This is a genomic window from Arthrobacter sp. Dra40 (assembly GCF_059091905.1).
The window spans coordinates 1-57,671 of sequence record NZ_JBNHHB010000019.1 but is presented as its reverse complement, the minus strand read 5'-3'; the positions used below and the strand labels follow the sequence as shown (position 1 = coordinate 57,671).

Genomic DNA, 57,671 nt, shown 5'->3' with positions numbered 1-57,671 from the left:
GCTCATGGCGCTGACCGCTCTGGCTGTCCGAGCAAGGCGACCCGAAGGCGAGGTGCGTCGTCTATTGAAAGCTGCTATGCGCCACGCCCACGAACATACACTCGATCGATCCTTCAATCCGCGGACAAACCATGGCTACTACGCCGCGATGGGGCAGACAGTGCTGGGGCAGGGGCTAGCGCCACTGCCCGGCATGACCCAGTTGAAGAACCAGGGCGAAGATCGTCTGGGGTATATGGTGTCGACTCAGTTTATGGATGACGGGGCACATAGTGAACATTCGCCCGACTACCACCGAATGGTTCTGGATTCCTTCAACCTCGGAATTGAGCAAGGTCTCATCGACGATCCCGCTGTGAAAGCACGTATCGAGAAGGCGGCGACCGCGCTCGGTTGGATGATCAAGCCTGATGGTTGTTTAGTTCAGTTTGGGGACAGCCCCGAACGCTCCATGACTAGTGGCAAAATGCCGTTGACTTCCGATCCGTTCACGAACTTCCTGTTGACAAGAGGTAAGGAAGGGAAGCCGAACCCGCGCACCATGGCAGTTTATCCAGACGGTGGTTATGCATTTGTTCGTGATCCACAGCCAAGAGCTACTGATGATCATGAGTCAAGCAGCTATTTGGCGTTCTCTGCTGCCTTCCATTCTCGGGCGCATAAGCATGCAGACGACCTCAACTTCATTTGGAGCGACAGGGGTCGGGAGATACTGGTTGATGCTGGCAGGTTTGGGTACGGCGACCTGTTGCCCCAGAACTCACCCCTACGGCTCGAAGGCTATTACTATGCCGCGCCTGAACGACAGTTTGTTGAATCAACCTTGGCGCACAATACCGTCGCCATGGACGGAGAGAACCATGACCGCCGTAGCAGACCCCCTTACGGGTCTGGCCTCAAGGAATGCTTCCAGTCGGGGCCGCTCTATGAACTGAATGCATCTGCTCCCCATATTGGGTGGGATCACTCACGTCGCATAACTATGGCACCCGCTGAGTGGCTGCTGGTGGAAGACTACGTTGCTGCCTCCGCAGGGGAACACGACTTCCGTGCCTGGTTCAATTTTGCAGGCGAACTTGAGATGACCGAGCACGAGGATGGTCTTGTTCAATTCAAATGTGACGACTGGCCTGAACCTTTGTGGGTGCAATCGCTCTCCGGTGCTCAGATTATCGCACCCGTCAGTAGCGCTAAGGATCCTATTCGGGGGTGGCGGTCCCGGCGGGACCGATCTCTCGAGCCGGCCTGGTCTCTAGGATTTGGGATCTACGGGCAAAGCTCCGGTGTGATTTCGACTTTGTTCAATTTCGGTCATGTCCCGCTGGACGTCGATCCCCGAGGTGTCGAGCTGGATCCTGGCCAGTAAGGGTCTTGGCGGTTCGGGGGGTGTCCCTATGTCCTTCTCAAAGGTCAGGCTGCCTTGAGCTGGGGTATTTCGTAGAGGGTCATGTCGCGGAGCATGGCGAAGCGGACGTTGCAACGTCTTCTGGCTAGGGCGATTAGGCTTGGTTGTGGCGTTTGCCTTCGGCGCGTTTCCGGTCGTGGTAGGCACGGGAAGTAGGGTCTTTCAATGCTGCAAAGGCCGAGAGGAACGGGGCGCGTTTGCGGATTTCGTTGCCCTTCTTCAACGGGGGGCCTCCGCGGATCGAGGTGGCCGATTGCCAGGTCACCGGAGCGAGTCCGGAGTCGGAGGCCAGATGTCCTGCGGAGGCGGAATCCTTGCCGACGATTTCGGTGATGATCCGTGCTTCCGTCCTGACTCCGACCGCCGGCGTGCACGTCAGGACGTGGTGAAGAGGATGGGCCTCTACGAGTTCTTCGACTCTGGCCAAAACCTGGGCGCGGAAGCGCGCAGCTGCACCAGTTGCGCGGCCAGTTGGGGCAGCACTACGCCGGCGGCGCCGGAGCGGGAGACCACGACGGGCTGCTCGCCGAGTGCGGTGGACACTTCTGCCGCCCAGCGTTTGCCGGCGCGCGGCGCGAAGTTGTGCAGTAGCCGCGGCCATGCGGGTCTGGGGACCTTTCGCGGGTCTTCACGGTTCGTGGGGAATTGACCGCGTGTCATAGATAGCAGAGGGGCCCGTGGCCCTGCTGGGATGAGTGTGTCTAACCATTCACCCTGAACAGGAACCACGAGCCTTTGAACGAGCCTACCCGGGTGGCAGTCGACGCTGCCACCGTGATCTTCAACCTGCCCGATTTCCGAGTCATCAACACAGAAATCCTGCCCCTCGGCCAGCGCCGGATCACGGTAGAAACCGACCAGCCGCCCGGCTGCCCGGACTGCGGGACCATCTCGGCCAGACGGAAGGCCAAGCGCCTGCAGCGGCTACGGGATATTCCCATCGCTGGCCCGGTGCAGCTGCTCTGCAACAAGTACCGGTGGTTTTGCGATGAGCCGGCCTGCGAACGCAAGTCGTTCAGCGAGACCACGGACCAGGTTCCGAAGTTCGCACGCTCCACCCGCCGGCTGAAGGAGTCACTGGTCTCCGCGGTCATTGATTCCTCCCGCGCGGTGTTCGCGGCAGCCCGCGCCTTCGAGGTCTCATGGTGGCTGGTTCAGGAAGCGATCAACGCAGCAGCGACGACCTTGCCGGATGTGAACAAGCTCAGGCCAAGGTACCTGGGCATCGACGAACACCGCTTCCGGTCCGTCCGCTACTTCCAAGACCCGAAATCAAAAACCTGGACCAGATACGAGCAGTGGATGACCACGATCGTGGACCTGGACACCGGACAGGTCCTGGGAGTGGTCGACGGCCGGGATCACCAGGGCGTCGGCGAGTGGCTGATGGCCCGCCCCCCTGGAGTGGAGACTCGGCGTGCAAGTGGTGGCCATCGACCCGTCGGCCGCGTTCCGCGAAGCGCTGCGGATGTGGCTGCCCCGCACGGCGGTCAGCGTCGACCACTTCCTTTTGGTGATGCTCGGGAACCACATGCTCACCGAGGTGCGGCAGCGACTGACCCAGGAAACGAAGGGCCGGCGTCGCCGGGCCAAGGATCCGGCCTGGGCCACCGCATGCTGTTGCTGAAGGCGGACGAGAAGCTCTCCGGCCGGGCCCGGAACCGGTTGCAGACCGTGTTCGACGTCGACGATCCCACCGGCAAGCTGCAGGCCGCGTGGGAAGTCAAAGAGCAACTGCGCCTCCTGCTACGGACCGGTTCCCTCGCCGATGCGACAGCGGCCAAGGACAAACTGCAGCAGTTGGTCGAGCGGGCCGGGCAGCCGGAAACCAGCCGACTCTGGCGCACCGTCTGTCGATGGTTGAAAGAGATCGAGGTCCTCATTGTCACCGGCGCCACAACAGCGAAGGGACGAATCGAACAATGTCAGCATAAAGCCAGGAAACGCGTCGGCCGCGGCTATCGCAACGCAGGAGATTACCGATCCCATATCCTATTGACCAGTGCGGCCCGGACGGCAGCATGAACACTCAGCTACAGCAGGCCGTTCCCCACGAACCGCGAAGACCCCCTTTCGCAGGGCGGCCGGGGTCGGGATTCTGACCAGCAGCTCGGCTATTGTGGGGAGGTCCGGATGCGGTCCGATGGCGCTTCCAACGCGGGGCGGATCTGGGTCAGCAGTTCGTGGATCCGGTTGGATGCCGCCGTTGCCTGCTGCGCCAAGTCGTCTCGGATCCGCAGAGCATCGAGAGTTCTGGGGCTTGTTCGTCCGCCAGGGCGATGGTGCGGATGGTGTATGCCATGTGGATGCAAACGCCCGGACGAACTGCGGTCCTTCGAAGAGCAGCACCGCCGAATCCGCGAGGATCCGGTCTTCGACAGGCATGGGGCAAACATGCCCGAGTGGTCCCAAGGCATTGCTTCGCCTTGTCCGTTCGCGACTTCGTCTTTTCGTCCGACTCTGGCAGACGGCGCCGCTTCTGGCGCTATGCCCGTCAGCTTGGCCTGGCCTGAAGCGGATCAGATCTGGCCCTATGCTTGGCTGCTAGCTGCGTCCGTAGGAGAATTGGGAGGGTGCAGTCCCGGCCCAATGCAGGTCGCCAAGAAGTTCGACAGTGAGGTTGTTCTTGCAGAACGGCTCGGCCCAATCACCGGAGTTATCCAATCGACAGACCGCATAACGGCTTCTAGTCGTTGGTCTTTCGCAGGGCCTCGGTGAGTTGTGCCGCAGCGTTGCACACTACCTCGGCATGCAGCCGGCCAGGTTGCCGGGTGAGCCGCTCGATCGGGCCGGAAATGGAAACGGCGGCGATGACGCGCCCCGATGGTCCGCGGACCGGAGCCGAGACCGACGCCACTCCCGGCTCGCGTTCGCCAAGGCTTTGGCCCCAGCCGCGGCGGCGCACCCCGGCGAGGACCGTCGGGGTGAAACGCGCGCCGTGCAGGCCTTCCAGCAGCCGTTCGTGGTCTTCCCACGCCAACAGGACCTGGGCGGCGGATCCGGCCTTCATGGAAAGCTGCGTCCCCACCGGGATGGTGTCTCGCAGGCCAATCGGCCGCTCCGCCGAAGCCACGCAGACACGTGCATCGCCCTGCCGGCGGAAGACCTGTGCGCTTTCGCCGGTGGCGTCGCGAAGGTTCATCAGGACCGGGCCCGCCGCCGCAATGAGACGGTCTTCCCCGGCAGCGGCGGCCAGCTCCACCAGCCGGCTGCCCAACACGAACCTGCCCTGCATGTCCCGGCTGACGATCCGGTGGTGCACCAAGGCCAAGGCAAGCCGATGAGCGGTCGGCCGGGCCAGGCCGGTGGCGGCCACTAACTGGGCCAGGGAGGTAGGGCCGGCCTCGAGGGTGTCGAGCACCATGGCCGCTTTGTCGATGACTCCGACACCACTAGGATTGTCCATAGAATGATACTTGCATCTCACTATTTGAGATGCAAGTCGTTTCACTGGCGGGATTCGAGCCCGTACTGGAAGAGTTGAATCACACACTTTATGCAGGTCTCCCGCTGGGAGGCACTACCTGCGCTGGTAATTGATGGAGGGATCTGGCCATGGCCGGTAACACTGCGGGCAGGACGCTCGCTGAAAAGGTCTGGGAGGCGCACGTGGTGCGCCGCGGCGACGGGGAAGGCGCAGCCCGCCAGCCCGACCTCCTCTTCATCGACCTACACCTGGTGCACGAAGTCACGTCCCCGCAGGCCTTCGAGGGCCTGCGGCTGGCCGGTCGCAAGCTGCGTCGACCCGATCTGACCATCGCCACCGAGGACCACAACACTCCCACGCTGGACATCGACAAGCCGATTGCCGACCTGACCAGCCGGACCCAGATCGAGACGCTGCGCGCCAATTGCCGGGAATTCGGCGTCCGCCTGCACTCGCTCGGGGATGCTGAGCAGGGGATCGTGCACGTAGTGGGTCCCCAGCTCGGGCTCACCCAGCCGGGCATGACAGTGGTGTGCGGGGACTCCCATACCTCCACCCACGGCGCATTCGGCGCCCTGGCCTTCGGCATCGGAACCTCCGAGGTCGAACACGTCATGGCGACCCAGACGCTTTCGCTGAAGCCGTTCAAGACGATGGCCATCAACGTCGAGGGAACGCTGCGTCCCGGGGTCACGGCCAAGGACATCATCCTGGCCGTCATCGCCAAGATCGGCACCGGCGGCGGGCAGGGCTATGTGCTGGAATATCGCGGCTCCGCCATCGGCGCGCTGAGCATGGAAGCCCGGATGACCATCTGCAACATGTCCATCGAAGCGGGCGCCCGGGCCGGCATGGTGGCGCCGGACCAGACTACCTTCGAATACCTCAAGGGCCGCCCGCACGCCCCGGAAGGCGCCGACTGGGATGCCGCCGTCGAGTATTGGCAGACGCTGCGCACCGAGGACGACGCCGAATTCGACGCCGAAGTCTTCCTGGACGCCAACACCCTGGAGCCTTTCGTCACCTGGGGCACCAACCCCGGGCAGGGTGTTTCCCTGTCCGAGGCGGTGCCGTCGCCTGACGACTTCACCGACGAGAACGCCAAGGCCGCGGCGGAACGTGCGCTGGCCTACATGGGACTCGAAGCCGGCACCCCGATGAAGGAGATCCCGGTGGACACCGTCTTCCTGGGCTCCTGCACCAACAGCCGGATCGAAGACCTGCGCATTGCCGCGGACATCATCCGCGGGCGGCAAAAGGCACCGAACGTTCGCATGATGGTGGTTCCCGGCTCGGCCCGCGTCAGGCTCGAGGCCGAAGCCGAAGGGCTGGACCAGGTCTTCAAGGCGTTCGGTGCCGAGTGGCGGTTCGCCGGTTGCTCCATGTGCCTGGGCATGAACCCGGACCAGCTGGCTCCGGGGGAGCGCTGCGCCTCCACCTCCAACCGCAACTTCGAAGGCCGGCAAGGCAAGGGGGGACGGACGCATCTGGTGTCGCCGGTCGTTGCTGCCGCCACTGCGGTGCGCGGCACGCTGAGTTCGCCCTCAGACCTGGACCCAGTCACCAACGACGCCGCCACGCGGTCTGCTGCCTAAGGAGCCTGAAGCACCATGGAGAAGTTCACCACCCATACCGGCATCGGCGTTCCCCTGCGGCAGTCCAACGTGGACACCGACCAGATCATCCCGGCGGTATACCTCAAGCGAATCACCCGGACCGGCTTCGAAGATGCCCTGTTCGCCGGCTGGCGCAAGAACGAGGATTTCATCCTCAACCAAGAGCCGTTCAACCGCGGTTCCGTCTTGGTGGCCGGCCCCGACTTCGGCACCGGTTCCTCGCGCGAACACGCTGTCTGGGCCCTGAAGGACTACGGGTTCCGCGTAGTGCTCTCGTCCCGGTTTGCCGATATCTTCCGCGGGAACTCCGGCAAGCAGGGCCTGCTGGCGGCCGAGGTGGCCCAGGATGACATCGAGCTGATCTGGAAGGAACTCGAGAACCACCCGGGCACCGAAATAACCGTTGACCTGGCTGCGAAGACGGTCATCTGCGGAACCATCACCGCTCCGTTCGAGATCGACGACTACACCCGGTGGCGGTTGCTCGAAGGCCTGGACGACATCGGTCTGACTCTCCACCATGAGGCGGAAATCACCTCCTACGAGGCCACCCGGCCATCGTGGAAGCCGAAAACGCTTCCCGCCAAAGTCTGACCTCGGGCGTCCTGCCCCGAATCGGCGCCCCTGAGGGAACTTGAACAGTTCCCTCAGGGGCGCCGATTTGCGTGAACGCCCCGCCGTATGTAAGTCCGCAGCCGGCGCGCAGCAAAGCGGGGGACGCGCGGTCCGTTTATTTCGGAATGGTCACGGATTGCCAATATGCTTAGCTGAGCCCTAGGCCCAATTCGGCGTTAAACTAGTTTGAGGAATCAGGTATTCATGGCAAGTGTTTTGACCATTCGTGGTGGCGTACCCCTGGCGGGAAAGGTCCCCGTCCGTGGCGCCAAGAACCTGGTTCCCAAAGCGATGGTCGCCTCCTTGCTCGCCAGCGATGCCTCGGTCCTCCGGAATGTGCCCGAGATCAGGGACGTGGAGATCGTCACCAGCCTGCTGCGCCTGCACGGCGTGGAGGTTTCCAAGGACCGGGTGACCGGTGACCTGACGCTGGACCCCACGCACGTCAAGACGGCCCAGATGAAGGACATCGACGCACACGCCGGCGATTCCCGCATACCGATCCTCTTCTGCGGGCCCCTGATCCACGCCATCGGCGAAGCTTTTATCCCCGACCTGGGCGGCTGCCGCATCGGCGACCGTCCCATCGACTACCACCTCGACGTGCTGCGCCAGTTCGGTGCCATTGTTGACAAGCGTCCCGGTGGCATCTCCATCTCGGCACCCAGAGGATTGAGGGGCGCCAAGCTGACGCTGCCGTATCCCAGCGTCGGCGCCACCGAACAGGTTCTCCTGACGGCAACCCGAGCCGAGGGGATCACCGAGCTCAGCGGGGCTGCCATCGAACCGGAGATCATGGATCTGATCGCCGTGCTGCAGAAGATGGGCGCCATCATCTCCGTCCAGACGGACCGCGTCATCCGCATTGAGGGTGTGCCGGAACTGGTTGGTTTCAACCACCGAGCCCTGCCCGACCGCAACGAGGCGGCCTCCTGGGCATCGGCGGCGCTGGTCACGCAGGGGGACATCTACGTTGAGGGCGCCAACCAGGGCGATCTCACCGCATTCCTGAACACCTACCGCAAGATCGGTGGGGCCTTCGATATCGACGACGACGGCATCCGGTTCTACCACCCTGGCGGCAGCCTCTCGCCGCTGGTGCTGGAGACCGACGTCCACCCCGGCTTCATGACGGACTGGCAGCAGCCCTTGGTCGTTGCCCTGACCCAGGCAGAAGGCGTCTCGATTGTGCACGAGACGGTCTACGAGAACCGGTTCGGCTTTACCGAAGCACTGATCCGGATGGGCGCGAACATCCAGGTGCACCGTGAATGCCTCGGCAGCATTCCGTGCCGTTTCGGCCAGCGGAATTTCCTGCATTCTGCCGTCATCTCTGGACCCACTCAGCTCTCCGGCGCGGAGATCGACATTCCCGACCTCCGCGGCGGGTTCAGCCACTTGATCGCCGCACTGGCGGCCACCGGAACCTCCCGGGTCACCGGCATCGACATCATCAATCGCGGCTACGAGCACTTCCAGTCAAAACTGGAGGGCCTCGGCGCGGACTTCGACGTCGAGTAGGCAGCCATGGGAGCAGCGACCAAAGAGCGGGTGGTCATCGGTGTCCTGGCCGGCGTGGTCCGGCCGGTCTTGAATCTGGTCTTGCGGCGCAACTGGGCAGGAACCGAAAATTTCCCCAGCAACCAGGGAATTATCGTCTGCCCGAACCACAACACGGAGATTGATCCGCTGGTAGTGGGCCACTTTGTCTACAACCAGGGCATCCTCCCGCATTTTCTGGCCAAGGCCTCGCTGTTCAAGATCCCGGTCGTGGGGCAGTTGTTGTCGGGGGCCCGGCAGATTCCGGTCGAACGGAGCAGCTCGGGTGCCAACCGCTCCCTGGCAATCTCCCGTGACGTGCTGGATGAAGGCGGCGCGGTCATCATCTATCCGGAAGGCACGCTGACGCGTGATCCGAATCTGTGGCCCATGCGCGGTCACACGGGGGCCGCCCGGCTCGCCTTGCAGACCGGAGCGCCGGTCATCCCGGTGGCCCATTGGGGAGCCAACGACTTGCTGCCCCGTTATGCCAAGAAACCGAGCCTTTTCCCGCGCAAGACGGCTCATGTCGTGGCCGGCGCCCCGGTCGACCTGTCGGAGTTCGGCGGCATGCCGATCACCAAGACCGTGCTCGACGCCGCAACGAATAGGATTATGGACAGCATTACTGCGCTGCTGGCCGAGGTGCGCGGCGAAGAACCCCCCGCTGTGCGGTGGGATCCTTCTGCCCACGGGCAGAAAACGACCGGCCGGGACTTCGGCGCCGGACCAGCGGTGCACACGGAAGAATTACCGCCAGAGGAGAAGTTGTGACCGAACGCCCCGATCTGCCTGCAACCATTGCAGTGCTCGGAGCAGGAAGCTGGGGCACTACCTTCGCCAAGGTAGTAGCTGACGCACACCCCGAGGTCGAAGTTCGGCTGTGGGCGCGGCGCCCCGAGGTGGCGGAGGAAATCAATACCCAACACCGGAACGCAAAGTACCTCAAGGACATCGTCCTGCCCGGCAACGTTGTTGCTTCCGCAGAGGTGGCCGACGTCGTCGTGGACGCACCGCTGGTAGTGCTGGCCGTGCCGGCCCAGACCCTCCGGCCGCAGCTGGCTTCCTGGAAACCGTTGCTGGATCCGGAGGCAGTGGTGGTTTCGCTCATGAAGGGGTTGGAGCGCGGCAGTGATGCACGCATGAGCGAAGTGATCAAGGAAGAGCTGGGGCTGTCCGACGACCGCGTGGCAGTCATTTCCGGCCCCAACCTGGCCATGGAGATCGCGCGCAAGGAACCAACCGCCTCCGTGGTGGCCTGCACCGATGAAGACGTGGCGCAGTGGATCGCCCGGCTCTGCACCGCGGGTTATTTCCGCCCGTATACCAATCCGGACGTCACGGGCGTGGAGATCGGCGGAATCGTCAAAAACGTTATTGCCTTGTGCGTGGGGATCTGCGACGGCAAGGGCATGGGTGACAACACCAAAGCCACGGTCATCACACGCGGACTGGCGGAGACCACCCGGCTCACCCTCGCCTTGGGCGGGGACGTGCAGACCATGGCCGGGCTGGCCGGGCTGGGCGACCTCGTCGCCACCTGCTCGTCGCCGCTGTCCCGCAACCATACCGCCGGCCGCTTGCTGGGCGAGGGGCTGACGCTTGATGAAGTGTCCGTACAGATGACGCAGACTGCCGAAGGCATCAAGTCCGGCCGTGCGGTGTTGGATCTGGCCACTAAGCTCGGTGTCGACATGCCGATTACCGAGGCCGTGGTGGCCGTCCTCGAGGGGGAGATCGCCGTCGAGGAACTGGCCCCACGGTTATTGGCCCGTGAACTTAAGGCCGAAGGTGAGCTGCAGTGAACCACGAATCCAGCCCGGCCGCGCCGGTGCCAACATCCGGCCGCAAGCCCCGCGTCGCGGTACTTTTCGGCGGACGCTCCAGCGAGCATTCGGTCAGCTGCGTCACCGCCGCCGGCGTCCTAGGTGCCATCGACAAGGACAAGTACGACGTCGTTCCCATCGGTATCGCGCGCAACGGCCAGTGGGTGCAGGTCGCCGATGATCCGGCCCAATGGTCGCTGGCCTCGGGATCCATGCCGGAGATTACCGCGTCCGCGGACCCGGTCATGTTGGCCAGCCGCGACACCGCTCCGGAGTTGGTGGTAGCACCGGCTGCACAGGTTCCGCAAAGCCTCGGCAACGTGGACGTGGTGCTGCCGCTGCTGCACGGGCCGTTCGGTGAAGATGGCACTCTGCAGGGGCTGCTGGAGATGGCCGACGTGCGCTACGTCGGCGCCGGCGTGCTGGCTTCGGCGGTAGGCATGGACAAGCACTTCATGAAGGTGGTCTTCGAATCGGCCGGCCTCACCGTGGGTCCCTACGTGGTCATCACCGACCGCCAGTGGCAGCAGGACGCCGACGCTGCGCTCCAGCGGGCGGCCTCGCTTCAGTTCCCGGTCTTCGTCAAGCCCGCCCGCGCGGGATCCTCGATGGGGATTACCCGCGTGACCGAGCCATCCGGGTTGCGGTCCGCGATCGAAGCAGCGCGCGAACACGATCCCAAGGTGGTAGTGGAGGCCGGCATCAACGGTCGGGAGATCGAAGTCGCCGTTCTCCAGGGCCGTGGCACCGAACCGACCCGCGCCAGCCTGCCGGGCGAGATTGCGGTACAGCCCGGGGAGCACCAGTTCTACGACTTCGAGGCGAAATACATCGATGGTGCGGCAGCAGCGCTGAGCTGTCCGGCAGATCTGCCGGCGGACGCCACTGAAAAGGTCCGCGAGCTTGCAGCCCTGGCCTTTGACGCACTCGGGGGAGAAGGGCTCTCGCGCGTGGACTTCTTTTACACGCCCGACGGCGAACTGATCATTAACGAGATCAACACCATGCCCGGCTTCACGCCCATCAGTATGTACCCGCAGATGTGGGCCAAGTCCGGACTGCCTTACACCGAACTGATCGACGAACTGTTGTACCTGGCGCTCAACCGCAAGACTGGACTCCGTTAAGCCATAAGCCGGTGGTCGACCAAAAGTGCTTCATTCACTGGTGGTCGACCAAAGGCGCTTCATTCACCGGCGGTCGACCAAAGGCGCTTGCGCCTGCGTGGAGACCCGCCTGCGTGGAGACCCGAGCAGACCTACAACGTGTCCGAGATGCTCAGGCACTTGCGTTTCTGCGGAATCTCCGAGGCTGCCGCGGACAGATCCATCAGTACGGAACTCTCCGCCACGTCGTCGGGCTTGAAAATCAGTTCGGTGGCCGGCGTGCGCCCGTACGTCGTCGCCGTCCAGTAGCCGTTCTCACCCTCGCGCAGCACCCAATCCACGTCATTGACGGAGACACACTGATCGGTTGTCGGACCGGGCACCTGAACTCCGCAGCGCAGGATCACTTGGGACGGGTCCCCCCAAGCGGCGGTGGCTTGGCTGCTGGTCTCGCGGCGGGGGAAGTCGGCCACGTATTGGGGCAGGATCACCATCATCGGGGCGCAGCCTGGGTTGGCGGCATCCGGTGCCGCGTCAACGGTGACGACCGGTGAACATGCTGAGATCAGCGGAATGGCTGCTAGTCCTAACAGACCAACAAAAGCACGGCGTGGCGAAATCAGGCGAAGCATATGTTCCAGTTTACGGTTGACGCAGGCAATGAGGCTAAAATAAACAGGTTGCCTAAGCTGGAAGGTCGATACGTTGACTGATAATTCACACTTCCCGGAGTACGACTCCGGTCGCCGAGTGCGCCAACGCAGGAAGAAGAACCGTCCGGTATTGGTGACGATGCTTTCTCTGTTGGGGCTGGTACTTGTCGCGGCGATCGTCGCCGGCGCGTACGTCATGAACCTGGCGAACACCTTCAACTCAAAGTCGCAGACAATCGAAAATGCCTTTCCCGCGCCTGAAAAGCGTCCGGAGAAAAACGACGACGGGTCGATGAACATCCTGCTGATGGGATCCGACAGCCGGAATGACAGCGGCGAGAATCTTGTGGAAAGCTCGGACGGCAGTCGGTCGGACACCATGATGCTGATGCATATGCCCGCCAACAGGGAATCGGTTTATGTCATGTCGATCATGCGAGACACATGGACTGAGATCCCTGGTTACGGCGAGCACAAGATTAATGCAGCGGCCGCGTTTGGGGGAGTGCCTTTGACCGTGGAAACGGTTGAAGGACTCTTCGACACCCGGGTGGACCACGTGGCAATCATCGACTTCGCCGGATTTAAAGCTTTGACCGACGCCTTGGACGGCGTCGAGATTAACAACCCGATCGCCTTCCAGTCCAGTGGCTCGATGGGTGAAGCCTTCCCGCAAGGCGCGCAGACACTCAATGGCGAATCTGCGCTCAAGTTTGTGCGCGAACGCAAAGCCTTCAGTGACGGCGATTACCAGCGAGTGAAGAACCAGCAGCTTTTCGTCAAGGCCATCATGTCCCGCTTCCTGACGGCCGAAACCTTGACCAATCCGGGGCGTATTGCCGATGTGGTGAGCGACTTCTCGCCGTACATCAGCGTCGACTCAGAGTTTGATGCGGGAGCCGCCGGGTCGCTCGGCGTCAGCCTCCGAAACATCCGAACCCCGGACGTGCACATGTTCACGCTGCCGACGAACGGTACCGGAACCTCTGCGGATGGACAATCGATCGTGGTCAAGGACGAAGCCGCTATTGCCGAGATTGCGGAAGCACTGAAGTCAGACAGAATGGACGATTACTGGGCGACATCCGAAGCAGCCGGTTAGGATCCGCGTGAAACTGGCGAGGACATCCGCTGCAGCGTCGCTTGCTGCGCTCGTACTGTCGGGGGGCGCCATGTCGGCTGCTGCCGCGTCGGATCTCGCCGCGAAGCCGCCAACCGTTCAAAACGAACCGGTGACGAATGAGCCATTGATGCCGGAGACTCCGGTGCCAGTGATGACCGGAGTCCCGTCGGCTCCGCCCAGTCCAGAGCCCACCGTGGACCCAGAGCCAGCACCAGAACCGGCTCCCCAAGACCCGAAGCCCGTTGACCCGGTGCCGGCCGAACAAGATCCTGCCCCAGTCCAGGAGACAGATCCCGGACCCGCGATCGATCCGGTCACGGGATACTACCTCGATCCGGTCTACGGTCTGCCCATCCACCCCTCCACCGGATACTTGATGCACCCGGCCACCGGGCTGTTGTACGTGCCAAACACGGATTACCTCATGGATCCTGTCACGGGGGAATACTTTGACCGGTACACTCTTCTGCCGGTGGAAGGGACGAAGAACCCCGAACCGAAACCAGAGAAATCTGAGCATCGCAAAAAAGACAAGGTCTCTGAATCCACGGCAAGCCCGGAGCCGACGTCGGAACCCACTCCAACTGCAACGGCGGACGCAGCGGCGCGTGAGGGCGGCCCGCCGGTGGCCGGGCAGGAGGAAAGAGCCTCTAGCGGAGGTTCATCCCCCTTAATGCGCGCCGGTGTGGCGGCGGGTTTGATCGCCATCGGCCTTATCTACTACATCCGGTTGCGTAGCGGCCGTAAACCAACATCGCAACACGGCGCGCGTCCGGGCGCGTAGTCCTGTCACTGCACACCCAGTCTCAATTTTAGGGGGAGCTCTTCGTGCGGATCATGCTCTTGACCCATTCATACACACCGGAAGTGAGCCCGCCGCAACGTCGTTGGTCCCAGTTCATTACCCATTTCCGCCAGCGCGGCTGGGACGTCGATGTTATTGCGCCGATCGCCCACCTGCCCGAAGGCCGCAGGACTTTCCCGAAGGATCAAGCGGGCCGGGCCTTCCGCCGCCATACCGGTGCCCACGGCGAACGGATCCGCAGGGTGCCCTTCCTACCGCACCGGGCCACCCGGCTAGGCAGGCTCGCTAATCACGCGTTTTCGGCGGCCTGCTCCATACCCGCTGCCATGATGGGGCGCCGGCCCGATCTGCTCATTGTGACGGTGCCGAGCCTGCCCATCCTCGGCGCCGGGTTCGTGATTGCGAAACTGCTCAAGGTCCCGCTGGTCGTGGACATGCGCGACGCCTGGCCGGACCTTGCGCGTGACGCCCGGCTGGTCCAAGGCGGGGCCAAGAGCCTCGTCGAAAAGGCAATCATTGCCGTCCAAGACCGTGCGGATCTCGTTGTCACCGTGACCTACGGCTTCGCCGAAACCCTGCGCGAGCGCGGTCTCAAGAACGTGGCCACGGTCACCAACGGCGTGGATCTGGAGTTCATTGAGGAACTGCCACCACGGCCCACAGACCCGTCCCGCCTGGAAGTGGTTTATCTTGGCAATCACGGGGAGAGCCAGAGACTGGAAGTCGTGGTTAGAGCTGCGGCCTTGGTGGGAGACAAGGTGCAACTCACCATGGTGGGCCACGGCGTCGAGCGTAAGCACCTGATCCAGTTGGCAACCGAACTGGACGCCCCGGTCGAGTTCCATCCACCCGCCAACCGGACCGCAGTGATGGAGTACTACCGCCGGGCGGATACCTGCGTAATATCTCTCCGCGATGACTGGAAGTCTTTTGACACCACCATCCCCTCCAAAACCTTTGAAGTGTTGGCTCTTGGCCGTCACGTGACCGGTATTGTGCGCGGCGAGGCCAAGAAGATCCTCGAGGACTCGGGCACCGGCGACGTTGTCCCGGCGCAGCCGGAGGCCGTGGCGCAGCTGTGGCGGGACCTGTTCGATGACCGGTCTCGCCTGGTGACCGGCGGCACCGGACGGGAATGGTTGCGCAATAACGCCAACGTTCCCACGCTGGCGGCCGCCTATATGGAACTGCTCGAAAGCGTAGCCGCGCCAACTGCGGCTACAACAACCGCGACGCTGGCCGCCCAATGACCGTTCGGCAGCTGCTGGGCAATGTCCGCTTGGCTGCGGCCACCGTCCGCCAGCACCTGGGCGACGATCCGATCGTCCTCGCGCTTCAGGTTTCCCGGCGGCTGCCGGCCCGGCTGGTGCAGCCGCTGGCCCGACGGGTCGCCCGGACGCATGGCAGGGGCGTGCTTCCACCGCTGGGCGCGTATATCACCGGTGACCTTGACTCCGCCCGCAAACGGCTTCAGTCGGCTGCCGAGGCCGGGGCTGCCGGCAGTCGGGCACGGCGACTGGCGGACGTGGCCACTGCGGCCGGCATGACCGAGGAAGCGGACATGCTTCTGCTGAATGTGCCTTCCGGTATCGCCGGTCGCAGCGGTACCGTGGCCAGGCGCCGCTGGTACGACGGCGATATGACCGGGGCCGTGGCGGCGCTGGGCGGTGGCGCGCGCAGGGAACAGCGCCAGCAGCACCAATTGGCCAGCGAGCTGAAAGTCTTCACCGGTTGGACACCCCAGCTGGCACCGGTGGACGGTTACGTACCGGAAGCCCGGACGGTGCTGCATCTGCTGACCAATTCCCTGCCGCATACGGGGAGCGGTTATGCCCAACGCTCGCATTCTCTCCTGAAAGCCCAGCGCGACCTCGGCTGGAGGGTCCATGCCGTTACCCGGACGGGCTATCCAGTGCAGGTGGGGCGTCTGTTCGCGCAGGAGAAGGACGTGCTCGATGGCGTGGTGTACCACCGGGATCTGCCCGCCACTTTGGCGCTTGGTTTCGACGAACGCCTCCAACAGCAGGCGGAGCGACTACTGGAACTCGCCCTGGACATCCGGCCGGCCGTTCTGCACACAACCACCCACTTTGTGAACGGCCTGGTGGCTGCAGCAGTCGCGGGCGCGTTGGGAATCCCCTGGGTATATGAGGTCCGTGGCCAGCTGGCAGATACGTGGGCATCTACTCGGGGGCCAGGAGCACGGGCCAGCCAGCGTTACACCCTGTTCCGGGAGCGCGAAACAGCCGTCATGCACCAGGCAGACGCAGTGGCCACACTCGGGTCAACGATGAAAAGGGATATCCTAAGCCGGGGGCTAAGCTCCGAAAGGGTGATGCTTCTGCCCAACGCCGTCGGAGATAGCTTCCTCACGGAGCCGAACGTGCCGAGGGAAGCCCGACGTCGACTGGGTCTGCCTCAGGACGGGACGTTCATCGGGACCGTCAGCAGTCTGGTTGATTATGAAGGCCTCGATGATCTGCTCAAGGCCTTCGCCCTGCTGGCCGGTGAATATCCAGACCTCAAGTGCCTGATTGTGGGGGATGGCGTAGCGGCACCTAGGCTGAAAGGCCTCGCTGCGGAACTGGGCGTCGCGGCGCGAGTGCTCTTCCCGGGACGGGTGCCACGGAGCGAAGCACACCTGTACCACCAAGCATTGGATGTTTTTGTTGTGCCACGAAAGGACCTTGAGGTGACACGTAGCGTCACTCCGCTCAAGCCGGTAGAGGCGATGGCCTCTGCTCGGCCCGTCGCTGCCAGCGATCTGCCCGCCCTGCGCGAGATTATCTTGGCCGACCGCACGGGATCACTGTTCAAGGCCGGCGACCCAGCGGACCAAGCTGCTGTTGTCGGGACATTAGTGGCGGATGCCGGACTGCGCACGGAGATGGGAAAAAAAGCTCGGGCATCCGTGTTGGAAGAACGTACTTGGGCAGCCGATGCGGCGGCTCTCGATCAGCTGTATACCGACCTAGGTGATCGATGACCGTGACTGAAACTAGACCACAGACAATCCATCCCGCACCAAACCAGGCGACGGTCACAGTTCCGGTCAGTCTGAAAAAACTGCACCGGATCGGCGCGCGCCCTGACTTCACCGACTACCTAGTCCAGCTCTGGGACCGGCGGCAGTTCATCCTCTTCGACGCACAAGCCCGCGTGCAGTCCGCCAACGACAAGGACAAGCTGGGCAGCCTGTGGCTGATCCTCACTCCGCTGTTCAACGGACTGACGTATTATTTCATCTTCGGCATGCTGCTGGGCACAGGTCGGGGTATCGACAATTTCGTCGGTTACCTTGTGATCGGCATTTTCACCTTCCAAGTCTCCGCCGGCGCAGTTCTGCAAGGTGCCCGCAGCCTGGTATCCAATGAATCGGTAATCAAGGCCTTCACATTCCCCCGCGCTGCTTTGCCAATCGCGGTGAACCTGCGGGAGTTGCTTTCGTCAATTCCGTCCACCATCGTCATGCTGCTTATCGTGCTGATGGCTGCTCCAGTAGAGGAGATCACTTGGCGATGGCTCTTGGTCATTCCCGCCGTTCTCCTGCAGCATCTATTCAACCTCGGCATCGGCATGCTTCTAGCCCCGTTCCTCTACAAAGTCCATGACATCGGAAACCTACTCTCCTTCGTAATGCGCTTGTGGATGTACGGCTCAGCGATTTTCTACAGTCTGGACCGATTCAAGGACTACCCTGCTTTGGTTACGGTCCTTGAAGCTAACCCCTTGTACATCGTCATCGACATCATCCGAGATTCCGTCCTTTATGCCAGCACACCAAGCTGGCAAAGCTGGGCAGCGTTGACCGCTTGGGCCTTGGGCCTACTGTCGATCGGATTCTTCGTTTTCTGGCGTCAGGAGGAATCATATGGCCGTGTCCGCTAGCGGTGTCCGTTGGGACGCCGAGCCATCCGTCGTGGTCGACCAAGTGGACGTTCACTACCGCACGAAACGGGACGCATCACCGAACGGTCCCTCGGGCCTTGGACTCTTAGGTGGTATCCGACGCCGAATGAATCCGTCCGGAAGCGCGGTGAAACATGCCTTGCACCAGGTCAGTTTCGTTGGCTACAAGGGCGATTCCATCGGGATCGTGGGTCGCAACGGATCTGGAAAGAGCACTCTAATGCGCGTTCTGGCGGGCCTGACACTGCCGACCGGCGGCGCGGTATATGCCCAGAGTCAGCCAGTACTGCTCGGTGTGAACGCAGCCCTGATCGCTTCTCTCTCCGGCGCGCAGAATATTCGCCTTGGTTGCCTAGCGATGGGCATGCGTGACGACGAAGTGGATAGCAAGTTTGCGAGCATCGTCGAAATGTCCGGACTCGAGGACGAGATTAACCATCCGATGAACACGTATTCCTCGGGCATGGGGGCGAGGCTTCGTTTTGCCATCGCCTGCGCAGTGGACCCGGAGATCCTGCTTATAGACGAAGCGCTGAATACCGGCGACGCTCAGTTCAAGCAGCGTTCCAAGCAGCGCATGGACGTTATCCGCGAGCAGGCTGGGACCGTTTTCCTCGTCAGTCACAGCCTCGGGACCATCAAAGACAACTGCAATCGATGCATTTGGCTGGACAAAGGAGACTTTGTGATGGACGGTACACCTGAGGACGTGACCAAGGAATATCACAACTTTGTCTGGCGCATGACCGAGGGCAACAAGGACTACGGCATGCGGATTCGAAATGAAATCATGTCCAGCCGCCCCCATCTGCAGATGGAGCTGCTTGAGAGCGGTTGGCGGAGCGCCAAGGCCGGCAGCAAGTGACGGCCTTCTCTAGCGCAGCATCCGTGAGGCGTGCGCTCTGGCATGTGCGCCACGGCGGAGTGGCGGCACTGCGGGAGCACCTACTGCGCCAAGACCCTGTTGCGGCTGGTCCTCGGATATTGCCCGTTTTATCACGGGTTGTGCTCGACCCAATCCGCCGGGGCCGTCCCAAGATAGAACCCGCGGAATTGGGTACAGCAATTCCAACCAACACCGCAGTGCACGCCGGCGTTGTTCTGGACGAGTTCTCCCTGGCTGGATTCGAATGGGAATGGCGCTGCACGCCCTTGCGGCCCGGCCTGAGTCATACTCAAGTAGCTGAACTCGGACTGGACCTGGTGCTCATCGAGTCGGCGTGGGCCGCGAACGGCGGTGCGTGGCGTCACAAACTCTTGGGAAGCAATGGGCCGTCACCGCAAATCCGTGAGTTGATCGCGGTCGCAAAAGACTTGGATCTCCCGGTCGTCCTGTGGAACAAGGAAGATCCACCGCACTACAAGGACTTCCTGCCATTGGCCCAACTTTGCGATTACGTCTTCACCACCGACGAGAATATGGTGGCGCAATACTGCGAAGACCTGGGGCACTCCAATGTGGCATGCTTGCCGTTCGCGGCCCAGCCGAAGATTCATAATCCAGTACGGCCACGACACGGTTGGCAAGCTCGGGACGTGGCCTTCGCGGGCATGTATTTCGCCCATAAGTACCCGGAACGGCGCGAGCAGATGGATATCGTCCTTCCCGGTGCCGCTGAAGCCTGCAACGGGCGGGAATTCAGGTTCGACATCTTCTCCCGCGAGCTGGGCAAAAAGTCCGAGTACCAGTTCCCGAAGCCCTTGGACAAATTTGTCGTTGGCTCCCTGAGCTATCCGCAGATGCTCACCGCCTCCAAGGCATACAAGATCTTCCTTAATGTCAATTCAGTAGTGGGATCTGCCACCATGTGTTCGCGGCGGATCTTTGAGATGACGGCTGCAGGCGCGACCGTTGTGACCACACCAAGTCCCGCAGTAGATCACTTTTTTCCTGAAGGAGAATTGCCCGTAGTCCGCGGCAGGGAGGACGCAGCTAACGCCATCCGCGCTTTGTTGAAGAACCGCGAATACGCCGAGCGGCTCGTCCATCGTGCTCAGCGCCGAATTTGGTCGGGACATACGTACCGCCACCGGGCTGAGCAGGTCCTGCGGGCTGTTCGTCCGGAATTGGCAGCCGGAACCGACAATCCGATGGTATCCATCCTGGCCTCAAGTATCCGGCCTGGCCAGATGGACCATGTCATTGAGGGCGTTGCCTCACAGCGAGGTGTCACGGTGCAGCTGATCTATGGTGCCCATGGGTTCGCCGTAGACAATGATCTGTTCCAGCGGAAGTGCCGTAAAGCAGGAATCAAAGACGCCGTAGCCGTTCAAATTCCCGCTAATGTGACTTTGGGGGAGTGCCTGAACCTCCTAGCCGGGCGAGCTGCCGGCGACTTCGCCGCGAAGTGGGATGATGACGACCTCTATGGCCCGTGGTACCTGTTCGATCAGCTGCAGGCGCTGAACTATGCCGATGCTGACGTTGTCGGAAAAAGAGCTCATTACATGCATCTGCAAGGTCCGAATGTCACCGTGTTGCGAAATTCACAATTCGAACATCGTTACTCGCACTTTGTTGCGGGTCCATCGCTGGTTGCGCGCCTGTCCACCTTTCTTGAGCATCCATTTCCGGCAGTTAGCCGAGGCGAGGACACGTCATTCCTGCGAAGTGTTCTAGAATCGGGAGGAAGGATCTACGCCTCAGACCGATTCAACTACTGCCAAGTGCGTGCCGCAGACCACACAAAGCACACCTGGCAGGTAACGGCCAACGAGTTGCTCGCATCGTCTGCCATCAAGTTTTCCGGAAATCCCGTCGAACAGATTTTTTTGTAAGGGGTTCATTTTGGTGAACGAAACCTTTGACCTGGCCGTCATGGGGTACATCGGCCTGGAGACAGCGGCGACCGTTGCCAGCCAAGGCAAATGCGTAGTGGGCGACGAGCATGAATCTCCGGCGGTTGACGTAGTCCCAATGCTCTCTATAACCACTCCGGGCGCTGAGCTGGCCGCCATATCAGCAGCTGTTCTAGGCAAGTAGGCATGTCGATGACAGACATAGGTGTAGGGTCCAGCGTCAACGAAAAGGTACTGCAGTGGCAGCTCGAAGCTGACTTGCCAACTGCCACCATCCAACAACCCCGTCAATCCTCCAAAGGGACTTTGACGGTCGTGGTGGATGCTCGTGCCACAGACGCACGGGCTGCCGCACTAACCATCACTTCTATCTTCTCGGGCAGCGTGCAGCGCTCCTTCCTCCAGGTGCTGATGCCGGAATCCGCGGACTCGGTCTTGCTGGAGCAATGGCTAGCGTCGGAAGCTGACGTCCAATTCATCCGCGGCGTGGAAGAGATCCTTGCTGGGGATCAGTACTTGCTGGTCTGCCCCGCGGGCGTGGTGCTAGGAACCTACTCAATTGAGGCCGCCGTGGAAGCGGCAGAACAAACAGGCGCCAGCCTGCTGCGCGCACTTGTCGACGGTATGCCGGGCACCTTGGAACTCTGGAAAGCTGCGGCGCTTGGCTCTCCAGTGTCTCTGCCCGGAGCGGAGCTAGCCATCAGGAAGCAGGGCGGCGAGCGGTGGGTTTCAGGTGCCAGCCTAGGCGCCCACGCCTATGACCGCCCCGCGCCCAAACAGTTCCTCCGCAAAGGTAAGGCTGGAACCTTTGATTTGCATGTGGTGGTGAAGGACCTGAAAGATCCTACGACGCGGCTCGATTACGAGCTCCAAATGCGCAGGCTTGAAACGGAATTGGCCCGGGTCAAGCGCCACCGTTGGCAGGCCGCTACACGCGACGCCTCTCCGGGCACGGCTGCAAGGTCGCTCCACGCACTCCGGAAGGGGCCCCGGTACCTTGCATCGCGGGCTGCGGCCCGTCTCCGACATCTCCACGTGAGGATGAAATAGAGGTGGTGCTTGCTAATACCTTGGTTGGCAGCCTTGACTTCCCGCTTCCCCAGCTGGCCCGGGGTCTGAGGCTCGGTCCGAAGGCCTTTGCATGGACCTTCGAAGACATCACGGATCCGCAGAGCATTGCGTCCGCTTCGGTAACGCAACAACGATGGCACGACAATTTTGTACTCGCGGCACCTTCGGTAGCCCAGGCACGCCAGTGGCTGCCCCTGCTAACCGTGTCCGGCAAAGCTCACCGTGTCCACCTGGTGCTGCGGAATGACGGCGAAGCGCATCAGGCGCCGTCACGGCACACGGTCGCCCAATTGCGTGCCGGACTGATGGTCTCGTCGTTGGCAATGCCGGACGGATACGCCGCCATTACCGTGGCCGCGGACAAGTGGGTCGACGTCCACCGCGCGGTGGCGGCGGCGTTGATGCACGTGGAGGAAGGGCGCCCCGGTTCGGTGCTCCAGGGCCTGCGGGTAGGTATAACGGATCCGGCCCACGTGGCCTGGGCAGCCGGCGACCCCTTGGCTCAGTCGCTCTGCGCCGAACTGCTTGAACCCGCCGACGAGGACATCTTTCCGGTGGACTTTGTTGTGGCGGACAACAAGCCCGAAATCGCCTCGGTTCGAAAACCGGCCGGCTTCATCCTCCCTGCGGAGGGGCTGGCGGATTACAGCGGATGGTCCATGGCACTGCCGCCGGTGGACGTGCGCTGCGTGTCGCCGCGCGGTTTCAACCCGCATCCGGCTCGTGGCAAAGTGCATGCGGGCTTTGATCCGCGTGGTGGCGTGAGCTTCACCGACACCGATTCCTCCGCTAGCGCTGGGCATGTTGCATCACTCGGCCCGGGAGAGCCGCTCAGTGAACGCACCATTGGGGCCTTGCGCCCCTACAGTTACGTGGATGTCGCCGCGATCCTCCGCGCCGCGGACCAACGTGCCGCCGCCGTCGTAATTTCAAGCTTGGCCACGGCTGGCGTCCCGCTTCTGACAGCGGGCGACACTGCTGCCATGCGCCTGCTCGGCCCGGACCTCACTGCTGCCATTGTGGCGTTTGACGCCCAGGACACAATGCTGCTGCGCGAATCCAAGTCAATTGACATGCGCCGGCTGGCGTTGGGACTGTTCGAACCGGCCGCCCGCTGGAATCACTGGGCTGCCACGGCGGGAATGCCTTCGCATGAGCCCGAGACGATCAGCGTAGTGCTGGCCACCCGTCGGGCCGATCGCGTCCGTGAAGCGGTGCAGCAGATCGAGCGGCAGGACTGGCCCGCCGTGGAAATCGTGCTGGTGCTGCACGGCATCGATCTTCCGGATGCCGAGCTGGAGCAGCTGCGCATGGACTGCTCGCTTGATCTGGTGGTCCGCAAAGCCGGACCCGAGATGGTCTTGGGAGAGGTGCTGAACCTTGGCGTCGGAGCCGCCAGTGGGGATCTCATCGCCAAGATGGACGACGACGACTGGTACGGGCGGCACCATCTGCGGGACTTGATCCACGCACGCCGCTACTCCGGCGCGGTGCTCACCGGCAGCCAAGTCGAGTTCGTTTACCTGGAGGATCTGGACATTCTGACCAGGCGTCCCTCCGAGGGAGAGCGATACTCCGACCATGTGGCCGGCGGCACCATGTTGCTTTCCAAGCGCGACCTAGCCGACGTAGGCGGCTGGCGGCCGGTGCACCGGGCGGTGGACCGCTGCCTGCTTCAGGCCGTGGATGCCGCCGGCGGCAGCATCTACCGCAGCCACGGCCAGAACTACGTGATGCACCGGTACAGCGATGCCCCGGGCCATGGAGGGCACACATGGGCTCCGGAGACGGAGACCTTCCTCCAGAATTCCAGCGAGCAGTGGGACGGGTTTGTCCTGCCGCCGCAGATCGACGCCGAGGACATCCGCTACCGTCCCCCTGGCCGACAGACCGGGCTGTCCAGCATTTTCAGCACGCCAGCACCAGGCCTGCCAACCAGCATCCCAGCAACGGGAGGGCACATATGACGGCTCCGGCAACCAGACGTCAAGGCCGCCGCCAGCGGATGGCGCGGGTGGCCGTCCCCATGGCCGGCCTGCTGGCGCTGGCGGCCGCTGTTCTCGTGCTATTCGGGCTGATTCTTGACTCCGTGAACATGCTTCTGCTGGCAGTAATTCTGCTGGTGCTGCTGGTTGGAGCCGGCATCGCCGTCTCCTACCGCCGTCTTGCACAGATCTCGGTTTCCACCAGGGAAATTTCCCGGCAGTCCTCCCGTTATCTGCGCTCAGCCGGACTGGAACCGGATTCTCTCGCTACGTTCCCCCAGTTCGGTGCCTTGGGATGGTTTCAAGAGCACAGCCCGCTGACGACGACACAAATTCTGCAACGCCTAACCCGGATGCGGTCGATCCAGGGCCGTGACCTCCTGAGTCTGAAGGCGACCAGGGGGCGCTGGAGTTGGTCCTCGCTGGAACGCGCGCTGGAAAGTTATAGGCTCGGCGGTAACGCCCGCTTGGATGTGGAGCGGCACTTGCTGGCTGCAGCAGGACTTCCACTGGCCCAACTGGCAGACCTATGTTTTCGTCAAAGCGTTAGCCCGTTGGACCAACTCAACGCTGGCACCATGTACCAGTTGGTACTTAGGGCTCGCGGCACGGAGCTATTCGCGGGCAGCAGCCGTGCTGGTTTTCTCTTAGAGTCTCTGGCCGAGACTGGCCAGTTTTCGGAAGCCGAACGTCTGTTACCGCTCTTCGAACCCGAGGACGACCGTCAGCATGACGTGGCACTCTTTCGTGCAAACTTCCGTAACCCGTTCCGGCGCACCGACTTAAACTTCGACAAGTGGCTGGAACTTATCAACGTCGTCTACCGTGCAGAGGGTCTGGCTGAGCTGCGACTAGTTCCGGGAGAGGGGGAGCCGTTCCTTCGCTTGACCACCGTTGAGGCTCCCACCATCGACGACGGCCCGCTGGTGAGCATTCTGATGCCCGTTTACAAGCCGGACGAATACACCGACCTCGCCGTCCGCTCGGCACTGGAACAGACCTATCGGAACATCGAGGTCATTATCGTCGACGACGGCTCCGGCGAGGAATACCAGCCCCAGCTGAGCCGCTGGGCGAGTCTGGACCCCCGAGTGACCGTAGTGTCCAATCCGGTGAACTCGGGGGCGTATACCTCCCGCAACATGGCCTTTCAACGGGCCCAAGGTGAGTTCGTCACAATTTTCGATGGCGACGATTGGCAGCACCCGCAGAAGATCGAGCGCTTGGTCGCAGCCGCCGCACAGCAGACAAACCACCGGCTCGTCTCCGCACCGTGGACCCGCGTCAGTCCTGACCTGTACTTCCACTACCGTGGCTGGCGAGGCGCGTTCATTACGCCCGCCCACGTCTCCACCCTGTTCCCTACGGCCACAATTCGCGAAAAGCTTGGTTATTGGGACACGGTTCGCAAGGCCGCAGACGGCGAATTCATCCGGCGCTACCAGCTCATGGTCAATCCCGAGGACGCCTTCGAAGTAAGCCAGGCACCGCTCACGCTGTCCCTGGTCACCGACTCCAACCTTTCGGTGGAGGACTTCCGCCTCGGCTTCAGAGTCCCGGACCGGAGCGCCTACCGCGAATACTACGGTCGCTGGCACCGGCAGATCGAGGCCGGCAAGCACAATGGCTACCTGCCCTTCCCGCTACCGGAAAGGGCCTTCGCCGCCCCCGGCAAGTACCTTCCCGTCCCGGAACACAGCAGGGAAATTGACGTTCTGCTCGTCGGGGATTTCAGTTCCGGTGGGGAGGAGTCGTCGCTGCTGCTTGGTCATGTAGAGGCGTCGCGGCGTCTAGGCCTTACGGTGGGTGTGCAGCACAAATACAGTCTGGGACGCGATGCGTCCTTCGGTCCCGCGTTCACCGACCACTACCTGGAAGCCTTTCGCAGTGGAGACTTGCAGCGGGTTGAGATCACGGATGTTGTGGCAGTCAAACTGGTCCTGATCTATGATCCGACTGGATTCCAGTTCCACAGCGCACTGCTTTCTAACGTCGAGGCAGAGCAGGTGGCAATCCTTATTCAACACGCCCCCGAATCCGATACCGGGCACCATTACGAGGTGACACCGGTGGCCGAAAACGTGCGTAAGGCATTCGGCCGTCATCCGGTGTGGCTTCCACTGACGAGTGCAGTTTTTACTCGCGTTCAACCGCTGGTTCCAGAGGCAATGCTGGCTTCAAAAGGATGGAAGGAGCTCCAGTCAACGCTTGTCAACGGCGGGGACGAGTGGCCTTCCATTGATAGGATTGTCCAGTTTGCGGGTTTGCGAGAAGCACATCTTGAGGGGATCAATGCGGGCGAATAAGACGGAGTGGGACGAGCGGAATGCCGTTGCCATCCGCTACATCGACCATGCCAAGGCGATTGACCATGCCGTCGACGAGGACCTTGAATACGTCGTTTCTTCGTCGCAAGACGACGGACTCCCCATGTGTGCGCTTTATACGCCGAGCGAGTCCGAAACCTTAGTCGTTTCCTTCCACGGGTCGCTGCAGCGTTCTAAATACCAGCTTCCCCGCTTTGAGTGGCGCAAGACGCTGGGCGAGTTGGACGCAGGCAAACTGTTGATCGCCGATACGACGTTGGAGCTCAACGAGACGATGCCGCTGGGTTGGTACATCGGCACAGCCGAACAGAACTTGAGTGACGATATCGCGGCTATGATCCGCCAGATCGCGGCCGACGGAGGCTACAACCGCGTCATACTCACTGGCTCCAGCGGCGGTGGCTACGCCTCGCTGGCAGTCTCCCGCCGGCTCCCGGGAACAGCTGCAGTGTGCTTTTCCCCGCAAACCCGCGTCGGGGACTATTACAAATGGGTGTACAAAGCCCTAATCCGGGCCGCGTTCCCGGACTTCGCGTCGATTGACGCAGTCGAGGCGCAGTTCCCCGAATCAGTCAACCTCCGCCGCCTTTACGCCGAGCCGGATATCGATAACTTTGTGCGCTACGTTCAGAACTCCAACGACGCCAGGCATCTGAAAGCACATTACACGCCGTTTGCCGAGGCGAGGGGAGTCGACCCGACCACCGGCGGCGTCGATGCGTCCGGGCGCGTGCGTTTGGTGCTGGAGTCAATGCAGCAGGGCCACCAGCCGCCCTCCAGGGGACGTTTTCTTCGGCATATCAGCGACGCGCACGAAGAATTCTTCGGCTGTGCGATCGGACGTGTGGATTAGTGAAGATGTTCGTTGGGGTGAGGACACAATCCGGAGCAATCATTCTGAATACTTGCCTGGGCTCTGTATTCTTCGTTTGGTTGAGCTTGACGTGACAGATTCTACGAATTTGGTTGAGAACGATGTCGATGAGGCCTTGGGTGACTGCGCGTGAGCAGATTCCGAGTCGCACTCTCGGCCACCTCCGGCTTTGATAGCCTTTTGTGTTTCCGTCGCCACCTACGGCGCATCACTAGATTGCAGGGTTTATGAAATTCAAGATTGTCAATTACCGGGCCGATCGGATCAGCGGCTGGGTTTACGAGCCGGACGCCGATCAGGGCAATGCGGTCTTGGACGTCGTGGTCAACGGGGAAACAGTATCAGCCCTCACCTGCAACATCTTCCGAGACGAACTCCCGGACGAGGAGTTCCGCACCCGAAATGTGGGTTTTCTGGGCAACTTGCCCCCGCAGTTCTGGACAGGTGAAGAGCACGACGTCGCCCTGATCCACCGCGGGACAGGCAATGTCCTCGCACGGAAGATGATCAGTACAGAGGATTCCCGGATCGCCGGCACAGAAGGTCTTAGTGCCGATTTCATGGTCACCCCGCGGGGCCAAGTGGCCGGGTGGACAAGCGTTGAAAATCAGCCGGCCTATGCCCGGGTGACCGTGGACGGCAAGGTCATTGACCAAGCGCGAACCGACCGACGTGCCCTTCCGTGGAAGCGCGAGACGGTGAAGTTCAACGGCCCCGTCGGTTTTTTGCACGGGGCCCAGATTCCTTCCGAGTTCTTCGACGGTCAAGTACACCGCGTCCAGATTTTCGCTGGGGGAGAGCCACACGCTCCCGTGTCCGTCTTGGATCAGACACTGGAACTTGCCGCAGAGCATAGCGACACCGCAGCCCGCGAAGCTCAGCGACTCCTGCACGGTGCGCCCGACACCTCCTCCACCTGGCTCAAGCACGCCCAGACTCGACCCGAGATCCGCGTGGCGCATGTGGCATTGACGGAATGCTATGCCTCGATCACTTTGACGGGCCAGACGCAGCACCGGCGGCTGGTGCTGCGTCTGGGGGAGGCAGAGGTGATCCTCCACGCGCTCACCGAACCGCCTGAAGGTGATCACGAGGCCGAGGGGACACAGCGCTACGCCAGCGAGATCCCCCTTGAGGGACGGTTCACTGATTACATGCCACTGTTCACGCCCGGAGCCGAAGTCGGCAACACCTTTGACCTCCGCTTAGGAGATGCTACTGGCCGCAGGCCCGCGGGTCTTCCCGAGAGGATCGTTCAGGGCGCCGGCGGGGAGTTTTTGCTCTCAGAGACTGTTCTCGACGGCGGGGTCTTCACCGGGTGGGCATTCCACACAGCCGGTCTCGATTTCCCCGTGGAGGTCGTCCTGCGTGAAGTCAAGGACACAAAAGAGGCGGACATCCACCGATCCCCGGCTGTCTTGAAGAATAAGCACGCCCGGCTGCAGCATGGCATCCGCCGTGCGGGATACGCGCTGGCGCTGCCTTCCTCAGTTCTTGAGCGCCGTATGGCCCATCTGCGCCTTGTTGCGGTTCACCCGCAGGGGGAGCGGGTGCTCTGGGAGGACCGCTCCTTCTCGGCAACCGACAGTTTCTTACTAGATCAGGCGCTGCAGGCGTCATCCTCAGTTCATGCAACTAAGCTTCTGAGCAATGCAAGGCGAGCTGACCGTCGGGATTTTGTTGAATCTTTTCTAGGGACGTATAAGCAGGCCCGAGCCGATATCAGCCTGGAAGAGCTCGAAGCGGCCCTCGTCTCCCAGAAGCAGAGCGCCGGCGCCGTGCTGGAGCCTGCGCGTGGGGCGATCTGGTACTGGGTTCAGGAGCTACGCGCCAATCCAGGTCGGCTCCAGTGGTTCACCACCAACGCGATCCGCAACCGCAATGGCGGGGCCCGCGATGTCCTCGCCTACGCTGCCTCCAAAGGTCGCTATGACTTTGACCAGCTCCATGGAATTCTCGAGTCCTATCGCGCACAGCTCTTCCGAGAGCCCGCTGCCAGGATGCTGAGGGAGAAGCACTGGAAATCCGGGGTGCTCGCCATAGCTCGGTTCCTCTTCGCCGCTCCTCGAGATGAGACCGATCAGCTCGATGCTCTGACCCTGTACTCCATGCTCGAAGAATGGCACGGACTGGAGGACATCACCGGCGCCGATCGCGCCTTCTATGGAGATCTCCTACGGTGGCGCGGAGAGTTCGAGGAATCCGCCAGGGTCCTCACAGCCGAAGATCGCGATACCGAACATGACTACTCACAAAACCTCTTGGCGCTCAACGCGGTCAATCCCAACGTGACGGGCATCCCCAGCTATGCCGGCGCCTGGCTGGCCGGCTTTAATGAGCTGCTCGAAGAAGACGGCGTTGCCCCGATCTCGATGCACGGAGACGGCGTAAGCTTTTTCAACGTCAGCACGGACCTGCCCCCAGCCACTGTGGATCGGGACGCACCCCTGGTGACCGTGATCATGCCGATATACGAACCCAGCGCCGCAACCAACATTGCGGTGGATTCCCTATTGCGGCAGACCTGGCGGAAGCTCGAGATCATCATGATCGATGACTGCTCACCCGAGCAGGATGCCGACGGCTACCCCACTCCGTACCGGCAGCAGCTGCAGGACCTCGCTGCACGTGACCCCCGCATTCGTCTGGTGCTCAGTGAGGTGAACCGTGGCTCCTACTCCGTGCGCAATGAGGCTTTGGATCTCGCCACTGGCGATCTGATCACCGTCGCCGATAAGGACGACTGGCACCACCCCCAGCAGATCGAGCTGCAGGTTCGCGACTTTTTGGCAGACCCCGAACGTGTGGCGAATATGACCAATTGGGTGCGCGTGGACGAACAGCTTACTCTGGTGCTCCGTTCCGCCACGGGACGGGTGGTCTACCCCTCCATGGCCTCATTGATGTTCCGACGCGATCCAGTGCTGAAGGAGCTCGGCTACTGGGACACCGTCCGCAAATCCGGGGACTCAGAGTTCAAGAGCCGCATCGAGAACTACTACGGCATCAGCGTGGAACCGATCACCAAGGCGCCCCTGGCTTTCGCTCTCATGGACGGCGCAAACCTGACTCGTGATGACATGGGTGTGGGCTACCTCGCTCCGGAACGCCGGGCCTACCTTCGTGGCTATAAGAGTTGGCATCGCGAGATTCGGGAATCCGGCGAATCACCGTATATGCCGAAGGCACTGGAAGAGCGGCGCTTCGTCGCCCCGGCCGCTTACCTGCCAGGAGCTCGCCCGGAGGGGCCCGCCCAATATGACGTGGTCTTCGCCTCGGAGTTCGGTTTCCTCGCCGGCAACTCCACTTCGCTCTTCAACGAGATCTCGGTCTGTCTGGGCGCTGGCCTCCGGGTCGGTGTGATCCCGTTCCAGAACGGCCTAATCCCCTCGGCTTCCAAGCGGCAGTTCAGCCGCAAAATTGATGACTTGGTACTGACTGGCCAAGTGGACCGGCTGTCCCTGGACACCGCAGCTGAGACTGACCTTCTCGTTGTGCGGTGGCCCACCGCGGTTCAGGTCGTGCCGGATGTGAGAGCCGGCTTGAAGCCCAAAAAGGCAGTCATAGTCTCCAATCACCCGCCGTTTGAACCGAGCGGAGAACGGCGCAGCTATGACATCGGCGTGGTCACCCGCAATATCGAGGGACTTTTCGGCGTGCGGCCTCTATGGGCCCCGCAGAGTGAGCAGATCGGCGCCATGATCGCGCCTCTTATGCCCGCGTCAGACCTGACAAGCTTCTCGTGGAAGGGCATCATCGAGCTCAAAGAGCAGGCGGGCCACAACCGATACCGGGCGGGCCGGCCTACCATAGGGCGGCACGCGCGTGATGACGCCGCAAAGTGGCCCTCCGACCGACAGGTCTTTAAGCATGTCTACCCGGCCGACGGCCCTACGAATGTCTGCATACTCGGTGGCACCAAGGTGCCTGTGCAGAAGGGCTTCCTCTCGCGGAATCCGCCCTCTTGGGAGATCTATGCATTCAATGAGATCAGCGTGGAAGAGTACCTGTCGACGAAGATCGACTTCTTCGTTTACTTCCACAGCGACGGCTGGCTTGAGGCCTTCGGCATGGCCATCCTCGAAGCCATGAGTTACGGCGTGGTGTGTGTCCTGCCCCGCCACTTTAAACCAGTGTTCAAAGATGCAGCGGTATATGCCGACCCAGACCAGGTCAAGGATGTCGTCAACGAGCTGTGGGATGCGAACCGCTATTCAGAACAGCAGCAGCGCGCGGTCCGGTTTATCGAGCAGGAATGTACTCCGGAGGCCTATGTCAGGAGACTGCTTGGGCTCGGGGTCAACGCTCTCAAAGTGCAGGACTCCTGACCTTCGACGGCAGGCTGTTTAGGTGAACTTTGTAAGTTTCTGACCGGCGGGGAAGACTGTGATGACAGTCCAACCGACCCTGCCACTTCCATGAAGGCAGGTGCCGTGGAAATCCGCGGGAATGTTCCGCTGGGTGAGGACGCCGTAGCACGCTGGTCTTCACGGTCAGCTTAGTGCTTCGAGAGTGACGGCCGGTCCTCTCGTTAACGAGGGGGATGCAAATCCACCCCTCGAACCTATAAGGAGAAGTCAATTTGTCGTCGTCCTGGCCGTCCCACTTCGAAGCCGATGTTGTCCGGGAGGCGTTCGGTACCAGACTCGCTGGTTATACCATTGCTCTTGAGGCTTGGCGTCGAGGTCTCCAGGTCCGATTCTTCGATAGTCAACTGCGGAGATATGAGTTGTCTGACGGACTTACCCGTATCCGTTTCGACAAGTCCCGGCCATCGCTGACAACGCGTGCAGCTATTGCGATCGAGCAGAATAAGCACTCCACGAACTCCCGCCTCCATGCGGCCGGAGTCCCAGTGCCTGTGAGCTGGGTGTTGGACCCCTTTAGCACAGACGCTGAGGATGAGCTTTTGTTCCGCGCCGAAGACACCGGCTATCCGCTAGTCATCAAACCGCTCCGCGGCAGTATGGGGCGGGACGTCTTCACAAACTTGCGAACGCGTGACGACCTGCTGGAGACCTTCCGATATCTGGCCGCGCGCTGCACGAAGGGGGAAAAACTAATCCTCGAGAGTCATTTCGAGGGCGAAGACTACCGAGTACTTGTAGTGGGCGATAGAGTCGTTGCAGCTTGTTTGCGACGCCCGGCAAACGTGGTCGGTGACGGTGCCAGCACCATCCAGGAACTAATCGATCAGAAGAATTCGCTTCGGTTGGAGAACCCTTACCTTGGCAAGAAGCTGATTGAGCGCGACGGTGAGGTAGACCAGTACCTGCAGCGCCATGGTTACCGGCCGAGCGAAATTCCGGTCGCGGGTGAAGAGGTAAGGCTACGCGGAAAAGCAAACGCGAGTCAGGGTGGAGACAGCATCGACAAGACCGTTGAGCTGCCGGCCGCGGTCAAAGGTGCCGCGGTTCGGGCTGTGACAGCAGTACCCGGGCTGGCCATCGCCGGTGTAGATGTACTGTTCGACGCCAACAGAACGCCCGTTGAGGACAGCTTTCGCGTGATCGAGATGAACTCGAGACCCGAGATTGAAATCAACATGTACCCCTGGGACGGGGCAGGACAGGATGTCCCGTACCACATTCTTGACGTCTTCTTCCCGTCCTCCAAGAGGAGCGACGCTCCCCGAATTCAGAAAGTCGGGCTGAATCTGGAGCAACTCCTTGCGCCTCTGCAAGGTGCCTCGGCGGACGAAGTGATGGTGAAGAAGATTCCAGCCCACGCCTACCCAACAAGGCTGTTCTACTGGCTTCGCGAAGGTCGTGATTTTTCGGCTGCCGAAAAGAACTTAGTCCACCTCGCGGCACGCCGGGCGGGGGTGTCAGGGCGCGTCGAAACTGTGGGCGGGACAGGGCGTTTGCTCTTATTTGGTACGGAGGAAAGTACTCGAAAGTTCCTTCTCTCGGAGGGAGGGAGATTACGCATAGATGAGGATAGCGAGAGGCAGTGGGAGGGCGTAACCATTCAGGGATTTTACTTCGATTCTTGAGATAGTTCAGGACTCATCGCGCTGGCGTTCCTCGAGCTTGGATCGCAGGTGTTCCGCTTCTTGTCGAGCAAAGGCAAGCTCTGTACGTAACCGTTCGATTTCTTCCCGTCGCCACTTGAGTTTTCCATTAGCAGCGGCGATCCGTTGCTGCAAGATCCTCGGATCTTCTGAAGAGGCCTTGGAGCCCTGCTGGTACGCGCTGAGAGGAAGCTCGTATGTCGGAGGATCCCACGTTTTGCCGTTCAGGGGATATTCCAGCAGTTTCGGTTCCAACCTGCCGATGATCTCCCGGAAGAGAGACAGTTGTACACGATCAATTTCGGGTACCGAAAGCATCAGCCGGATCATTCTGCGGGAACCGAACAGCTGGTAGGTGTCAAAGGTGACATCTGATTCCACGATGTGAGCATGATTCCAATTCGCTACGCGATGCTCCCACAGAAACAGGTCCGTCATCCGATAACCGGCTGGCACGGATCTCAACGCGGTCGTGTCGATATATTCCTGGAAACCAAGCTCGCCACGCGTCCACCACGGGTCAGTCAAGGGATGCTTAACGTCCTTACCCCGTTTGGTCAGGCTTGCCATGCGACGCGCGGATATTTCCATGCTTTCCGCAAAGTGCAGCCGCTGAGCAAAGTGCCACTTGCCCACCCCGTTGATCTGCCCACGGATATGCAATGCGTTGTGGGGAAGGCTCGAGTGATATATCCAGGAGATAACCGTATTCGAACGTCGGGTGCTGAGTTCATTGAGCACGGTCACGTAATCAGCTGGAGGACGCTGAGCCGTGTTCAGATCGAACATCTGATGAGTCAACCCGAGGGCCGCCGACATCTCTGCTGCCAATTTGTCCCTGTTAAGCTCTGCACTTTGCCGTCCTGAGCCTGGCGCTTTCGTGTACGTAAAGGCCTGGACCGTGTCAGGGGCTTGTGGGCGGGCGAACGCGGCGAGGGAGGTGCGTGAATCGACGCCCGCGCTAGCTGAGACCACAATTTGGCGACCGCTTAGTTTTAGCACCTTCACCTGCTTTTCCAGAAGGGGGACCATTTGGTCTGCTGCCTCTGGGACGGTCAAGGGCTCATAGGGAAGCGGGCCAATGCGGCGAATCGTGCCGCGGCCCAACGTAAGCTCTGTGTTTGGTGTCAGGAGCCATACGCCGTCGAACTCTGTCGTGCGTCCTGGGAAGTCATTGGAAATGGTCCGCCCGACCCATTTAATGTAAGTGCTTGGCTCGCGGCTCAGTGTCCTGCCGACGAGATTCACATGTGAGGCGATGATCGTCGCTTCGGTGTCATGGAAGATTGAACGAGAAGCGATCGCGTCGGTTTGGGCGCGAACCGTGCCTTGATGGCGGTCCAGCACCACGTACTGTCCGAACAACTCTTCGAGCGCGTTCACGTACCTCTGGCGAGACTCACGAAGGGCTGCGTGCAGTTTCCGGGCAATCGCTCCGAGGTCCGTTGTCTCCAGTGTTGGGTCGAGGCTGTGACCGCAAAGGAGAATTTCATTCTCACCGTCCGAGATTAAGGCTACCCCCACGCGTGGGTCCCAACGGAACACCATCCCCGCAAATGTTCGGCTCTTCCAGAAAGCGGGGACTTCTGGGTCCAAGCCTCGTGCGTGGAAAACATAGCCCCGGCTGTAGCGCAGATGACTGAAATCTTCCTGTCGCGCGATGGATGTCACCTCCGAAGGAATGAATTCCACGGTGGGCTCGTGGGTGGCGTACTCAAACATAGGTGCTCCTCAGCGACAGCGGGACTCTTGACCCATTTTCCCTGACTTACATAAGAATCGCGAAACGGCGTGCCTGAGCATTGCCCCGAAAATGTCGCTCCCATGGGTGTCAAGGGTGCTGGGGCAATTCTTCGTAGTGGTGGTAGAGCTCGTCGTTCCGGGCTAGTCCGTGTTCGTTCGAGCCGAGAGAGGGTGATTGCCACGGCGCTTCGGGTGTAACCCGTTCCGGGTGTTGCCGGCGTTCACGAGCAGCTGGCTGGCGACATCGGTGCCACCGCCTGGCAGATCGCGCGGTGCCGGTGATGCATGATGACAAGTTGGTCCAACTCTGCGTCGATCTCCCCGATTTCCCGTTCAAGCGTTTGATATCTGACCCCGAGCCGTTTCAGAGTCGCATGCGCTGCGCTAAGCGGAGTGCCGAATTCGCCGGTTGGTCGGAGCCGTGCCAATGTTTGCGTCAGTCTTCCGAACGTAAGGTCGCGGTATCTGGCCTGGACCGACTCTGGGGAGGTTATGAGCATCGCTTTGGGCTTGGACAATTGGGATGTTCCGGGCCTTCATGGCGCTAGAGCGTTCGGTGCGTAACATCGGCATTGCTTCAACCACCCCATTGCGGGCCTTGGGCACCGCCTTTGCCCGGCCTGCCAGGACGGCTTGCGCGGCTCGGTATGGGATCGGACTTGCCCCGCTTCCGCCGGTCCTCTATGAGAACCACTTCACGCCCTTTAGGAAGTACGTAGAGTCCACGGGCCATGCAGAGAAGCTCACAAGCCGCGAATCCTCTGATGAGTCTGGACACGCTGGGGCGGAGAACCAAGAACCTTCGACGACATCCTTGGTTTCGTGACGAGGTAGTACGCGGTCTTGGATCAGAGGAAGCATGCGACCGTAAATGGGATGAGATCTATGTGGAGGAGGCCGGATTGTTAGTCCCTACCCATGGTGTGAATTGTGCCTGAACGAAGCCGTAGAGTGAAGACATCGTCGGAGACGCTGGGTACACTCGCGTACCCTTGACTGGTGGTCTCGAGAGAATGCGTTCGAAAAACAGCAAGGAGCAACGCGCGAGAATGAAGATGTTAGAGAACCTTCCTATTCCAGGTTTCATAGCGGATCCCGAGTGGGGGAACCGATGGAATATCGGTAAGAACCAACCGGTCTCCGTTTACCTTGACGATTCAGGGAACCTTTCTCTGACAAAAGCGGAGAAATTCACTCTCCATACCGTGCTGAACGCGACGGCATCTGATCTCGACGAGCTTGCCGAGGGGCATGGGGTCCCCGTTCCCCGAGACGCTTCTTATATCGTCGCGTTGAATGCGGATAGCGAGGATCGCGTCCGTGCTCAGCTAGTTGTGCATGAATTCGATCCCGTTGGAACGAGGACGTCTAGGGTGCTGGTAGGGAACCTCGAGCGGGTACTCTTCGTACCGATGCCTGAGACTACCGCACTGGTAGTTTCCATCCGTACAACGGGACAAGGCACAGTGACCGTGCGTGGGCTTGAGTTCAATCGGGCGTCGAGCGCTCAATCATCCCCTGGTATCCATAAATATGGCACATACGTTGAGCCCGGTAAGAGGTCGAAAGTCCCTGAACGGGACCCATATGTGTGGCTTCTGCCCGTACGAAGGGCCCTGTACGATGGCACGCCGCTGTCCGTTCTGTTCACTCGTAAAGAAGCAGTGGAAGCGGTAAGGCTCTTTATCGATGGCGGATACATGTTGGAGGCCAAAGAAGTTGTCGGACATTTTGATCTCTACTCTGATCTGGCTACTTCGCACCTTCGACGCATCTTTTGGCATGGTCGGAGGACGGGATACCTCGTACATGCGCTCAGGGCTCTAGATGAAGTCGTCTTTAGGACTAAAAGCTACAAGGACATTGCTGCTCGGGAACTGCTCAATGCCGAATACGAATTCCATCGCGATCCATGGGGTATGCTTCCGGAGCTTCCCCCCGCCATGGTCTACGACCCAGAGGGTCCGGTCCTGCACTTCGTTGGCAAAGCCCTCCCAGAAAAGCAAACGGGGTACACCGTACGCACGCGGTACACGACGGAGGCTCTCTCTGCCGGAGGAACTGAGTGCGTCATCGCAGTGCAGGTGGGTGGCAACCATGAAGAGGGGCTTGAGGACGAAGTAGAGCATACCGTCGGTGGTGTCCGTACGGTGCTTCTTGCGGGCCCATCGAAGAAGAATGCGCTGCGCTCGGACTGGATGAGTTGCAATGCGGAGAAACTTTACGCACTGGTCACAAGGATCAGTCCCAGTGTGATTCATGCCCATTCAGACTTTACGAACGGTGCGCTAGCGACCCATGTTGGACGTGCCACCGGAGTGCCCGTGGTCTACGAAGCTCGAGGATTCTGGGAAGAAACTTGGATATCCCGAATTGCTAAAGCACAAGGTTGGGAAGATGTCGACCTTCACATGCGGATGTACGGCGCTCCTGAACTTTACGAACTGCGTCGCCAGAGTGAGCGGCGGGTTCGCGAGCGTGCTGACCGAGTAATCACGCTGGCGGAGACGATGAAAGATTTCATCTTGGAAGAGAGCCCCGATGGAGCGGTCGAGAGGGACAACGTAACACTGGCTCGGAATGCTGTTGACCCGGAGGATTTTCCCCCGCCCACAGAGTCGCCTTCGGCCCGGGAACTGTTAGATATAGACGACGATCAAGTTGTTGTCGGTTACATTTCTTCAATAGTCGAGTATGAAGGTATCGATACGCTGCTTGACGGGTACCAGAAACTTTCCAACAACCATGAAAACGTGCATTTGCTGATAGTTGGAGACGGGCCCCATCTAAATCGCCTCCGAAACCATGCGGAAAAGAACAACATTCCAAACGTGATCTTTACCGGACGGATTCCACACGAGGATGTTCTTGCCTACTACCACGCAATTGACATTTTCGTTGTGCCACGTAGGAGGACTCGAGTCACTGAACTAGTCACTCCGCTCAAGCCGTTTGAAGCGTTTTCAACGGGGAGGGCAGTAGTGATGTCGGATGTGGCCGCATTAGTAGAGATTGCTCAGGATTCTGGGGGAGCGGCACGAACCTTTGCCGCTGATGATTCAAGCTCCCTGGCGCTAGTACTCACCGAGCTGGTGGGAGATCCTGATCAGAGGCGGAAGATGGGCGAGCATGGCAGCCGATGGGTACGCGAGAATCGCTCGTGGTCATCGAATGTGCCAGCGTACCAACAAGTTTACAACGACTTAAGGAGGGAACTAACTGTAACGCCCTAGCTGAATCTGGTCGGCAGCGACTTGTTTATGGCATCCGATCAGATTTTAGTACTGGACCGCTGATGCTGTTGCTTAAGGGAGCACCGAGGTCGAATATCGATAGTTTACGACTATTCTCGACGAAAAGCAGCCCGAGCTTTCTGAGCTAATAAGGGGGTCGGGGGCCCATATTCTTCGTAAAGGCGTCAGGCTGCCTTGACGAAGAACATAGGCCCCCAGCAAACTTGGCTAATTTAAGAAAATAAGTGCGGCTAGGATCGCCGGGACGGCGGTGACAACAAGTACAACTATAAAACCGGCTATTCTTCGCTTGCGTTCGTACGTGCTTCCAGTACGTGACGCACTCTGCCGGCTCAGCCCACGCTCTTGGGCCTGCTTTTTTCCGAAGAGTCCCAGATGCCGTGCGGCAGGAATCTCAGTCGGCATGTAGCTCACAGGGTCGACCTCCCGGATTTCTGTTCGCAAATTTCCTTCAACACTATAGTGCCTTAGGGTCGCCAACCTGGTGCAAGTAGAGGTCGAATGGCTGACCCACAGCGTCTCCGAACGTCTCTAATGGACTGTTTCGCCGCAACGTTCGTTCGGCAACGGCCGGCTGACCGCCTCGGCCCCGGACACGTCGTGTCAGTCCGTTGACCTTGTTGGTGGCACGATCACCGCTCTACCGTGCTGCCAAACAGCGGAAAACCGTCGATGTCAAGCCGAATTTTGTGGCTCGCCAATACCATCGTCCAGACCTGTCGACGATTTCAGGCTCTCTTCGTTTCCGAATCTGGCAGACCTAAATGCGGGCTACGACACGAGGGAAGGAGTGTCGGCGTGTATCTGGCGCCATACGCCTCTAGTGTCGATGATTTTCTTGTCCAACATCTTATCGGTGTCGAACTTCTTGAACTCTTCATGGTCTACGAGCAGGAGGACGAGATCGGCGGCCGCGATGGCCGGTTCGAGTTCGCTGAGCCGCACGTTCTTGCGGTTGTGCAATTCGGCTGGAAGCTCGGAGATGTTCGGTTCGACCGCGAGTAGCTGACCATTGGGAATCGCGTCCGCCAGCCGGCCTGCAATATCCCTGGCGGGCGACTCGCGCAGGTCGTCGATGTCCGCCTTGAAGGCCAGGCCTAGTGCGGCGATCGTCGGAGATTCCACCCCGATTAGTGCGGCCAAGACCTTGCCAATCACAATCTGCGGCTTGCCATCATTTGTCTCTCGTGCCAAGCGGATTATCTTGGCATCCTCGGGCATCGCCGACACAATAAACCATGGATCAACAGCGATGCAATGTCCGCCGACTCCGGGGCCGGGCTGGAGAATGTTTACGCGCGGGTGGTGGTTAGCGAGTTCAATGAGTTCCCATACGTCGACGTTGAGCTTGTCGGCGATCACGGAAAGCTCATTGGCGAAAGCAATGTTGACATCGCGGAAAGAGTTTTCCACGAGCTTTGCCATCTCCGCTGTCACAGCGTCGGTGATGTGAATCTCTGCCTTGCAGAAGGACGAATAGAGGTTTTTCGCCATTTCGGCGGCTCCGGGCGTCAGGCCACCGACAATTCTGTCGTTCTCAACTAGCTCGATCATGACCCGGCCGGGGAGCACCCGTTCCGGGCAATGGGCCACATGAATGGAATTGGAAGCATCGCCGCCTAAACTGAGATCCGGCCGTTCATCCATTATGATGTCCGCCATGTGCTGGGTTGCGCCCGGCGGTGAGGTGGACTCGAGGATGATGAGTTCCCCTCCCCGAAGCTGGGGAGCGATTCCTTTGGCCGCCGCTTCAATGAAACTAAGATCGGCAGTATGTCCGTCCTTGAAAGGCGTCGGCACAGCCACAATGTAGGCCTCTGCCTCTGGTGTCGACGTCGTAGCACGAAGTTTGCCCGCAGCCACGGTGCCAGTCAGAGAGGCGCCCAAATCGGGCTCGACGAAAGGGAGTTCACCCCTATTGATCGCCTCGACTGTGCTCTGCTTTACATCTACCCCCGTGACGTCATGCCCGTTGACCGCGAGCACCACAGCCGTGGGCAGACCGATGTAGCCCAAACCGATAACGGCGATTCTTTTTTTGTTTTGTATGGTCATCGTTCTCTATCTACTTTGTCATTCGTCGTTGGTTATTAGGCATGACAGTACCTGCCGCTAGTCACATCGGGCACCTAGTCACTAGCCTGCGAAGTCAGCAATTCTGGATCCCACGCCGACTAGCTGCTCAATGGCTGCTACGGTCCGTTTGGCAGCCAAGCCATCGCCATATGGATTGACGGCATTTGCCATGGATTCGTAGTGCTCATCCTCATTGAGGAGCCGGTCCACCTCTTTGACAATACGGTCTTCGTGGGTTCCGATGAGCATGACAGTTCCCGCATGCACGGCTTCGGGACGTTCTGTGTTGTCGCGCATCACTAGGACGGGTTTGCCCAGACTTGGTGCCTCCTCCTGGACTCCGCCAGAGTCTGTTAGCACAACGTGAGCCAGGGACAGCAGCCTCGTAAACTCCCCGTAGGCTAGAGGTTCGGTGATCACGACGTTCTTCTTGCCTCGGATGGCCGGAAGTACCGCCTCTCGGACCGCCGGATTCTTATGGACAGGGAAAACGATCGTGACATTCGGATCTGCATCGGCGATCCTGGCGAGGGCACGACCTACACCTTCCATAGCTTGCCCTTGATTTTCACGACGGTGGGTTGTTACGAGCACCACGCGTTTGCCTGATGTGGCGAGATCTTCCAGACTGGGATCCGAAAAGGGCACTTGCTTTTCTACCGTCTTGAGGAGCGCATCAATGACTGTGTTTCCGGTCACTACGATGTCCTGAGGAGCGATTCCTTCACGCAATAGGTTCGCACGGCTGATGCTGGTTGGAGCCAGATGCAGACTCGAGATCTGCGAAGTGATTTTGCGGTTTGCTTCTTCTGGGAAAGGGGAGAACAGGTTGCCCGATCGCAAACCAGCTTCAACATGGACTACCGAAATCCCACGATAGAAGGCCGCAAGAGCACCCGCGGTCGACGTGGAGGTGTCACCTTGGACGACTACCACCTCGGGTTTAGCTTGTTCAAATAGTCGGTCGAGCCCGTCGATCGTTCTCGTGACAATCGAGTTTAGAGTCTGTCGCGGCTGGATGATGTTCAAATCATGATCCGGGACAATGCCGAAAAGTTCGTTAACCTGGTCCAGCATACCTCTGTGCTGACCGGTGACCGTGACAATGCAATCCAGATTCTTCGACTGCTTTAATTCTTCAACGATCGGGGCCATCTTGATGGCCTCCGGCCTGGTGCCATAGATAGGCATGACTATAGGCATGATTTACTCCTAGATGTGCGAGACTGCTGTGATCCTATCCGAAAAATGCCTACCAACGCTTAAACGGTTGCGCAGTCCTTGCCCAAGCAAGCGTACCAACGGGATTAAACAGACTTGCAGTTGACACGCCCAGCGAATTCGCCTCCGACACAGAAGTAGCGCTGCAGTGGGCTCAAATTCGGCAGACTGGACATTCTGCACGGTCACAGGGCAGACATTTACGAGCCATTTATTCATCAGTTTGCAGAACACTACGATGGTCCCAGAGGCCAAGTGGATGTGGGAAATGTCACGAGCGGTCGGTGTGGGCTGAGTTTCTTGAGGGACAAGGCGCAGGTTGGCTGATGCCTTCGTTTCCGTGATGGCTGCGGTAGGCTCAGTTAACGCCGGAGAACTGAGGACGATCGTTGGCGGGCATCGCCGGCGCATGCAGATGGGATCATGTTGCAGACGAAGATTGCTGCCAATGCCGAAGCGCTGCGCCGCTGGCTGTCAAAGGCCGAAGTGGTCCTCGGGAACCACAGCGACCGCCTGAACGCCATCAACATCTTCCCGGTGGCCGACGGCGACACCGGGACCAACCTCTACCTGACCATCCGGGCGGCGGCTCAGTCCGCCTCTGAAAACCCCTCGTCCGACGTCGGTGAACTCCTGGCCGCTGCAGGCCAGGCCTCCATGGAGGAAGCACGCGGAAACTCGGGCACCTTGTTGTCTGTTTTTTTGGCTGCCCTGGCTGAACCGTTGCGTGGGACCACCCGGCTGACGGGACCGCTGCTGGCCGCGGCCTTGCAGCGTGCCGAGATCCGCTGCTGGTCTGCGTTGAGCGAGCCGGTTGAGGGAACCATGCTCTCCGTCATCGCTGCGGTGTCGCGGGCAGCCTCGGCCGTGCACGGCGCCCATAACGACGATAGCAACCATGGTTTGGCTGCAACGCTGGAAGCGGTCGTGGAGGAGGCTGTCGCCGCCGTGGTCAGGACCGAGGCCCAGCTCGGCGCCCTGGAAGCGGCCCATATTGTCGACGCCGGGGCGGTGGGTTTCCTGCTCATCATGGACACCCTGCGTGCCAGCGCCCTGGGCCAGGGGCTGCAGCCTGAATTGCTGGACGGATTGCACGGCTTCAACGTGCAAGATCCGCATTTGCATCTGGACCACGTCGACGAAGGCGTCGAAGTGATGTGCACCATTAACCTCAGCCCCTTGGACGCTGCAACGCTGCGCTTGAAGCTGGACGAGCTGGGCGATTCGGTCATCATGAGTGCGGTGACCGAAGTCGAAGGCGGGTACCGCTGGCGTGTCCACGCCCACGTGCCGGATGGCGATGCGGCCCTGGAACTCATCCGCGAACTGGGCGAACCGATGAATGTCACCATGACGGAACTGGCCGGCCCGCCGGAGCACAGCCATGGCGGCTGACCTGTCCGATGAACTGAGCGTTCCGCTGGAGCGGCGGCTCGGCAAACGTTCGGCGACAGCACTCGAAAAGCACCTGGGCATCACCCTGACCGGGGAACTGCTCAATTACTTTCCGCGGCGATATCTGAAGCGCGGCGAACTGACCATGATCGCCGAGCTGCCGCCTGACGAGGACGCTAGTCTGGTGGCCCGGGTCCTTAAGTGCACCTCGCGCCGGATGCGTGCCCGCCGCGGCTCACTGACCGAAGTCGTGGTGACCGATAATTCCTCGGACATCAGCCTTACCTTCTTCAACGGCTACCAGGCCGAACGCGAGCTGAAGCCCGGCACCCTCGCCATGTTCTCCGGCAAGGTGACCTCCTACCGGGGCAGCCTCACGCTGACCAACCCGGACTATCAACTGCTTGAGGACGCCTTCGACTTCGACGCCGAGGAAGCGTTGCGTCCGGTACCGATGTACCCGGCCACGGCAAAACTCGGCAGTTGGCGGATCAAGGCCGCGGTGGATGCATTGCTGGACATCGTGGACCTCACCCGCTTGGGAGACCCCATCCCGCCGGACATTGCCATCCGCGACGGCCTGCTCTCCCTGGCCGAGGCCTATGAACAGATCCACCGACCCGCCTCGATGGAGGCAGCCGGCGCGGCCCGGGACCGCTTCCGGTACCAGGAGGCGCTGGTCCTGCAGGCCGCACTGGGGCGGAAGCGGGCCATCGCGGCGGCGGAGCAGGCCACCGCGCGGCCGGCACGGATCGGCGGCATCGCCGACAAGTTCGACGCCCGGTTGCCCTTCGAGCTGACCAACGGGCAGCGCGACGTCGGACAGACCATCGCTGCCGAGCTGGCGGGCCATGCGCCGATGAACCGGTTGCTGCAGGGAGAAGTCGGTTCCGGAAAGACCCTGGTCGCCCTCCGGGCGATGCTTCAGGTGGTCGATTCCGGCGGCCAGGCGGCGCTGCTCGCGCCGACCGAGGTCTTGGCCAGCCAGCACTACGAGTCGATCAGCCGGACGCTCGGCCCGCTGGCACAGAGCGGCATGCTCGGCGGCGACGCCGACGGCACCAAGGTGGTGCTGCTGACCGGATCGATGACCGGAACCGCCAAGCGCAGGGCGCTGCTGGATGTGGCGACCGGAGAAGCGGGGATCGTCGTCGGCACGCATGCGCTGCTGTCCGAGACCGTGCAGTTCCTGGACCTGGGACTGGTGGTGGTGGACGAGCAGCACCGGTTTGGTGTGGAGCAGCGGGACAAACTGCGCAGCCGGGCCGACACGCCGCCGCATCTGCTGGTCATGACCGCCACACCCATTCCCCGAACCGTGGCGATGACCGTCTTCGGGGACTTGGAGACGTCGGTGTTGACCGAACTGCCCGCCGGGCGGGCACCGATCACCACCCACATGGTGGCGTTGCAGGAACACCCCGCGTGGGAGGACCGAATCTGGCAGCGCGCCCGCGAAGAGGTCGACGCCGGCCGGCAGGTCTACGTTGTCTGCCCCAAGATCGGCGACGACGAGCTCGAGGAAGCGGATCCGCCGGACGATCTGCAGCAGGACCAACAGCGGCCGATGGCTTCGGTGGCCGCAATCATCGAGCACATCAGCAGCCTGCCGGTGCTGTCGGGCGTGAGGATTGGCATGCTGCACGGGCGGATGGAGTCCGAGCAGAAGGCCGCCGCCATGGCGGAGTTCAACGACGGCGCCCTGGACATCCTGGTATCGACCACGGTGATCGAGGTCGGCGTCGACGTACACAATGCCACCATGATGGTGATCCTGGACGCCGACCGTTTCGGGATTTCGCAGCTCCATCAGCTCCGCGGCCGGGTGGGCCGAGGAGGTCTCCCCGGTACCTGCCTCTTGGTGACGCAGCTGGAACCGGGCCACCCCAGCCGGGAGCGGCTGCAGGCCGTCGCCGCTACCACCGACGGGTTCGAACTGTCCCAGGCCGACCTGCAACTGCGGCGTGAAGGTGACATCCTCGGGGCCTCGCAATCGGGAGGCAAATCGACCCTGAAGCTCCTGCGGGTGATCAAGGACGAAGCGGTTATCGCCCGTGCCCGCGAAGATGCCACCGCCATCTTGCAGCATGACTCCACGCTGTCCCAGTATCCGGAGCTGGCGGAGGCCATCGAGCTGTACCTTAACCCGGAACGCGAGGCCTTCCTTGAACGCGGGTAGCCGGTGAGCCGGATCGTGGCCGGCGTGGCCGGGGGACTGACCCTGGCGAACGTACCGGGCGACAACACGAGGCCGACGACGGACCGGGTCAAGGAAGCGCTGTTCTCCCGGCTGGAGTCCTATGACGTCATAGCCGGCGCGCGTATCCTGGACCTCTTCGCAGGCTCCGGGGCGCTGGGAGTGGAAACCGCCAGCCGTGGCGCCGCCACAGTCGATTTGGTTGAAGCAGCAGACAAGGCCGCGGCGGTGTGCCGGCGAAACGCCGATTTAGTCAACCAGAAGCTGGGCCGGAAAACGGCCACCGTTCACCGCATGAAAGTGGAACGTTTTCTCGATGACCTGCCGGCGGGACAACATTGGGACCTGGTGCTGATGGACCCGCCCTATCCGCTGGGGGAGGACGCGCTCAGCGCTGTCCTTGGCTCTCTGTCCGCCTACCTTGCCGACGGCGCGGTGGTCGTCGTCGAGCGCTCTTCGCGTTCCCCCGAACCGGCGTGGACGGAAGGGCTCGAGCGGTTTGCGGTCAGGAAGTACGGCGAGACCCAGCTATGGTTCGCCGAGCCGGTGATGGAGCCTTCAGCCCCCGGCGAATGACTCAAACTCGGGACCGGTGAGCACTGCCGCCGGATGCGGACCAGCGGCCAGGAGCGCGTCGGTCCACGCAAGCGACCAGCCGTCACGGCGGGCGGCGAGCACGATGTTGCCGGCCCTGGTGCTGGTGAACATGCCGGTCTCGGCGAGGGCAGCGACGGACCCGGCGGCCGAGGCCAGCTCTCGGGCCTGCAGTTTTGCGAACGCCAGCGGCGGATCATCGCCCACGTTAACCAGCAGCACACCGTCGGGTTCCAGCACGTCCAGCAACTCTTCGTAAAAGCCTGCGGTAGCGAGATGTTCCGGGGCATCGTCGCCGGCAAAGACGTCCAGCACGATGACGTCGAACGCCCCTTCAATATCGCCGAACGCCACTTCATGCCGCGCATCGCCGAAGTGGACCTCGAGATCGGTACCTTCGGGCATGGGCAGGTGCTCGAGGACGAAGTCCAGCAGTTCCCGCTCTAACTCCACGGCCACTTGTTCGGAACCGGGGCGGGTGGCCTGCACATACCGGGCCAGGGTCAGGGCGCCGGCTCCCAGATGGAGGAACCGGAGCGGGACTCCGCTCGGGCCGGCGAGGTCGACGACGTTGGCAATCCGGCGCAGGTATTCGTAGAACACGTCGTCGGGATGCCGCAGATTGACGTGCGATTGCTCCGCGCCGCCGATGCTGAGGACGTAGGACCCCGGAACGCGGTCGTCCTTCTCGATGCTGGCGTGCAGGCCGCTGCCGCCGAGATAACGTTCCGCCACGGCTCAGGCGCCTTTCTGCAGGGAGGCGAGGCGCCGGGCGGCGTCCTGCAGGACCTCGGTCTTCTTGCAGAAGGCGAAGCGCAGCAGCGAACGGGTCCGCCGAGCGCCGTCGGGGTGGCAGAACACCGGCACCGGGATGGCCGCGACTCCGATCTGCTCCGGCATCCGCCGGGCCAGTTCAAGTGAGTCGGCAAAGCCCAGCGGTGCGGTGTCCACGTTGACGAAGTAGGTGCCCTGCGGCGTGAAGACGTTAAAGCCCGCTTCCCGCAGGCCGTTGCTGAGCAGGTCGCGTTTGGCCTTCAGCTCTGAGGCGACGCCGCTGTAGAAGGAGTCAGGCAGTCCGAGCCCCAGTGCCACGGCATCCTGGAACGGAGCGCCCGAGCTGTACGTGAGGAACTGTTTGACCGTCCGCACCGCCGCCACCAGATCCGCCGGGCCGGAGAGCCAGCCGACCTTCCAGCCGGTGAAGGAAAACGTCTTTCCGGCCGAGGAGATGGTGAGGGTCCGCTCCGCCGCGCCCGGCAGCGTCGCAATGGGGATGTGTGGGACATCGAACGTGAGGTGTTCGTAGACCTCGTCGGTGACGATTAGCGCATCGTAGCGGTGTGCCAGTTCGACGATCCGGGTCAGCGTTTCACGCGAGAAGACGCTGCCCATGGGGTTGTGCGGGTTGTTGACCACCACCATGCGGGTGCGCTCCGAGAAGGCTGCCTCAAGTGCGTCGAGGTCGGGCTGAAAGTCCGGAGCCAGCAGCGGCGCCGTGGTATGCCGGGCGCCGCTCAATCCGATGACCGCGCCATAGGAGTCATAAAAGGGTTCGAAGGTCAGGACTTCGTCGCCCGGACCGGTCAGTGCCAGCAGGGTGGCCGCCAGAGCCTCCGTTGCCCCGGTGGTGACGATGATTTCAGTCTCCGGGTCGGGAGTCAGCCCGTAGAACCGTTCCTGATGATGCGCGACGGCGGTGCGCAGCGTGAGCGTCCCTTTTCCCGGCGCGTACTGGTTGGCGCCGTTGCGGATGGCGTCCATCGCGGCTGCGGCGATTTCGGCCGGCCCGTCCTCGTCCGGGAAGCCTTGTCCCAGATTGATGGCACCGGTCCGGGCCGCCAGCGTGGTCATCTCTTCGAAAATGGTCACGCCGAGCCCGCCGTCGTCGCCGAGGAGGTTCGAACCTGCCGCGGTCCGCTGCCAGGGGGCAGCAACGTTGTCCCGGCGCCCGTGGACGAGTTGCCTCATTGCTGTGCTCATGACTCCCAGTAATACCACTGAAGCGTGTTTGCGCGGCCCGCCGGATCGGCTAGATTCGACTCTATGCGCCGTGCTGTCTGCCCAGGATCCTACGACCCGCTCCACAAAGGCCACGTGGAAATCATTGCCCGTGCCGCGAGCATGTATGACGAGGTCATCGTCGCGGTCTCGACCAACTACGCCAAGAAGTACCGCTTCGGACTGGAGGAGAGGCTCGCCATGGCCCGCGAAACGCTGTCCTACCTCCGCGGCGTGAGCGTCGAGCCGATGGGCGACGGGCTGCTCGCCGAATACTGCCGCAGCCGTGGGGCCGGAGTCATCGTCAAGGGGCTGCGCTCGTCGCAGGACTACCACTACGAACTGCCGATGGCCCACATGAACCGGCACCTGGCCGGCATCGAGACGGTGTTTCTCGCGGGGGAGAACAGCTATTCGCACGTCTCCTCAACGCTGATCAAAGAAGTTGCGTCGCTGGGCGGAGACATTTCAGAGTTCGTGCCCAAGGCGGTTCTGGCTCGTTTCCGATCGGCAACCCCAGCTAATTCCTAGGTTTGCGCGTCATGCTGTCAGGCATGGACGATGCAGACATTCAAGCGCGTGCGGCCGGGATGCCAGTTGGCACGATCTGGGACACTGGCACAGAGACGGTGACCATCGGCCCCGGTTGCATCATCATTGAACCGCATGGTCTTCACGATGAAGCATATGAACTGCTTAGCGGTGAGGATGGAGGAATCGAAATAAGACCTCACCGTGAATAAGACTGCCAAGCTGGTTCCGGGTGGTATGCATGAAACGGCCAGTAGCGCAAAGAATTTTGTTGTCATTCCCGCAGTCAGGGCGACTGCAGAAGCCTTGAAACAGAGGCTTACCACGTCTGGGGAGTTCAACTGCGACGTCGATAGAGAGTGCCGGGGTTGTTCAGGTGTCCGCTTAGGTAAATGCGAATGCAAGGTAAGTTCCGATAGTCTCGTACGCATGTCTCATGCTCAAATTGTGCGCAAAGCCGTGATACCTGCCGCAGGTCTGGGAACCAGGTTCCTGCCGGCCACCAAGGCTATGCCGAAGGAAATGCTGCCGGTCGTCGACAAACCGGCCATCCAATATGTCGTCGAAGAAGCCGCGCGTGCTGGCCTAAAGGACGTCCTGATGATCACCGGGCGCAACAAGCGGTCCCTGGAGGACCACTTCGACCGGGTGCCGTTCATCGAGGAGACGCTGGAGGCCAAGGGCGACCACGCCAAGCTGGCCGCCGTGCGCGAATCATCCGAGCTGGCGGATATCCACTATGTTCGCCAAGGCGATCCCATGGGGCTGGGCCACGCGGTTCTCCGCGCCAAGCAGCATGTAGGGAACGAGCCCTTCGCCGTCCTACTGGGCGACGACCTGATTGACGAGCGAGACGAGTTGCTCTCGGAGATGATTGCCGTGCAGCAGGCGACCGGCGGTTCCGTCATCGCCCTGATGGAAGTCGACCCGGAGCAGATCAGCGCCTATGGCTGCGCGGACGTCAGCGAGGTTGAAAACGCCGAGCACGTGAAGGTCCACGGTTTGGTGGAGAAGCCTGCCACCGCAGACGCGCCGTCGAACCTGGCCGTGATCGGTCGCTACGTCCTGCATCCGGCGGTCTTTGACGTCTTGGAGCAGACTGGGCCGGGGCGCGGCGGCGAAATCCAGTTGACGGACGCGCTGCAGGCCCTGGCCAAGTCCGAGGAGGACGGCGGCGGCGTGTATGCCGTGGTCTTCAAGGGCCGCCGCTACGACACCGGTGACAAGCTCAGCTACATCAAGGCTGTGGTGTCACTGGCAACGGAACGCGAAGACCTGGGGCAAGACTTGCGACCCTGGATTCTTGAGTTGGCTTCGCAGATCCAAGCCGAGGATCAAGTCCTCGTCACGGCCGACATCTAGATCCGGCTGGCACAAACCGGTCGTATCCAGGCTGATGCCAGCGCGACGGATTCCTCGGCGAACCGCCGCAGCCATTCAACTGCGCCTGCGTTGGGCTTGGACGCGACAAGGTTAATGTCCTCGTCCGAACACTGGGCGATATAGGCGGAGGCCCGGGTGACGTGGTAGCGGGAAGTCACCACCGTCACGCTTGCCCAGCCGTTGTCCTCTGCCAAGCGGGCGATACTACGGGCTTCACCGCGAGTGGTGTCCACATCTGGGGTAAAGCAGATGAGGTCGTAGGGGACGAGCGACGGCTGGTCACAGATCCTATCCGCGTGGACGTTTCCTGGGTTTCCGGTCGACGAGAGCACCAGTACCGGGGCGTTACCCTGTTCCATGAGGGCGAGCCCCACTGGCAGCCGTTCGCTGCTCGCCCCGGCGAGGACAACCACGGCATCGGCGGAGTGCACAGGCTCAGTGCTCGGGTTGTAGAAGAACGTGTAGCAGGCCGCCAGCCAGATCATCACAACGGCCGTGAGTGCGGCGACCACGGTGATCGCTGCCATCACGGCTCGCCGTGGGATCAGGGCATTGCGCGAAGAGGACACGTCCTTACGCTACCGTCGCCTGAGGCGGGTGGAGCTTCGCAAGGCGGACTCCGCCGTCGTTATCCCAGACACAGTGCGACAGGGTTTGGGTCAGCACCGGATCCAAGCTAAGATGATACGTCGGTCGTATGTTCCTTTAGGAGTTTTCAGTACATTGGTCTTGAACCATGATCAAAGTTCGCCCTTGACCCTTGCGGTCAAGGACCTCGGGCGCAGCCCGGGCAGCATGCGGACTCTTGAAGAACATATAGCTGCGCCGAAGGATTTCGGGGCAGCGCTCATTGGCGTTCAGCAAGGCTCCGATATGGAGCTGGACCTGAAGCTTGAGGCCGTGCACGAGGGAATCCTGGTTTCCGGCACTGTATCCGTGGATGTCACGGGCGAGTGCGGGCGCTGCCTGGATCCCATCGCGTACGACCTTGACGTCAAAGTGCAGGAACTCTTCTACTACGAGGATGCTGAACTCCTTGAGGAAGAAGAACAGGACGAACAGCGGCGGGTTGAGCGCGATCTAATCGATCTCGAACCGGCGCTGCGGGACGCAGTGGTGACCGCCCTGCCGTTCCAGCCGGTGTGCCGGGAAGACTGCCAAGGCTTGTGCCCAGAATGCGGGATGCGCCTTGAAGAGGATCCGGGTCACCATCACGAGGTTGTGGATCCTCGCTGGGCAGCCCTAGCTGGGCTGGCCGGCACGGCCGCCGACAAGGCGCCGAAAAGTAAAGAGTCAGACGAGAGAGAAGAGAGTTAGCCGTGGCTGTTCCCAAGCGGAAGATGTCCCGCTCGAATACGCGCGCCCGCCGGTCCCAGTGGAAGGCCACTGCGCCCAACCTGGTCAAGACCGTTGAGAACGGCCGTGTCACCTACAGCCTGCCGCACCAGGCAAAGGTTGTCACCGACTCGGCAGGCACCGCGCTGTTCCTTGAGTACAAGGGCCGCAAGGTAGCCGACGCGTAATAACGTCCGGTATGCCTTCAACTGAAGAGCTTTTGGAGCGTCTCGGTGTCGATCTCGACGCCGAGACGCTCCGTCTCGCTTTAACCCATCGTTCTTACGCCTACGAACACGGCGGCCTGCCCACGAACGAGCGCCTGGAATTCTTGGGCGATTCGATTCTGGGTTTCTCCGTGACCGACGCGCTGTACCGGGACAACCCCGACCTGCCCGAGGGCGAGCTGGCCAAGCGGCGATCCGCCGTGGTGTCCACCCGGGCGCTGGCCGGAATTGCCCGCTCCCTGGATTTGGGTCAGCATGTGCTGCTCGGGCAGGGCGAAAAGCTGACCAACGGCGCCGACAAGTCCTCGATCCTCGCCGACACCATGGAGGCGCTGTTCGGGGCCACCTACCTGTGCCACGGCATCGAAACCGCCCGCCAGCTGGTGATGCGCCTGATCGGGCCGCTGCTGGCGGACGCCGAAGCCCTTGGCGCCGGGACGGACTGGAAGACCAGCATTCAGGAACTGGCCGCAGCCCGGAAAATGGGCAACGTGACCTACCGCGTGGAGGGTTCGGGCCCGGACCACGCGAGGACGTTTGTGGCCACGCTCCTGATCGGCACCGCCGAACACGGCCAGGGCACCGGACATTCCAAGAAGGAAGCCGAGCAGGAAGCCGCCGCCTCGACCTGGCGGGACCTGCGCGGTTCCTTTTCCGAATCTGTGACGGAGACCAGCGGTTCAGATGCCTGAGTTGCCTGAGGTGGAGGTTGTTCGCCGCGGGCTGGCCCAGTGGGTCCGTGGCCGGACTATCACAGGCGTCGAGATCGTTGACGAACGCTCCATCCGCCGGCACGCGCTCGGCGCCGAGGACCTCCGCGGGAACTTGGTCGGCGCGCACGTTGCCGACGTCGTCCGGCGCGGCAAGTTCCTCTGGATGCCGCTGCAGGAGGCGGATGCCGCGGGTGTAGGACGCCTGTCCACAGGCGAGGCCGGGGATGAGCCAAAGCTCGCCCTGATGGCCCACCTTGGCATGAGCGGACAGTTGCTGGTCGAGGACAGTGTGCAGCCGGACGAGAAGCACCTGAAAGTGCGGCTGACGCTTAGCCCGGCCAATGACACCGACGGCTCTCCCATGCCGGCCGAGCTGCGGTTCGTCGACCAGCGGATCTTCGGCGGCATGTTCCTGGCAGATCTGGCCCCCACCCGCGACGGCTACGCCGGCGGCATCTCCGAGACCAGGCTACCGCTGATCCCTGTCGAAGCCTCGCACATCGCCCGCGATCCGCTGGATCCGGCCTTCTCCTTTGATGCGTTCTACAAGCGCCTCCGCGCCCGCAAGACCGGCATCAAGCGCGCCATCCTGGACCAGGCCTTGGTCTCCGGCATCGGAAACATCTACGCGGACGAGGCGCTGTGGGCCGCGAAGCTGCACTTCGCCCGCCCTACGGAAACGCTGCGCCGCAAGGACGCGGAACGCCTCCTCGATGCCTGCCGCGAGGTCATGACGCAGGCGTTGGCCGCCGGCGGCACCAGCTTTGACTCTCTTTACGTGAACGTCAACGGTGCGTCCGGCTACTTCGAACGGCACCTGAACGCCTACGGCCGGGAAAATGAGCCCTGCTACCGTTGCAGCGATCTGGGCCTGTACACCACGATCCGCCGCGACACCTTTATGAACCGCTCGTCCTACACCTGTCCGGTCTGCCAGCGAAGGCCCCGCAACGGCCGTTGGTAAGGCTCGGCTGGCGCCGCCACTTATTGCGCACGACGAATTCTCTGCATTCTGATGCCCGTCCAGCGATGACGATTTCATCTTGCGCTGCGCAAACCTATGACTCTCATCCAGTTCTTTGTAAAAGCGGAATTTTCTCCTTCGTGCATCCGAGGTCAGCCGAGTGCTTTCCCTGGCCCGGCGCTTGGACTATGTTGGTTACTCGCGGTGAACTAGCGGTGCCGAGAAACCGCAAACCGTGAATTGGGGATGCGTCCCGATGCATGCGGGGCGATGTGTTGGGGATCATAATCTGCCATGAGATTCATGATTGTTCGCCCCGGGCGTATGGGATTGGCCCGGCGGCTTCTACAGGGTTTATGCACAGCGTATTGGGCAAGATCTCTTGCTGTTCCGGGGCAGCCGCCGCTTTCAGAACCGTTCAACAAAAGCGAACGGCAGAATATGGGCCGGTATTTCGGCCTGGCGGTGCCTCTGCGCGGTGTGAGCTCGCTTGGGTTGCGTGGCGTGCATCGGCGTTTGGGGAATCGCCTTGGAATCTCGCCAGCCAGTTGTTATCGCACGCCGGTCAATCCTTGGTCTGCTCGGAGGATCTGCCCTCGCGGGTGTCCTGAGCAGCCTGGAGCCCCTGCCCGCAAATGCCCAGATAAACCCTATCTTGCCCGTCACCGTACCTGCTTCGCTGTCCCGGGCCGCAGCCGAATACCGCACGGTGATGGACTGCACTGAGGGCATGGAAGGGGGGCGCTGCTTTCTTAAGCGAATCTCCAAGTACTCGTGGGAAATCGGCTACCAAATGGACCGTGTCCGTTGGGCAATTTACACGTTGAAGGCACCAAAAGCGCCGCCTGGGCCCCGGGAGGCCTACGGCGAAGTTCCACAATTGCACACGGCCTACATCCGGATGCCACGGTCCCGCCACAGATGCAAGGACAAGGCCCGGTGGAAGTATTCAAAGGCCTGGAGGGTTCAAACATCCTATGGCTACCTCCGCGCCCTCCCCGGAGCACCGTCGGCTGCATACACGCTCCCGCCCGGATCCCGCAGCGTCTGCTTGCACACGGCGTCCCATGTGACCAACGGACTCGTCCGCGTGAGCCTCACTGACGAACGGGGCAAGTCCGTAGCGCTGACTGGTGCGAAGAAGGGCCGCGACCTGATGGAGGCCGGCGTAGTCTCCCGTGCGTCCGTGGCCTCCGGCGCCGTCGCCACGAACTCACGCTATGTGGACACCTATGAGGTCGGCTCCCCGAACGGCAAGGAACACGTCAAGCTCTTGGCCGAAAACTTGGACGGGTCTCGCAAATACACGCTCAAGGTGTGGCCCGTAAATGTCAAGCTTAAAGGCCGGACGAACAAGTATGCCGGCGTCTTCGGTGCATCAGTGGAGACGCAGAAGCCGAACAGCGGGACACATTGGGTCACGGTGGAAAGGATGGGGACGTCATGGCGTTCTCACTCTGCTCACGAATACGCACTGAACGTTGGAATAGGCGGTAGGGACGTATTCATCGGCGGCGTCCACGGATACGATGCACCGGTGTCCCTGGTCGTTTACGTGGACGGCCAGCGGAAATTGCATATACCCAATGGGAAAACGTACGTCGGTACGTCCATTCGGATGGAGCGGAAAACACGGCTGGAGCATCCAGGGGTCAGGAATACCGGTAAGGCCGCTGACGCGCTAGTCAGATATTCGATGACCAGATGGGGCCTGAAAGTAAACCGGACAGTCAAGTGGGCCGTAAAGGGTACCTACAAGAGACCGTATCTCGTCATGTGGCCCACCAGCCTGGAACGTGTCACTTGGATTGGTGCGGACCGCAACTGGGATGCGGACCGCAACTTGGGGAAGGGAGCCAAGGCTCATTTGGGCTTTCAAAAGTCTTTGACCTGCGTGGCTTGGAACCCGGGATCGAAGCACATCGGTGTCTGTGACTATTCACTCGATTCCGTGGCGGGGTGGCAGTGGGGTACGGCGGAGAAGCCGCAGGTCTACTACGAGGACCGAGCAGAGGGAGTCAAGAAGCTTTACGTCTGCCCCCTGCCTCCCGGCAAGAAACGCGCCTTTAAGGCAGGGGAGACCTTCCGCGCGGAGTCGACGTATCGAATGGGACGCGTGCACAGCGCGGATAACCTGCTGGCCCGCGGGTGACCGTTGTAACGGCTACTGTCGTGTTCGAGACGAACACCGCCGCTCTTAGCGACGGAAGCTTCGACTAGGCTGAAACGGTTAGCTACAGGGGATCTGGGAGTGCCACATTGCCGTCTGAAAAGCCGTTTACCGTAGGACGCCGTACCGCCCTAGGGTTCGTTGCCGGGGTGGCTCTGCCTCGGGTGGTCTCTTATACCGCCCCTGAGCAACCTGCAACGCCGAGCCGGGTGGCAGGTGCACCGTTCGAGGCCGCGCTTGTCGAGGGCATCCAGCAGGCCGATACCGCCCGTGTCAGACGTCCGTGGATCGGTGTTCGCGTTCGCGGTCAATCTGAAAAGGATTACAGCGGCGCCAATTACTTCAAGCCGACGCAGGAGCTTGAGTCCGAGCTTAACGCGAGCTTCGACATGGTGTCTTATTATCGGGCCGTCGGCGCGGATACGGCCAAGTCCTACGCTGCCGAGGTCGTGCCGGAACTGGCGCGCGACAGGACGCGGAAGCTCATGTACGCGCTGGAAATCTGGAAGGAGAACGACTCCTTCGTCAAGGAATTCGACTCCAAGAGCGGAATCTATCCGGAGCTGGTCCGGCTGTTCCAGGCCATCATCGACGGCGGGAACATGGAGCGCGTCTACCTTGCCCCGTTCCACGAGGGCAACGGCGCGGACAGCTACCCCTGGCAGATGTACCGCGACACGAAGGCCAACAGTCCGGAGAAGTTCAAGCAGGCGTTCCAGCGCGTGGTGAAACTGGCCCGATCCATGGGCGTGAAGTGCAAATTCATCCAGTGGTACCTGACCAGTAACGGCGGCGACGGCGATTCACAGAACCTGTCGGAAGGGTACGTGGGGGACGATTGGGTCGACTTGATCGGGGTCTCCTACTACAACCGCTCCAATGCGGAGGGCTACAGCGGGACCTGGACGCCTGTGGGGGCGGAGCTGCGCCGTTTTGTCAGCCATATCGAGGCCATCTCGGCCCGGAAGATATGGATCTGTGAGTCCGGTTGCGCGGCCAGCAACCAGGGCGAAGATAAGGGTCAGTGGTATGCCGATCTGATTCGACTGGTCGCTTCCCCGGAGCTGCCCCGGATCGAGGCGGCGATCCTGTTCCTGATCGGCGCGGATTCGACGGATATGCGGCTGGAAAATGCGGAGCAAAAGCGTCTGGTGGGTCAGGCGATCAACGCCGCCGGCCGGGTGACCCGCTTCGATGCCCCCTCGGACTTCAACCGCAACCTTCTGCCGCCGTCGGTCTCGGTGCCGGCCTCGACGGCCACATGGTCCCTCGCCGGCGACGGTTCCACGTTCGAGATCACCACCAACGCCCCGTCCGATATGGACCGTGGAACCACCAGCCTGCGGGTGACGAAGCCGAAGTCCAACGGTTCGTCCGAGAATGAGTTTGCGGTTTATCGCGATGCTCGGTCCGGCGAGCTGGACTTCGAACTCGGAAAGCCCCATGTTTTCACCTTTAAGGCCCGTGCCTCGTTCGACGGGTTCCGGCTCGGCGCAGGCATGCGCCAGCCCGACGGCGATGCCCTCTTCGCCGGCGACCGGTCGCTGTTGCTCGGCACAGTCTGGCAGACGTTCATCGTCCAGTTCGCCAACACTTTCGACGACCAGGGCGCGTGGCGCTTCCCGTTCTTCCGGTACGGGAGCAATTCCCAAGCCGGATGGTTCGAGGTCACGGACCTGAAGATCGCCCGTGGCACCTATCCCAGTCCGAACGTCGACAAAGCGCTCCGGAAACGGGTCCGAAGCACCCCGGACGCAGGCACTATCCGCTGGTCCTGTGAGCACGGGGACCTGTACCGGGTGACCCTGTCCGGTAACCGGACCCTCGCGCTGCCCTCGGGTCTTCCCCATGACGGGCAGGAGCTGACGCTGCGCGTAAGACAGGATGGCAAAGGGAAGCGTCGCTTGGAGCTGGACTCCGGGTTCCGGAAGTCCTCGGTGGCCCTGACACTGGCCGAGGGCCCGAAGACGACGAGCCTGCTGACCTTCCAGTACGACGCCGATGCCCGCAAATGGGGTCTGGTCAACCTAGTCCGATGGGACTGAGCTGACGCACACCGAGGCAGGCAGAGAAGCCAGACTATGCCGACAGTTCCTCCAGCACTGCGTCCGTGTACTTCGGCCAGACCTCCGCTCCCCAGGGGCCGAAGGCGCGGTCGGTGAGAGCGACACAGGCGGCACCGGCGTCGGGATCCACCCAGAGGAAGGTACCGGACTGGCCGAAGTGGCCGAAGGTGTTCGGCGAGCTGTTCGCACCGGTCCAGTGCGGCTCCTTGTGGTCGCGGATCTCGAAGCCCAGGCCCCAGTCGTTGTCTTGCTGGCGTCCGAAGCCGGGCAGGACGCCGGCAAGACCGGGATAGGCCAGCCGAGTTGCTTCCTGCAGCGTGGACGGGGCCAGCAGCGAGGGGTTCTGCAGTTCGGCGGCGAAGCGGGACAGGTCCGCGGCGGTGGAGGTGGCGTCGGCGGCGGGGGATCCGTCCAGGCTCGTGTCCGCCATGCCGAGCGGCGCCAGCACGCCTTCCCGCAGGTACTCGGCGAAGCTCATGCCGGTGGCGGATTCCAACGATTCACCGAGGACCTCGAAGCCGGCGTTGGAGTAGAGCCGCCGGTCCCCCGGGGCGAAGCGGACGTTGCGGTCGCCGAAGTCGTAGCCGGCGCAGTGGGCCAGCAGATGCCGAACCGTGGCGCCTTCGGGACCTGCCGCCTGGTCGAGTTCCAGCGCGCCTTCTTCGACCGCCATCAACACGGCATAGGCACTGAGGAGTTTGGTGACCGAGG

At 61.5% G+C, this 57,671-nt stretch carries 44 protein-coding genes and 2 pseudogenes (1 of these 46 running past the window's edge); 35 read left to right on the top strand and 11 right to left on the bottom strand.

All coding sequences use genetic code 11. The annotated features are described in order from the left end of the window. Positions 1-1,366, top strand: the 3' portion of a protein-coding gene (locus AC5RWT_RS11395; RefSeq protein ID WP_494080320.1) for a glycosyltransferase. The gene continues 2,216 nt to the left of window position 1, outside the view; the window shows 1,366 of its 3,582 coding nt (coding positions 2,217-3,582); the start codon falls outside the window, past its left edge; it ends in the stop codon at positions 1,364-1,366. Between the two features lie 44 nt (positions 1,367-1,410). Here the strand turns inward: AC5RWT_RS11395 and AC5RWT_RS11390 are convergent. After that, positions 1,411-1,993 (bottom strand): annotated as a pseudogene (locus AC5RWT_RS11390) (transposase); the annotation flags it as partial. A gap of 147 nt (positions 1,994-2,140) precedes the next feature. Between AC5RWT_RS11390 and AC5RWT_RS11385 the strand changes: the two are divergent. Beyond that, positions 2,141-3,430: a transposase gene (locus tag AC5RWT_RS11385; RefSeq protein WP_494080319.1), complete on the top strand. Its 1,290-nt coding sequence runs from the start codon at positions 2,141-2,143 to the stop codon at positions 3,428-3,430. A 48-nt stretch (positions 3,431-3,478) separates the two neighbouring features. Here the strand turns inward: AC5RWT_RS11385 and AC5RWT_RS11380 are convergent. Together AC5RWT_RS11380 and AC5RWT_RS11375 are read right to left on the bottom strand one after the other, a co-directional pair. Further along, positions 3,479-3,707 (bottom strand): annotated as a pseudogene (locus AC5RWT_RS11380) (IS110 family transposase); the annotation flags it as partial. A 384-nt stretch (positions 3,708-4,091) separates the two neighbouring features. Next, a complete protein-coding gene (locus AC5RWT_RS11375) occupies positions 4,092-4,811 on the bottom strand; it encodes an IclR family transcriptional regulator (RefSeq protein ID WP_494080318.1) in 720 nt (239 codons plus the stop codon). Positions 4,812-4,960: 149 nt separating this feature from the next. Here AC5RWT_RS11375 and leuC point away from each other — a divergent pair, with 149 nt between their 5' ends. The 6 genes from leuC to AC5RWT_RS11345 all read left to right on the top strand — a co-directional run bounded on the left by leuC (position 4,961) and on the right by AC5RWT_RS11345 (position 11,555). After that, positions 4,961-6,427 carry a 3-isopropylmalate dehydratase large subunit gene (gene leuC, locus AC5RWT_RS11370; RefSeq protein WP_494080317.1) on the top strand — a complete coding sequence of 489 codons (1,467 nt, stop codon included), beginning with the start codon at positions 4,961-4,963 and terminating at the stop codon, positions 6,425-6,427. A gap of 15 nt (positions 6,428-6,442) precedes the next feature. Continuing rightward, entirely contained in the window at positions 6,443-7,042 is a 600-nt protein-coding gene (gene leuD, locus AC5RWT_RS11365) for a 3-isopropylmalate dehydratase small subunit (RefSeq protein ID WP_494080316.1), read from the top strand. A gap of 225 nt (positions 7,043-7,267) precedes the next feature. Beyond that, the gene (murA, locus tag AC5RWT_RS11360; protein WP_494080315.1) at positions 7,268-8,584 is read left to right on the top strand and encodes a UDP-N-acetylglucosamine 1-carboxyvinyltransferase; all 1,317 of its coding nucleotides are present in this window, start codon (positions 7,268-7,270) and stop codon (positions 8,582-8,584) included. A 6-nt stretch (positions 8,585-8,590) separates the two neighbouring features. Then, positions 8,591-9,376: a lysophospholipid acyltransferase family protein gene (locus tag AC5RWT_RS11355; protein ID WP_494080314.1), complete on the top strand. Its 786-nt coding sequence runs from the start codon at positions 8,591-8,593 to the stop codon at positions 9,374-9,376. Further along, positions 9,373-10,407 carry an NAD(P)H-dependent glycerol-3-phosphate dehydrogenase gene (locus tag AC5RWT_RS11350; protein ID WP_494080313.1) on the top strand — a complete coding sequence of 345 codons (1,035 nt, stop codon included), beginning with the start codon at positions 9,373-9,375 and terminating at the stop codon, positions 10,405-10,407. The genes AC5RWT_RS11355 and AC5RWT_RS11350 overlap by 4 nt, the downstream gene beginning before the upstream one ends. Before the next feature lie 26 nt (positions 10,408-10,433). Beyond that, complete coding sequence (locus tag AC5RWT_RS11345; RefSeq protein WP_494080330.1) at positions 10,434-11,555, top strand: D-alanine--D-alanine ligase family protein; 1,122 nt, start codon at positions 10,434-10,436, stop codon at positions 11,553-11,555. A 131-nt stretch (positions 11,556-11,686) separates the two neighbouring features. Here the strand turns inward: AC5RWT_RS11345 and AC5RWT_RS11340 are convergent, their stop codons facing one another. Beyond that, entirely contained in the window at positions 11,687-12,166 is a 480-nt protein-coding gene (locus AC5RWT_RS11340; protein ID WP_494080312.1) for a DUF3515 domain-containing protein, read from the bottom strand. A 73-nt stretch (positions 12,167-12,239) separates the two neighbouring features. On the opposite strand from AC5RWT_RS11340, the gene AC5RWT_RS11335 reads away from it, so the two are divergent. From AC5RWT_RS11335 to AC5RWT_RS11270, 14 genes are all read left to right on the top strand, one after another. Next, positions 12,240-13,289 carry an LCP family protein gene (locus tag AC5RWT_RS11335; protein WP_494080311.1) on the top strand — a complete coding sequence of 350 codons (1,050 nt, stop codon included), beginning with the start codon at positions 12,240-12,242 and terminating at the stop codon, positions 13,287-13,289. A gap of 271 nt (positions 13,290-13,560) precedes the next feature. Continuing rightward, positions 13,561-14,094, top strand: coding sequence for an OCRE domain-containing protein (locus tag AC5RWT_RS11330; protein ID WP_494080310.1), 534 nt, complete (start codon positions 13,561-13,563; stop codon positions 14,092-14,094). 83 nt (positions 14,095-14,177) lie between these two features. Beyond that, positions 14,178-15,365, top strand: coding sequence for a glycosyltransferase family 4 protein (locus tag AC5RWT_RS11325; protein WP_494080309.1), 1,188 nt, complete (start codon positions 14,178-14,180; stop codon positions 15,363-15,365). Then, entirely contained in the window at positions 15,362-17,101 is a 1,740-nt protein-coding gene (locus tag AC5RWT_RS11320) for a glycosyltransferase family 4 protein (RefSeq protein ID WP_494080308.1), read from the top strand. The genes AC5RWT_RS11325 and AC5RWT_RS11320 overlap by 4 nt, the downstream gene beginning before the upstream one ends. After that, entirely contained in the window at positions 17,098-18,003 is a 906-nt protein-coding gene (locus tag AC5RWT_RS11315; protein ID WP_494080307.1) for an ABC transporter permease, read from the top strand. Before AC5RWT_RS11320 ends, AC5RWT_RS11315 begins: the two co-directional genes overlap by 4 nt. Positions 18,004-18,130: 127 nt before the next feature. Continuing rightward, the gene (locus tag AC5RWT_RS11310; protein WP_494080306.1) at positions 18,131-18,889 is read left to right on the top strand and encodes an ABC transporter ATP-binding protein; all 759 of its coding nucleotides are present in this window, start codon (positions 18,131-18,133) and stop codon (positions 18,887-18,889) included. 188 nt (positions 18,890-19,077) lie between these two features. After that, on the top strand, positions 19,078-20,802 hold the full coding sequence (locus tag AC5RWT_RS11305; RefSeq protein ID WP_494080305.1) for a glycosyltransferase family protein: 1,725 nt from the start codon (positions 19,078-19,080) through the stop codon (positions 20,800-20,802). Between the two features lie 13 nt (positions 20,803-20,815). After that, positions 20,816-21,007, top strand: a complete 192-nt coding sequence (locus AC5RWT_RS11300) for a hypothetical protein (RefSeq protein ID WP_494080304.1) — start codon at positions 20,816-20,818, stop codon at positions 21,005-21,007. 2 nt (positions 21,008-21,009) lie between these two features. Further along, complete coding sequence (locus AC5RWT_RS11295; RefSeq protein ID WP_494080303.1) at positions 21,010-21,873, top strand: hypothetical protein; 864 nt, start codon at positions 21,010-21,012, stop codon at positions 21,871-21,873. Between the two features lie 2 nt (positions 21,874-21,875). Next, positions 21,876-23,861 carry a glycosyltransferase family 2 protein gene (locus AC5RWT_RS11290; protein WP_494080302.1) on the top strand — a complete coding sequence of 662 codons (1,986 nt, stop codon included), beginning with the start codon at positions 21,876-21,878 and terminating at the stop codon, positions 23,859-23,861. Further along, positions 23,858-26,185: a glycosyltransferase family 2 protein gene (locus AC5RWT_RS11285; RefSeq protein WP_494080301.1), complete on the top strand. Its 2,328-nt coding sequence runs from the start codon at positions 23,858-23,860 to the stop codon at positions 26,183-26,185. The genes AC5RWT_RS11290 and AC5RWT_RS11285 overlap by 4 nt, the downstream gene beginning before the upstream one ends. Further along, positions 26,172-27,059 carry an alpha/beta hydrolase gene (locus AC5RWT_RS11280; protein ID WP_494080300.1) on the top strand — a complete coding sequence of 296 codons (888 nt, stop codon included), beginning with the start codon at positions 26,172-26,174 and terminating at the stop codon, positions 27,057-27,059. The genes AC5RWT_RS11285 and AC5RWT_RS11280 overlap by 14 nt, the downstream gene beginning before the upstream one ends. Before the next feature lie 248 nt (positions 27,060-27,307). Further along, entirely contained in the window at positions 27,308-31,408 is a 4,101-nt protein-coding gene (locus AC5RWT_RS11275) for a glycosyltransferase (RefSeq protein WP_494080299.1), read from the top strand. A gap of 533 nt (positions 31,409-31,941) precedes the next feature. Continuing rightward, a complete protein-coding gene (locus tag AC5RWT_RS11270) occupies positions 31,942-33,075 on the top strand; it encodes a hypothetical protein (protein WP_494080298.1) in 1,134 nt (377 codons plus the stop codon). 6 nt (positions 33,076-33,081) lie between these two features. Here the strand turns inward: AC5RWT_RS11270 and AC5RWT_RS11265 are convergent, their stop codons facing one another. After that, the gene (locus AC5RWT_RS11265) at positions 33,082-34,815 is read right to left on the bottom strand and encodes a hypothetical protein (RefSeq protein ID WP_494080297.1); all 1,734 of its coding nucleotides are present in this window, start codon (positions 34,813-34,815) and stop codon (positions 33,082-33,084) included. Between the two features lie 1,070 nt (positions 34,816-35,885). Here AC5RWT_RS11265 and AC5RWT_RS11260 point away from each other — a divergent pair. Then, positions 35,886-38,069: a glycosyltransferase gene (locus tag AC5RWT_RS11260; protein WP_494080296.1), complete on the top strand. Its 2,184-nt coding sequence runs from the start codon at positions 35,886-35,888 to the stop codon at positions 38,067-38,069. Between the two features lie 792 nt (positions 38,070-38,861). Here the strand turns inward: AC5RWT_RS11260 and wecC are convergent. Both wecC and wecB read right to left on the bottom strand, forming a co-directional pair. Next, positions 38,862-40,145 (bottom strand): UDP-N-acetyl-D-mannosamine dehydrogenase, encoded by a 1,284-nt coding sequence (wecC, locus tag AC5RWT_RS11255; RefSeq protein WP_494080295.1) that lies wholly within the window; start codon positions 40,143-40,145, stop codon positions 38,862-38,864. Positions 40,146-40,226: 81 nt separating this feature from the next. Continuing rightward, a complete protein-coding gene (gene wecB, locus AC5RWT_RS11250; RefSeq protein ID WP_494080294.1) occupies positions 40,227-41,369 on the bottom strand; it encodes a non-hydrolyzing UDP-N-acetylglucosamine 2-epimerase in 1,143 nt (380 codons plus the stop codon). Positions 41,370-41,810: 441 nt separating this feature from the next. Here wecB and AC5RWT_RS11245 point away from each other — a divergent pair, with 441 nt between their 5' ends. Genes AC5RWT_RS11245 through rsmD form a run of 3 tightly spaced genes read left to right on the top strand, consistent with a single transcriptional unit; the run spans position 41,811 to position 45,555 of the window. Next, the gene (locus tag AC5RWT_RS11245; protein ID WP_494080293.1) at positions 41,811-42,782 is read left to right on the top strand and encodes a DAK2 domain-containing protein; all 972 of its coding nucleotides are present in this window, start codon (positions 41,811-41,813) and stop codon (positions 42,780-42,782) included. Position 42,783: 1 nt separating this feature from the next. Beyond that, complete coding sequence (locus tag AC5RWT_RS11240; RefSeq protein ID WP_494080329.1) at positions 42,784-44,961, top strand: ATP-dependent DNA helicase RecG; 2,178 nt, start codon at positions 42,784-42,786, stop codon at positions 44,959-44,961. 3 nt (positions 44,962-44,964) lie between these two features. Beyond that, positions 44,965-45,555 (top strand): 16S rRNA (guanine(966)-N(2))-methyltransferase RsmD, encoded by a 591-nt coding sequence (gene rsmD / locus AC5RWT_RS11235; RefSeq protein WP_494080292.1) that lies wholly within the window; start codon positions 44,965-44,967, stop codon positions 45,553-45,555. Here rsmD and AC5RWT_RS11230 read toward each other — a convergent pair. Together AC5RWT_RS11230 and AC5RWT_RS11225 are read right to left on the bottom strand one after the other, a co-directional pair. Then, a complete protein-coding gene (locus tag AC5RWT_RS11230; protein WP_494080291.1) occupies positions 45,538-46,308 on the bottom strand; it encodes a spermidine synthase in 771 nt (256 codons plus the stop codon). The two genes, rsmD and AC5RWT_RS11230, sit on opposite strands and share 18 nt — an antisense overlap. Before the next feature lie 3 nt (positions 46,309-46,311). Next, positions 46,312-47,553: an aminotransferase class I/II-fold pyridoxal phosphate-dependent enzyme gene (locus AC5RWT_RS11225; RefSeq protein WP_494080290.1), complete on the bottom strand. Its 1,242-nt coding sequence runs from the start codon at positions 47,551-47,553 to the stop codon at positions 46,312-46,314. Positions 47,554-47,616: 63 nt separating this feature from the next. Here AC5RWT_RS11225 and coaD point away from each other — a divergent pair, with 63 nt between their 5' ends. From coaD to galU, 3 genes are all read left to right on the top strand, one after another. Continuing rightward, the gene (gene coaD, locus AC5RWT_RS11220; protein ID WP_494080289.1) at positions 47,617-48,102 is read left to right on the top strand and encodes a pantetheine-phosphate adenylyltransferase; all 486 of its coding nucleotides are present in this window, start codon (positions 47,617-47,619) and stop codon (positions 48,100-48,102) included. A 23-nt stretch (positions 48,103-48,125) separates the two neighbouring features. After that, positions 48,126-48,314 (top strand): hypothetical protein, encoded by a 189-nt coding sequence (locus AC5RWT_RS11215; RefSeq protein ID WP_494080288.1) that lies wholly within the window; start codon positions 48,126-48,128, stop codon positions 48,312-48,314. A gap of 217 nt (positions 48,315-48,531) precedes the next feature. After that, positions 48,532-49,464 (top strand): UTP--glucose-1-phosphate uridylyltransferase GalU, encoded by a 933-nt coding sequence (gene galU, locus AC5RWT_RS11210; protein WP_494080287.1) that lies wholly within the window; start codon positions 48,532-48,534, stop codon positions 49,462-49,464. Here galU and AC5RWT_RS11205 read toward each other — a convergent pair. Further along, positions 49,461-50,054: a YdcF family protein gene (locus AC5RWT_RS11205; protein ID WP_494080286.1), complete on the bottom strand. Its 594-nt coding sequence runs from the start codon at positions 50,052-50,054 to the stop codon at positions 49,461-49,463. The two genes, galU and AC5RWT_RS11205, sit on opposite strands and share 4 nt — an antisense overlap. Positions 50,055-50,238: 184 nt before the next feature. On the opposite strand from AC5RWT_RS11205, the gene AC5RWT_RS11200 reads away from it, so the two are divergent. The 6 genes from AC5RWT_RS11200 to AC5RWT_RS11175 all read left to right on the top strand — a co-directional run bounded on the left by AC5RWT_RS11200 (position 50,239) and on the right by AC5RWT_RS11175 (position 56,939). Continuing rightward, on the top strand, positions 50,239-50,802 hold the full coding sequence (locus AC5RWT_RS11200) for a YceD family protein (RefSeq protein ID WP_494080285.1): 564 nt from the start codon (positions 50,239-50,241) through the stop codon (positions 50,800-50,802). A 2-nt stretch (positions 50,803-50,804) separates the two neighbouring features. Then, the gene (rpmF, locus tag AC5RWT_RS11195; protein ID WP_127511582.1) at positions 50,805-51,008 is read left to right on the top strand and encodes a 50S ribosomal protein L32; all 204 of its coding nucleotides are present in this window, start codon (positions 50,805-50,807) and stop codon (positions 51,006-51,008) included. A gap of 11 nt (positions 51,009-51,019) precedes the next feature. Then, complete coding sequence (rnc, locus tag AC5RWT_RS11190) at positions 51,020-51,739, top strand: ribonuclease III (RefSeq protein ID WP_494080284.1); 720 nt, start codon at positions 51,020-51,022, stop codon at positions 51,737-51,739. After that, positions 51,732-52,724 (top strand): bifunctional DNA-formamidopyrimidine glycosylase/DNA-(apurinic or apyrimidinic site) lyase, encoded by a 993-nt coding sequence (gene mutM / locus AC5RWT_RS11185; RefSeq protein WP_494080283.1) that lies wholly within the window; start codon positions 51,732-51,734, stop codon positions 52,722-52,724. Before rnc ends, mutM begins: the two co-directional genes overlap by 8 nt. Positions 52,725-53,814: 1,090 nt before the next feature. Then, positions 53,815-54,876, top strand: a complete 1,062-nt coding sequence (locus AC5RWT_RS11180; protein WP_494080282.1) for a hypothetical protein — start codon at positions 53,815-53,817, stop codon at positions 54,874-54,876. A gap of 227 nt (positions 54,877-55,103) precedes the next feature. Further along, positions 55,104-56,939, top strand: coding sequence for a glycosyl hydrolase (locus tag AC5RWT_RS11175; RefSeq protein WP_494080281.1), 1,836 nt, complete (start codon positions 55,104-55,106; stop codon positions 56,937-56,939). Between the two features lie 34 nt (positions 56,940-56,973). Here AC5RWT_RS11175 and AC5RWT_RS11170 read toward each other — a convergent pair. Next, positions 56,974-57,671, bottom strand: a 698-nt coding sequence (locus AC5RWT_RS11170; RefSeq protein WP_494080280.1) for a serine hydrolase domain-containing protein, incomplete at its 5' end; no start/stop codon positions are given.

Excerpts from the sequence above, each read along its gene's own strand:
- AC5RWT_RS11260 (WP_494080296.1), top strand. The coding sequence starts at position 35,886 with ATGAAGATGTTAGAGAACCTTCCTATTCCAGGTTTCATAGCGGATCCC.
- AC5RWT_RS11245 (WP_494080293.1), top strand. The coding sequence starts at position 41,811 with ATGTTGCAGACGAAGATTGCTGCCAATGCCGAAGCGCTGCGCCGCTGG.
- leuC (WP_494080317.1), top strand. The coding sequence starts at position 4,961 with ATGGCCGGTAACACTGCGGGCAGGACGCTCGCTGAAAAGGTCTGGGAG.
- AC5RWT_RS11275 (WP_494080299.1), top strand. The coding sequence starts at position 27,308 with ATGAAATTCAAGATTGTCAATTACCGGGCCGATCGGATCAGCGGCTGG.
- AC5RWT_RS11310 (WP_494080306.1), top strand. The coding sequence starts at position 18,131 with ATGAATCCGTCCGGAAGCGCGGTGAAACATGCCTTGCACCAGGTCAGT.
- wecB (WP_494080294.1), bottom strand. The coding sequence starts at position 41,369 with ATGCCTATAGTCATGCCTATCTATGGCACCAGGCCGGAGGCCATCAAG.
- AC5RWT_RS11265 (WP_494080297.1), bottom strand. The coding sequence starts at position 34,815 with ATGTTTGAGTACGCCACCCACGAGCCCACCGTGGAATTCATTCCTTCG.
- AC5RWT_RS11285 (WP_494080301.1), top strand. The coding sequence starts at position 23,858 with ATGACGGCTCCGGCAACCAGACGTCAAGGCCGCCGCCAGCGGATGGCG.
- wecC (WP_494080295.1), bottom strand. The coding sequence starts at position 40,145 with ATGACCATACAAAACAAAAAAAGAATCGCCGTTATCGGTTTGGGCTAC.
- rnc (WP_494080284.1), top strand. The coding sequence starts at position 51,020 with ATGCCTTCAACTGAAGAGCTTTTGGAGCGTCTCGGTGTCGATCTCGAC.
- mutM (WP_494080283.1), top strand. The coding sequence starts at position 51,732 with ATGCCTGAGTTGCCTGAGGTGGAGGTTGTTCGCCGCGGGCTGGCCCAG.
- AC5RWT_RS11295 (WP_494080303.1), top strand. The coding sequence starts at position 21,010 with ATGTCGATGACAGACATAGGTGTAGGGTCCAGCGTCAACGAAAAGGTA.
- murA (WP_494080315.1), top strand. The coding sequence starts at position 7,268 with ATGGCAAGTGTTTTGACCATTCGTGGTGGCGTACCCCTGGCGGGAAAG.
- AC5RWT_RS11355 (WP_494080314.1), top strand. The coding sequence starts at position 8,591 with ATGGGAGCAGCGACCAAAGAGCGGGTGGTCATCGGTGTCCTGGCCGGC.
- AC5RWT_RS11315 (WP_494080307.1), top strand. The coding sequence starts at position 17,098 with ATGACCGTGACTGAAACTAGACCACAGACAATCCATCCCGCACCAAAC.
- AC5RWT_RS11215 (WP_494080288.1), top strand. The coding sequence starts at position 48,126 with ATGGACGATGCAGACATTCAAGCGCGTGCGGCCGGGATGCCAGTTGGC.
- AC5RWT_RS11340 (WP_494080312.1), bottom strand. The coding sequence starts at position 12,166 with ATGCTTCGCCTGATTTCGCCACGCCGTGCTTTTGTTGGTCTGTTAGGA.
- galU (WP_494080287.1), top strand. The coding sequence starts at position 48,532 with ATGTCTCATGCTCAAATTGTGCGCAAAGCCGTGATACCTGCCGCAGGT.
- AC5RWT_RS11320 (WP_494080308.1), top strand. The coding sequence starts at position 15,362 with ATGACCGTTCGGCAGCTGCTGGGCAATGTCCGCTTGGCTGCGGCCACC.
- coaD (WP_494080289.1), top strand. The coding sequence starts at position 47,617 with ATGCGCCGTGCTGTCTGCCCAGGATCCTACGACCCGCTCCACAAAGGC.
- AC5RWT_RS11375 (WP_494080318.1), bottom strand. The coding sequence starts at position 4,811 with ATGGACAATCCTAGTGGTGTCGGAGTCATCGACAAAGCGGCCATGGTG.
- AC5RWT_RS11225 (WP_494080290.1), bottom strand. The coding sequence starts at position 47,553 with ATGAGCACAGCAATGAGGCAACTCGTCCACGGGCGCCGGGACAACGTT.
- leuD (WP_494080316.1), top strand. The coding sequence starts at position 6,443 with ATGGAGAAGTTCACCACCCATACCGGCATCGGCGTTCCCCTGCGGCAG.
- AC5RWT_RS11280 (WP_494080300.1), top strand. The coding sequence starts at position 26,172 with ATGCGGGCGAATAAGACGGAGTGGGACGAGCGGAATGCCGTTGCCATC.